Source organism: Mesorhizobium sp. dw_380, from assembly GCF_018588885.1.
GTDB lineage: Bacteria > Pseudomonadota > Alphaproteobacteria > Rhizobiales > Rhizobiaceae > Mesorhizobium.
This window is the reverse complement of the sequence record NZ_JAFFIW010000045.1, coordinates 1-52,205: the sequence shown is the minus strand read 5'-3', so window position 1 is coordinate 52,205 and position 52,205 is coordinate 1. Positions and strand designations below refer to the sequence as shown.

Genomic DNA, 52,205 nt, shown 5'->3' with positions numbered 1-52,205 from the left:
CCCGTCCGTCGAGCGGCCGACGCCGCCCGGCCCACTGGGCGACCGCCCGGTGCGACGAGGTAGCGCTCCACACATTTGCCGGGAACTGGGGGGCCGGATGCGTGGCGAACCTGATACCCGATTCGACCCCATGCGTACGTCCCTACTTCCCTACTGCCCTACTGCCCTACTGCCCTACTGCCCTACTGCCCTACTGCCCTACTGCCCTACTGCCCTACTGCCCTACCGCCTACTGCCCTCCGCAAATCCGCAATCACCGCCCGCCGATCATGACGCCGCCAGGCCAGGTGAATTGAAACCGTGCGTTCGAACCATGGCAGATCTCGAAACACGATCTGCGGCGGTGCGGCGGCGCGCAGACTGGATTGCACCGTAGCCAGGCCAAGGCCGGCGCTGACGAGGCCGAGCGAGGTCAGCGGATCGGCTGTCTCATAGGCGATGTCGGGCAGAAAGCCGGCCTTGGCGCAAGCGGCGAGGAACTGGCCGCGATTGGTGTCGTCGGGCTGGCGCACGACGGTGATCCAGGTGCGGCCGTCGAGGTGCCGCGGAGAGATTTCGGACAGTTCAACAAGCGGGTCATCTTCGGGGATCGCCAGCACCAGCGGTTCGCGCCGCACCAGCGTGCTGTCGATGTCCGCATCGCCGACCGGGGCCGGAGCGTAGACGAAGCCGAGGTCAAGCACGCGCTGCCGTAGGTCGTCGAACTGCGCCGCCGTGCGCCGGCTCCTGAGCTGAAGATGGAAATCGGGCCGCTCGCGGCGGAATTGCCTGAGCATGTCGGCGACCAGCCCGGCATGCACCGCGCCCTCGACATAGCCGATGGCGAGACGGCCGACCGCGCCGCTGGCGAGGTTGCGGCCGAACTCCTCCACGCGTCGCGCATTGGCGAGCAGCGCGCGGGCCTCGGCAAGGAAGGCGCGGCCCTCGGCATTGAGATGAACACGCTGCTTTGCCCGTTCGAACAGAGCGACGCCCAGCTGCTCCTCGAGCTGCATGATCTGCCGGCTGAGCGGCGATTGCGAAATGTGCAGGATTTCGGCGGCGCGGCCGACATTGCCGGTCTCGGCGACGGTGACGAAATACCTGATCTGGCGCAAATCGAACATTGGCTTCAAGTCCTAATAGATCTTAACTTTAGCCTAATCAGTCTTGGACAGTCTGACCAGCCAAAAGCAATACTCGGCCATCCCAACCCCAGAGGAGACCGACATGCAGTTCTTTGCCCTTCTTACCCGCAACACCGCAAAGTTCGCCGACGCTGACTTTGCCCCGCTCCTGCCCGGCGAGGCCGAGCAGCGGCGCACGCTCTACTCGGAGGGCGCGGTGCGCCAGGTCTGGAACCGCGGCGACATTCCCGGCAGCGGCATGATGTTCGAGGCATCAGACGACGCCGAAGTGCGCGGCCATCTCGCCACTCTGCCGCTGATCAAGGCCGGTATGATGGACATCACCGCAATCGTGCCGCTCAATCCTTATCCGGGGTTTGGGCCGAAGCGCTGAGCAGCCGCAATCCGCAATGCGGTGGTGGCGAAAGACGCGGACACCGCATTGCCGCCTGCTCGACACACTGTGATCGGCTGTCAAGAAACCGTCACACGGAACCGGGTTCGTGCATGCTAGAGATTGCGGTCAGGTGCCGCTGCGCGGCGCCGCTTTCGCAACTCGTATCTGGCACTGCGCCCAATGGATCTCGCCCTCGTCCCGGAAGGCACCGACCTGTCGCCCTATCTGCCTGACGAGCACGGGCTGTTCTTCATCTATCATTTCACCGCCGATGGCTCCCGCACCAAGGACCGCGCGCAGGCGCACTGGACATGGCGCAGCTATCAGATCACCGATCTGCGGGCCCGCCAGCAGATTGGCGCCGAGAAGGCTCTGCCGGCCCCGGCGCGCGACGCTTTTCTCGCGCCCAGCCATGGCTGTCACATCGACTATGAGGATGGCTGGCTCTATGGCGATCTGCCGGACCTCAGGCACGACTTTTCGGAGGCACGCGGGCTCGTTCATTTCCGTTTCGCCTTCAACGACGCGATGCTGATCGGTGCCCGCAAGCAGCCGCTGGAGTCGGTCGATGCCGTCCGCAAGGCGGTGGAAAATGGATCGCGGAAATTCCGCTCGCCAACGGAACTGATCGAGGCGGTCATGGGCCAGTCGCTCGACGGCATGGCGATCGAACTCGGCAAGCTAGGCGACACGCTAGACGGCATCGAGGACCGCGTCGTGCGCGACGCATGGCACAATGAGCGGAAGGCGCTGGTCGAGGCGCGCCGGCAGCTGGTGGTGATCCACCGGCAGATGGCGACGCTCACCAACCTATTCCGGCACCTCGACCATGCGCATCGCGACGAATTGCCTGAGCTGATCAACGATATGGCGGCAAGGCTCTCGCACCGGGCTCAGACCCTCTATCATGACGGTGAGCAGCTGCAGGCGCGCACGAGGCTGTTGCAGGACGAGCTGATGGCGAAACTGACGATGCAGTCGAACCAGCTGCTTTACATTCTTTCGGTGATGACGGCAGTGCTCTTGCCGATGACCATCATCTCGGGCCTGTTCGGCATGAATGTCGGCGGGCTGCCTCTGGTCGACACGCCGATGGGCTTCTGGGTGGTGACGGCTGTATCGCTGGCTCTCGCCGCGGCTACTTATCTGTTCGTCAGGCGGCTGGGCCGCGGATTGTAGCCGTCTGCCGGCGACTTTCACTCCATGGCGCGAAGATCCTCGATGACGGTGCCGGCGGCGGCGACTTCCGCTTCGTGGTCGGGATCGCGCCAGGTCTCGGCAAGGCCAGCCGCATACCATTCGCACATCGCCGGCAGGGCAAGCAACCGCGCTGGATAGGCTGCAGCCGCCCCCTCGAAGGAGAGCCCATACGATCGTGCGCGAAACGCCACCGGGGCAAAGAAAGCGTCCACAGCGGTGAAATGAGCGCCGGCCAGAAACGGCCCGCCAAAACGGGCTAGGCCATCGTTCCAGAGGTCGCCGAGGCGAAAGAGGTCCTGTTTCAGCGCGTCGGACATCGGAAACGGCTCTATGCGCAGGCCGCAACCCATCGGACAGGCGCCACGCAGTGCGGTAAAGCTCGAATGCATCTCGGCGGCGGCCGAGCGCGCCCAGGCGCGCGCCTTGGCCTCGACGGGCCACACGCCATGGTGGCGCTCCGCCAGATATTCGGTGATGGCGAGCGAGTCCCAGACCGCCCAGCCGTCGTCGATCAGGCACGGCACCCGGCCGTTGGGCGAGAACTGCCGGTAGAGGTTCCAGCTCGATCCGCTCGGGAACGGCGTCAGCCGCTCCTCGAATGGGATATCCAGAGCGCGCATCAGCACCCAGGGCCGCAGCGACCATGAGGAATAATTCTTGTTGGCGATATGCAGCAGATACATCGAAACTCCTTACCGTGCGGGCTGCGGCTTGGCCCTGCGCGCTGTCGTCAGCATTGACCAGGAATAGATCGCCAGTGCCGTCCAGATCAGCACGAACGCAACCGCCTGGGTGGTGCCGAAAGGCTCGTCGAAGATCAGCACGGCGATCAGGAACACCATGGTCGGCGCGATGTATTGCATGATGCCGATGGTGGAGAGCCGCAACAGCTTGGCACCGAATGCAAACAGCAACAGCGGCACGGATGTGACCGGACCGCAGCCGATCAGCAAAGCCGTGTCGGTGCCGTTGCTGGACACAATGTGGTCCTGTCCGGTCGTGATCAGGTAGACGATATAGGCGAGAGCCGGCACGGACAGCAAAAGCACTTCGAGCAGAAAACCCTGGCTTGGCCCGATCGGCAGCGTCTTGCGGAAGAAACCATAGGCGGCGAAGGAAAACGCCAATGCCAGCGACACCCAGGGCAGCTTGCCGCCTTCGATCGTCAGCACAGCCACGGCGACCGTCGCAAGCACTACCGCGGCGATCTGCAACCGGTCGAGCCGCTCACCAAGCAGCAGCGCGCCGACGACGACGCTGACCAGCGGGTTGATATAGTAGCCGAGCGCGGTCTCTACCGTGCGGTCGACGGCGATGGCCCAGACATAGATGCCCCAGTTGACCGAGATCAGCGCCGCCGTCAGCGCCGCCATGGCGATGGTGCGGGGCGAACGAATTGCCGCCTTGAAGTCCGCCGTGCGGCCGGCCCAGACCAGCACCGCGGCGGCGATTGGCACCGACCAGACGATGCGGTGCGCGATGACCTCGGCAAGAGGCAGATGTGCCACAGCCTTCATGTAGAAGGGCAGCAATCCCCACAAGAGATAGGCACCGAGCGCCAGCAGGAAGCCGCGACGGGCTGTTGAATCTGCATCGAGGGTAATTGCGTCAGCGGCCATGGGCCAACGCTATGGCGCAGTCACCCTGGCAAGACCATCGCAAAGTTCTGATGGATCAATGGACTTTCGCTGATGGTTCAAACTTACTCGGCCGCAACAAGCCCCGCCATCTCGCGGTTCTTCATAAGCTTGTAGATGATCGAATCCATCAGCGCCTGGAACGAAGCGTCGATGATGTTTTCGGAAACGCCGACCGTCCACCAGCGGGCGCCCGAGGAATCATGCGATTCGATCAGGACGCGGGTGATGGCCTCGGTACCGCCATTGAGGATACGCACCTTGAAGTCGGCGAGCTCAAGATCGACGATCTCGCTCTGGTATTTCCCGAGATCCTTGCGCAGCGCGATGTCGAGCGCGTTGACCGGGCCATGCCCCTCGGCCACCGACATCTTTTCCTCGCCGTCGACGAGCACTTTCACGATCGCCTCAGATACCGTCTTCAACTGGCCGTTGGCGTCGAAGCGCCGCTCGACCATGCAGCGGAACGAGGTGACGTTGAAGAATTCCGGCAGGCCGTGCAGCATCTTGCGGGCGAGCAACTCGAAGGACGCGTCGGCGCCCTCATAGGCGTAGCCCTCCGCCTCGCGCTCCTTGACGACTGATATCAGCGCATCGAGCCGGTGATCGTCCCTGGGCACCTCGATGCCGCGTCGTTTCAGCTCGGCGAGGAAATTGGCCTTGCCGCCCTGGTCGGAGACCATGACGCGGCGGCGGTTGCCGACTGTTTCCGGGGGAACGTGTTCATAGGTCGCCGGTTCTTTCGCCAGCGCCGAGGCATGAATGCCGGCCTTGGTGGCGAAAGCCGAGGCGCCGACATAGGGCGCCTGCGCTTCAGGCGCACGGTTGAGCAATTCGTCGAAGGCACGCGACAAACGCGAAATGCCAGTCAGCGCTTCCGCCGAAATACCCGTCTCGAAGCGATCGGCGAAAGCCGACTTCAGCGCCAGCGTCGGCACGATCGAGACCAGATTGGCATTGCCGCAGCGCTCACCGATGCCGTTCAACGCGCCCTGGATCTGGCGCACGCCGGCCTCGACCGCGGCCAGCGAATTGGCAACCGCCTGGCCGGTGTCGTCATGGGCGTGGATGCCGAGATGACCGCCCGGTATGCCCGCGGCGATGACCCTGTCGACGATGACGCTCACCTCCGACGGCTGCGTGCCGCCATTGGTGTCGCACAACACCACCCAGCGCGCACCGGCCTCATAGGCGGTCCTTGCGCAGGCCAGCGCATAGTCCGGATTGGCCTTGAAGCCGTCGAAGAAATGCTCGCAGTCGACCATCGCTTCCTTGCCCGAAGCGACCGCCGCCTCGACGGAGGCTCTGATCGACTCCAGGTTTTCCTCGTTTGTGCAGCCCAGCGCGACACGGACATGGTAGTCCCAGCTCTTGGCGACGAAGCAGATGGCGTCGGATTTCGACTGCACAAGTGCTGCAAGGCCCGGATCGTTGGACGCCGACACCCCTGCACGCTTGGTCATGCCGAAGGCGACGAATTTGGCGCGTGCCGTGCGCTTCTGCTGAAAGAACGCAGTGTCGGTCGGATTGGCGCCGGGATAGCCGCCCTCGACATAGTCCATGCCGAAATCGTCGAGCAGTTTTGCAATGGCGATCTTGTCCTCGACGGAAAAGTCGATACCCGGCGTCTGCTGGCCATCGCGCAATGTGGTGTCGAAGAGATAGAGGCGTTGCTTTGTCATTGTCCTGCGGGCGCGCGAGCACCCCCCTCTGGGGCGAAACTTGGCATCGTCATTTCCCCGCAAACCTATCCGTCGCCCGGATCAACTGATCAAGGATGCCCGGCTCCGAATAGGCGTGGCCAGCGCCCTCGATCAGATGGAAGTCGGCCTTCGGCCAGGCCTTGTGCAGGGCCCAGGCATAGCGCGCCGGGCACGGCATGTCGTAGCGGCCGTGGACGATGGTGCCGGGGATATCCCTGAGTTTCCCGGCGTCGCGCAGAAGCTGTCCTTCCTCCAGCCAGCCGGCATGGACGAAATAGTGGTTCTCGATGCGCGCGAAGGCGATCGCATAATCGTCCTCACCGAACGGCCCGCTTGTCTCCGGCTCCGGCAGCAGCGTGATCGTCTCGCCTTCCCACAGGCTCCAGGCGCGGGCAGCCTCTATCTGCGCCTTGCGGTCGGACCCGACCAGCCGCTTGCGATAGGCCGCCATCATGTCGCCGCGCTCGGCCTCGGGGATCGGTGCCAGGAAGCGTTCCCACTTGTCGGGGAACATCTCGGAGACGCCGAACTGATAGTACCATTCGAGTTCGCCCCGGGTCAGCGTGTAGATGCCGCGCACCACGAGCTCGGTGACGCGATCGGGATGTGTCTCGGCATAAGCGAGCGCCAGGGTCGAGCCCCAGGAGCCGCCGAACACCAGCCATTTGTCGAAGCCGGCCATCTCGCGCAGGCGTTCGATGTCGGCGACGAGATGCCAGGTCGTGTTGGCCTCCAGCGAGGCGTTCGGCGTCGATTTTCCGCAACCCCGCTGGTCGAACAGGATAACGTCGTAGAGCTTTGGATCGAACAGCCGCCGGTGTTTGGGCGAGATGGTGCCGCCTGGTCCGCCATGCAGGAATACGGCCGGCTTGGCGCCCTGGGTTCCGGACCGCTCCCAGTAGACCTGATGGCCGTCGCCGACATCGAGCATGCCTGAGTCGAACGGTTCGATTTCCGGGTAAAGGGTGCGCAAGCTCATAGTTTCAGGCCCTGTTGCGGCCAGTTGGCCGTTTCGTGATCGGGATGCTGGAAGGAGATGATCTGCTCCTGCCGCGCGTAATAGTCGGGATCCTGGTGGACGGGCTGGTCGAAGATCGTCTCCACCCAAGGCAGCCGGGACGCATAGTTTACCTGGATTTGCGGCGCCAGATCGGAACGGTCGTCGAAGGCGCCGATGGCGATCTCGAGCCCGCCGGGCTGGCGATAGGTCAGCGGTGTGCCGCAGCGAGCGCAAAAGCCGCGATCGATGTTGACCGACGACTGGAAGTAGCTCGGTTCCTCATGGGTCCATTCGACGCCATCCCTGGGCACCGTCACCAGCGCGCCGAAGAAATTGCCGAACTGCTTCTGGCACATGCGGCAATGGCAGATGGACGGGCGCCCGAGCGCCCCCTTGATGCGGAAGCGAACGGCGCCGCATTGGCAGCCGCCGGTCCGGACAGTCTCGGTCATGATCTTTCCTCCGGTGGCCATTGGTCGGTGTCGTGATCGGGGTGCTGGTAGGAGACGAGATCGGTCAGGTAAGGAGCCGAACCCATGTCGGCCATCGTCTCCTCGCCCGGCAATTGCGGGATGGTGTCGACATAGGGCAGTTTTGCCTCGGTGCCCCACTGGATCAGCGGCACGATCTCCGCCGGATTGTCGAACGCGCCGATGGCCAAGCCAACGCCATCCGGCGCGGTGAAGGTCAGCGGCGTGCCGCAATTGGCGCAAAAACCCCGATCGACATGGTTGGACGAGCGGAAATATTTCGGCTCGCCACGCGTCCAGTCGAGCTTGGCGCCACGCACCGACACCAGCGGCGCGTAAAACGAGCCGAATGCCTTCTGGCACATGCGGCAGTGGCAGACGGAGGCGTCGCCAAGCGCGCCTTCGACACGGAAGCGCACCGCGCCGCACTGGCAGCCGCCTGTGTAGACCGGCCGGTTGTCCAGGCTCATCATGTCTCACTCCGGATCATGGCAGACTGCCTCGACATTGTTGCCGTCGGGATCGAAGGCGAAGGCGCCGTAATAGTTCGGGTGATAGTGCGGGCGCAGGCCAGGCCCGCCATTGTCCTTGCCGCCGGCGGCAAGGGCCGCCGTATGGAAGGCATCGACCTCGGCGCGGCTGCGCGCGCTAAAGGCGACGTGCTGGCGATCCCTGGGCTTGTCCTTGCCGGCATGCAACCAGAACACCGGCCGGTCACGGCCATAGCCGCCAACCTTGACGCCGCCGGTGTATTCCGTGGGCACCATGTAGAGCAAGGAGGCGCCAAGCGGCGCCATCGCCTTGTCGTAAAACGCCTTCGAAGCGTCGAAATCGGCAACGGTGATGCCGAGATGGTCGATCATGGAGCAGCCTCCCTTGCTGGTTCGTGAGCCGGCATCGCGGCATTGCCCAGGCCGGCCTCGATGACAATGTGGTGACAGACATTGTCGATATCGCGAATGACGTCGTCATTCCAGAAGCGCAGGATGGTCCAGCCAAGCGCTTTGAGCCTGGCTGTTCGCGCGGCATCAGATGCCGAAACCTCATGAGAAGTGTGCTGGGAGCCATCCAGCTCAACGATCAGCTTCTTGTTGGGGCAAGCAAAATCAACGATATGGCCAGCGATCGGCATTTGACGTCGAAACGCCAGCCCCATGAGTCGGTGTGCGCGTATCTCGTTCCAGAGTTTCAGTTCGGCATCGGTCATAGCCTTGCGCATCTTGCGCGCATTGCCGCGATTGACGGGAGATACACGATGATGGGTCATCGCGAGGCGCCCCCCTCTGTCCTGCCGGACATCTCCCCCTCAAGTGGGGAGATCGACAGCTTCGCCGATGGCGCCCAATCTTCGACGTCCGCGATTGGCGAAAGCCGAAGTGAAGTCCAATCTCCCCCCTTGAGGGGGAGATGTCCGGCAGGACAGAGGGGGGTGCTTCGCGCCGCCCTCACCGCTTCACCTCCCACGTCGTCACGCGTTCGCCGGTGACCGGATCCTTGCCGTCCTTCAGCTGTACGCCTTTGGCCAGCAGCTCGTCGCGGATGCGGTCGGCTTCGGTCCAGTTCTTCGCAGCGATCAGTTCCAGACGTTTGGCGATGGCATTGGCGATCGCGTCCTCGTCCACCTTGGCCGCGCCGACGTCAAAACCGAGGAAGGTAAGTGCGGCCTTCAGCGAAGCGGCGGCAGCGTTGTCGCCAGTGCCGTTGCCGTCCGCCGCCTCGCCGGCCAGCTGCGTCAGGACCTGGAAAGCGGCGTAGGTGGCGAGATCGTCCGACAACGCATCGATGACCTCCGCCGGTAACTGCCTTGCCGCCGCCGGCGCCAGATCCGCCGCACGTTTCCATTTGCGCAGCGTGTTCTCCGCTTCCTCCAGCTTGCGCACGGAAAAGTCGATCGGCTCACGGTAATGCGTCATCAGCATCGCCAGCCGCAGAACGTCACCCGGCCAGCTGCGGCCGCCGAAGGTCTCGGTCTGCAGCAGCTCCTGGATCGAGTAGAAATTGCCGAGGCTCTTCGACATCTTCTGCCCCTCGACCTGCAGGAAGCCGTTGTGCATCCAGACATTGGCCATGACTGACGTGCCGTGGGCGCAGCGCGACTGGGCGATCTCGTTCTCATGGTGCGGGAAGATCAGGTCGAGGCCGCCGCCATGGATGTCGAAGACCTCGCCGAGATAGGCCGCCGACATCGCCGAGCATTCGATGTGCCAGCCCGGCCGGCCCCTGCCCCACGGGCTCTCCCAGCCCGGCTCTTCCGGCGACGACAGTTTCCACAGCACGAAATCGCCAGGGTTCTTCTTGTGCGCATCGACGGCGATGCGGGCGCCGGCCTGCTGTTCGTCGAGATTGCGTTTCGACAATTGCCCATACTCGGGCATCGACGCGGTATCGAACAGAACTTCGCCTGCGGCGACATAGGCATGGCCCCGTTCGATCAGGTTTCGAATCAGGGTGATCATGTCGGCCTTGCCGTCGGCGCGGGGCTCGACGAATTCGGTGGCGCGCGGTTCGACCGTCGGCTCCAGGCAGCCGAGCGTTGCGACATCCCTGTGGAACTGGTCGGCGGTCTTTTCGGTCACCCGCCGGATCGCTTCGTTGAGCGAGAGCGCCCCCGAAGCGATCTCGCCGCCAAAATCGCGCAGCGCGCGCGCGTTGATCTTGTCGTCGACGTCGGTGATGTTGCGCACATATGTGACGTGCGCCTCGCCATAGAGATGGCGCAGCAGACGGAACAGCACGTCGAAGACGATGACCGGCCTGGCATTGCCGATATGGGCGAAGTCGTAGACGGTCGGACCGCAGACATACATGCGTACATTGCGCGCATCGATGGGGACGAAATTCTCTTTCGTCCGCGTCAGCGTGTTGTAGAGGCGCAGGCCCTGCGATGCGTCGGACATTCCATGCCTTCCCGGTTCAGAACTTCTTGTCTGGATGGAGCCAAGCAGCGCCGAGGCGCAAATCGGACTCCAGCCTGCTGGCCGGGGCGTTTGTCCAATCTGGGGAAAGATGAGGCGAAAACGTCCGGACCAGCGCGAGGCTAGCCAATAATGCAAATGCCACAAATGGCGAAAGACGTTTTCATGGGCGGCTTTATCGCCTTGGCCAGTGTTGCCGTCAAGTCGCTGATCCCAGGAAAAACGTCGCCACGACTGGCAAACTCGTCGCCCGATCACGCGGAATCAGGCAGTGAAACATTTTATTAAACATGTCGGCACAGTCATGAAACATTCGCCGACTAGATCATCAAGCGTCACGATTTGGTCGGAATCAGCGACCAAACGCAAACACGAAAACGTTACCTGGGAAGAGAAACATGCCTCGAAGCAAGCAAGACGCAAACCGCGCCAAGCAACCGGCACTGGACAGCCACTATCGCGCGATCGGTCCTGCCGCGATCGTCGCCGCCCTTCTTCATACAGCGAAGAAGAAGAAGCCCGCGCAGAAGATCGTATCGCCCCGCGCTGCTTGAGATCCGGCGCAATCGCCGGCGACGAGGGCGCGACCAGGCGCCCCGGAAATAAGGCCCTCGACGGGCTTCGCTAGAACAGCGTCATCTGACCGTCGTCCGCGCCAGGCTTCTGGCGCCTGACTTTGTCGGGCTCTGGCTGCAGGACACCCCGCTCCTGAATCTCCGGTCCGGTGTTGGCGACCTTGTTGACGAGGTCTGAGACGGGAATTGCCTCGAAGAAATCGGGTCGTGCCGGCCGCAGCAGGTCGGTGACATCGCGCGGCTCGAGCGTGCGGCAATCCAGCCAACGGGCGAAATCCCTGGGATCGATGACCACCGGCATCCGGTCGTGGATATGGGCGATGTCGGCATTGGCGTTGACCGTCAGGATGGCGCCGGTGTCCATTTCCGAGCCACCCGGCTCGGCATAGGTCTCAATCAGGCCGGCAAAGGCGACCAGCCCGCCATGCCTGGGTCGTATCCAGTAGGGTTGGCCTTTCTTGCCCCCGGTTTGCCGCCATTCGTAGAAGCCGGATGCCGGCACCAGTGCACGGCGATGGCGCATGCCGGCCTTGAACGAAGCCTTTTCGATTGCCCCTTCCGAGCGCGCGTTGAACAGCAGCGGAAATTCCCTGGTATCTTTCACCCAGGCAGGAATGAGCCCCCAGCGCACCAGCATCGGCTGCCGGTCCGGCAAATTGGAGCCCGGCGCCCGCGGCGCGCCGGCGGTTGCCATCAGGACCGGCTGCGTCGGCGCGATATTGTAGCGGGCCGGGAACGCCTCCAGTTCGGCGAGGCCCAAAAAGGCGGCGGTCTGGTCCGGCGTGCCGGTCAAGGCAAAGCGTCCGCACATGGTCGATTGTGTCTCTCGAATGGTTCGGCGTTGAAAGTGACAATCGAAGCGGCGTTGCGCAACCGCTAAAGCTTGCCCATGCTGGCGGTCCACAAAAGACCTGCCTCAAAGGAGTTGATCGAGTACCGATGGACACAGCCCGCAAGATACTCCCGGCGGTCTCGGTAGCCGTCGTGCGTGGCGATACCGTGCTCCTGGTCAAACGGGCGCGGCAGCCCTCACAGGGGCTGTATGCCTTTCCCGGCGGCAAGGTCGAGGCTGGCGAGACCTTGATGGACGCAGCACGGCGCGAGCTGCTCGAAGAGACCGGTTTGCATGCCACCGGTTTGCGCCCGCTTCGGGAAATCCATATCGACGGCAGGGACGATTCCCACCCGGTCGATTATCGCCTCACGGTCTTCGGCGCCATCTACGCTGGCGGCGAGGCCGCGGCTAGCGACGACGCCGAGACAGCCGCCTTCTACACGCTGCGCGAGATGGCGGCGCTGCCGCTTGCCGGTTCGGTGTTCGCCGTGGCGGAAGATCTGCTCGGTCGACCTTCTGGCTTCCCTGAGAGCCGCTGAAATCCGCATCAGAAAACGCCTTGCGGGCGACAAATTGTTTGGCCACATAGACCTATGAGCCGCTCTCCATTTCTCATCGCCTTATGCCTTGCCGTCAGTATGACCGTTGCGGCGCGGCCGGCGTCGGGCGCCGAGGCGCCGTTCGAACCCGGATTGATGCGCCTGGCCGAAATTCTGGGGTCGCTGCATTTCCTGCGCAATCTGTGTGGAGAAAAGGGCGACCAGTGGAGGGGTGAAATGGAAAAACTGCTCGATTCGGAAAATCCGGACCCGGAACGGCGTGCCCGCTTCATCGCCAGCTTCAACCGCGGCTACCGCTCCTTCGGCGGCACCTACGCGCAGTGCACGACGTCAGCCACCGAAGCCATCAGCCGCTACATGAAGGAAGGCGAGACCCTGTCGCGCGACATCGCCTCGCGTTACGGCAACTAGGGGCAATTCCACGAAGGCGTGAACCGGAGCCACACTGGTCCATCAACAGATATTCGCACCCTCGCCGCCAAGGACAGGCGTACCCGGCTTGTGCCGGCCGACATCCGGTGCAATCCTGCTGTTGCACTTCTGCAACAACGTTAATGAAACGTTAGCGCACGAATGCGGAATTAACTCAAACTGAAGGTTTTCGCCCCGCAAGCCGGTCTTATCGGCTAAGTTTGAGCCGGATTGAATGAAGCTTCGCCAAGCGCAGCCGGCCTTTGTAAAGAACGATCAAGAAAATGTCGTATTTACAAGTACTTACTTTGAGGCTGTGTGTAAACGGAACAGATCAAGCCTGATCCCCGCCATGGATCGCCGCTTGAAAGGGTGGACATCGCTTATGGAACATGCTGCCAACGACATCGACGCCCTGGTCAGGGAAGAAAAACGCCTCACCGCGGTGGAGAGCCACAGCGAGGCCTGGGCGGAGGGTCTGTCGGCCGGCATCGAGCCCGAAATTATCGCCGAGGCGGCGCTTGAGACCGCATTCGGTGAAATGTTGCGCGCCAACGGCGAGACCTCGGCCCTTGCCCTGCTCGACCGCATGCGCGAGAAGGTGATCGCTGGCGCCTTCGAACCTGAGCGGCTGCGGCACTGAACCGATATCTGGTTCTTTGACGATCGAGTGCCGTTCGGGCATCATGCCCGGAAGCAGGGAGATACGGGCGGTGAACTTTCCGATGTCAGGCGGGCCGCCGACGGGCCTGGTCCTCCACATCCGTCTCGCCGCGTGCTGTGCCGCGATTGCCTTGATGACGTGCCTGGTGAGCAGCCCTGCCCATGCATTGAGCGAAATCAAGCGCGAAGAGCTTCCCTCGCCCGTCACGCCGTCGACGGATGGTTCGGCGCCCGGAAGCACAGTCCCCATGCCGGATCCGGTGGGAACGCCGTCTTCGACCACCCAGCCGGCGGTTCCAGACGCCGCGGAGCCGGACAGTCCATCGGACGGCGGCATCAACAGGCCACGTGTCGATCCGGAAGCGCCCCTGCCGGAAGTCGTCTACGACCTCGGCAAGCTGCCCGAGCCCGTGCGGCGAATGCATGGCCTGATCATCGAAGCCTGCCAGAGCGGCGACATCGAAAAGCTCAGGCCTCTAATCGGCAAGGGCGACAGCATGACCCAGATATCGCTGGCCGACATCGACGGCGACGCCATCGCCTTCCTCAAGGGGCTCTCCGGTGATCCTGACGGCCAGGAGATCCTGGCCATTCTGGAAGAGGTGCTCGGTGCCGGCTATGTCCATGTCGACGCGGGAACACCGCAGGAACTCTATGTCTGGCCGTATTTCTTCGCGCTGCCGCTGGATAAACTCGACGCCAGGCAGCGTGTCGAGCTGTTCAAGATCGTCACCGCCGGCGATTTCGATGACATGAAGCAGTTCGGGGCCTACATCTTCTACCGCGTCGGCATCACGCCCGCCGGACAATGGACGTTTTTCGTCGCGGGGGATTGAAACCTCGGCACGCGAATGCTTATCCCTGCCGATCGACAACGCCGCTGAGAATGCCTGCATCAGGCCAAAGGCGGATACCTTCATCTCGAAGCGCCGAGATCGCTTTTGTGGCCACGTCGGGATTCATTTGCAGGACCTCGGCAGCATTGCGTAGCTCGTCCTGGTCCTGGAGCTTGTTTGCGACCCAGGCAACCTTGTTCTGGATGTCAGCGCCGTAGGCGGTCTGTGCCTTGACGCGAGCCTGCGCCGGGATCCTTCCATGGATACCAATCAAGATCCCTAGGTCGATGGCATCGCGATATGCGGTCGCGCGATCCTGACACCGATCGGCATTGGCCAGCAGCTTCTCGGCAAACATGTCCTCTGCAACGAGGACAGGTACCTTTAGATCATTGTCGAAATGACCCTGAAGTTGGATACGACCTTCGCGGATCACTTCGAATTTGATCGGTTGGCCCTGCAATCTTACGACTGTCCTAAAACCATACTGGTCGATCTGGAAATCTCGAACGGCTTCGACGGGTTCGGGGAAAAATGCCCTGATCCCTCGTTGGACCGCATGGGTCCGCAATTCGCGATAGCCATCGGCATCGGCACACAGGAAATCGACATCCAGGGATCGCCGGTACTCGCCGAATTTCATGACAATCGCCGTCCCGCCCCCAAACCAGCATTTGTTTGCGGTCAGGAGATGGTGGTCCATCAATCCGAGGGCTTCAGCAATGATCCGGTGTTCAAGCTTCTCGAATTCCTTCATGATTTCCGCTCGCGGTGTGTCCTGTGGATATTCCAGTTGCGGAGAGATCAGGAAGGAAAACGAAACTTTAGCCAGTGGTCAAAAGAATGCCATGGCCGAATTTGTCCGCCAGGTTCTGGATAAGCAGCCTTTCAGATGGTGTCAGGCGCTTTTGATCGACAAAGCGCCAGTTCCGCTCGTAGATGGCGAAAGCCTCCTCGGCAGGAATCGGGCGCGTTGCATCGCGGTGCCAGACGAGTGCCTGGAGTTCCGGAAACTCAGCGGGAACAATCATTGGCGCGATGTCTGTGTGCATAACCCCCTCAACTTAGTGGATCGTGCCTAAGAAATCCAACGCTGTGAAATAGCTATGCGGGCAGCGCCTCGGAGAACTCCACCGCCCTGCCCTGGCCCGGCGTCACGATCTCGCCCTCCCACATGATGCGCTGGCCGCGAATGACGGTGCCGACCGGCCAGCCGGTCACTTGCTTGCCGTCATAAGGCGTCCAGCCGGCTTTCGAGCCGGCTTGGGCATTGGTGATGGTTTCGCGCCGCTTCATGTCGACGATGGTGAAGTCGGCATCGTAGCCGGCGGCGATGCGGCCTTTTCTGGCCATGCCGAAGATGCGCTGTGGGCCGTGGCTGGACAGGTCGACGAAGCGTTGCAAGGTCAGCCGGCCAGCATTGACGTGGTCGAGCATGATCGGCACCAGCGTCTGTACCCCGGTCATGCCCGAGGGTGAAGCCGGATACGGCTTTGCCTTTTCGGCCAGCGTGTGCGGCGCGTGGTCGGAGCCGAGCACGTCGACGATGCCTTGTGCAATGCCATGCCAGACACCATCGCGATGGCGTCTGGCGCGCACCGGCGGGTTCATCTGGATCAGCGTGCCGAGCTGGGCATAGTCGTCGGCGCTCAGCGTCAGATGGTGTGGCGTCGCCTCACAGGTCGCGACATCCTTATGCTGTTCGAGGAACAAGATCTCCTCGGCGGTCGAGATGTGCAGGACATGGATGCGGGCGCGAACATCCCGCGCGATGCGCACCAGCCGTTCGGTGCAGCGCAGGGCGGCGATCTCGTCACGCCAGACCGGGTGCGATGACGGATCACCATTGATGCGCTCGCCCAGACGCTCGCGCAGCCGGAACTCATCCTCCGAATGAAAAGCGGCACGGCGGCGGGTATTCCTCAGGATCGAGGCGACGCCTTCGTCATCCTCGACCAGCAGGTCGCCGGTGGATGAACCCATGAAGACCTTTATTCCCGCAGCACCCGGCAACCGCTCGAGCTCGCCGACATCCCTGGCGTTGTCGCGGGTGCCGCCGACCCAGAACGCAAAATCGCAATGCATGCGGCCACTGCCGCGGCGAACCTTGTCGGCAAGCGTTGCCTCGCTGGTGGTCAACGGATTGGTGTTGGGCATCTCGAACACCGCTGTGACACCGCCCAGCACCGCTGCCCGCGAGCCCGTTTCCAGGTCTTCCTTGTGCTCCAATCCGGGCTCGCGAAAATGCACCTGGCTGTCGACGACTCCCGGCAGGATATGCAGGCCATGGCATTCGATCGTCTCGCCGGCCGAAGCCTGGCGGAGATCGCCGATCGCGGCGATGCGCCCTGCCTTCACGCCGATGTCGCGTCGGCCCTCGCCGTCATGGTTGACCACCATGCCGCCTGTCAGGATGAGGTCGTAAGTGTTGGCCATGCTGATCGATCTCTTGCGGGGGGAGTGTCAGCGGCTTACGTAATGGCCAACCGTTTTGCAAGATCAGGCTTTTATCCGCCCCATGCCCTTTGCCCTGCTGAAAGACCGCGCTCTCATCTCCGTCTCGGGCCCGGATGCCGAGCACTTTCTGCAAAACATCCTGACCACCGACCTCGATGCACTGCGCGAAAGCGAAGCAAAGCCCGGCGCACTGTTGACGCCGCAGGGCAAGATCCTGTTCGACTTCCTGATCTCGCGAGCCGGTGAAAACGCCTTCCGGCTCGAATGCCGTGCCGACATTTCAGATGATTTCATCCGCCGGCTGATGCTCTACAGGCTTCGCGCCAAGGTCGAGATTAGCAAGTCGGAACAGGCGTTTGTCACCATTGCGTGGGGAACAGAGTCAATCGCCTCAGAAACTGATCCAACGGCGCTTGCCGACAGGCGCTTTCATGAGAGCGTCACGCGCTCCTATGCCGGCACCGCAGAGACCGGCGACGACGATGCATGGCAGGCCTTCCGCATCGCCCACGGCGTCGCCGAAAGCGGCGCAGATTATGCGTTGGGCGACGCCTTCCCGCACGATGTGCTGCTCGACGAGATGGGCGGCGTCGGTTTCAGGAAGGGCTGCTATGTCGGCCAGGAAGTCGTCTCGCGCATGCAGCATCGCGGCACGGCCAGGCGGCGCCTGCTGATTGTCCAAGCCGGGCTTCCCCTGCCTGCCGCTGGTACCGAGGTTACGGTCGAGGGACGGCCGGTCGGCACGCTCGGCTCGAACTCCGGCGCCACTGGGCTTGCCATTGCCCGCGTCGACAGGGTCAAGGCGGCGCTGGACGCCAGCCAGCCGATCCTGGCGGGCGATGTGCCGGTGACGCTGGCCATTCCCGCCTGGGCCAAATTCAGTTTCCCGCAGGAAACCGTCAGCGCGGAGGACGCCTGATGGCGGCGGACCGCACCGGCGCGCCGCCACGCGCCTGGCAGCGCATGCTGTCCGGCCGCCGGCTCGACCTGCTCGACCCCTCGCCGCTCGACATCGAGATTTCGGACATTGCCCATGGCTTGGCCCGTGTCGCCCGCTGGAACGGCCAGACCAGCGGCGAGCATGCCTTTTCGGTCGCCCAGCATTCGCTTCTGGTCGAAGCCCTGTTCAACGACCTGATGCCCCAGGCGTCGGCCACCGACCGCCTCGCCGCGCTGCTGCACGATGCGCCTGAATATGTCATCGGCGACATGATCTCGCCGTTCAAGTCGGTGATGGGCGGCAGCTACAAGGACTGCGAATTGCGCCTGCAGCGCGCCATCCATCTTCGCTTCTCGCTGCCCCCCGACCTGGCTGCGGCATTGCGCAAGGAGATCAAGCGCGCCGACCAGATCGCCGCCTATTTCGAGGCAACGCTGCTGGCCGGCTTTTCCACCGCCGAGGCGACGGAGTTCTTCGGCCGCCCGCGCGGTTTTTCCGCCGAGCGTTTCGATTTCACACCGCGCTCCGTGACCTGGGCGCAGAATGCATTCCTGAAGCGGTTTTCGGCGATCGAGACGTCGCGGCACCAGGTTCCGACGTCGGCGGTAGGATAGAAAACGCTAAATTAACCGAGAAACGTCCACAGTGCGATGTTCGATCAGCACCGCAGGCGCCCCATGCCCGTCGTGGATGTCAAGGATGGTTCGGTCGTCCCGGAGCGGGTGGCCGAAGGCGTGGAGCGCCCACGCCGCATGGAAGACGAACTGCGCGAACAGAACGAACGCTTTTCAGCCGCTGTCGAGAACATGTCGCATGGCCTGTGCATGTTCGACGCCGACGAGCGCATGATCATCTGCAATGGCAATTACCTGAACATTTTCCGCCTCGACCCCAAGGTGATACGGCCCGGCATCCGCTTCATCGACATTCTGCGGCACAGCGTCGACATCGGCATCGCCTCGCAGAGCGCCGACGAACTCTATGCCATCCGCAAACCCTATATCGACCAGGCGAAACCCTCGACCTACGAGGAGGCGCTGGCAGACGGCCGCATCATCCGCATCTCGCATCGCCCGCTGGCCTCGGGCGGTTGGGTCTCTATCTACGAGGACATCACCGAACAGCGGCGCGCCGAACAGGATCTGAAGGAACAGCATCGCCGCTTCGACGCAGCGCTCGCCAACATGTCGCAAGGCCTGCTGATGTACGACGCCGACGGCAAGATGATCGTGCGCAACGAGCGATTTCTGGAACTTTACAACGTCACCGCGGCGGATTTCCCGCTTGGAACGACGCATCGCGACGCGCTCGAACGCTTGCTGGAACTCGGCATCTATACGCAGATCGACGTCGACAGCGAAGTCGCCAAGACCGAAGCCTGCCGACGGGCGGGAAAAATCCATTCGGCCTATCGGCATCTTACCGACGGCAGGACGATCCTGGTCACACGCCGGCCGATGAGCGGCGGCTGGGTGGCGACTTTCGACGACGTCACCGAACGCCGCCTCGCCGAAGAGCGCATGACCCATCTTGCGCATCACGACACGCTGACCGGACTGCCCAACCGCTCGATGTTTCGCGAACGGCTCGACCTCGCGCTGGAAGACGCGGCGGCCGCGCCGTTGGCGATCTTCTCGCTCGATCTCGACCGCTTCAAGGCGGTCAACGACAGCTGGGGGCACCCGGCCGGCGACTGGCTGCTGAAATGTGTGGCCGAGAGGCTGCAGCGTTGCCTGCGCAGTGAAACAGACATCGTCGCCCGCTTTGGGGGCGATGAGTTCGTCGTCATGCAGTTCAATTTCAAGGGCATCGCCGATGCTGAAAAACTGGCGAAGCGCATCATCGAAGCGGTCGCAAAACCGTTTCGCGACAAGAGCCGGGACATGCATGTCGGCATCAGCCTGGGGATCGCCGTCTTTCCAGACGATGGCAGGGACGCCGATACGCTGCTGAAAAACGCCGACACGGCGCTTTATCGGGCGAAGAGCGAAGGACGCAGCCTTTATCGTTTCTTCGAGCCCGCAATGGACGCCATAGTGCAGGCCCGCCGGGCGCTTGAGGTCGACCTCGAGGCCGCGCTGCCGCGCCAGGAATTCGATCTCGATTTCCAGCCCATCATGAACATCGCGTCCGGCGAGATCATTGGTGCGGAAGCCTTGATGCGCTGGCATTCGCCGGCGCGCGGCACGGTCGGGCCGGACGACTTCATTCCGGTCGCCGAAGAAACCGGACTGATCGTGCCGCTTGGCGAGTGGGCGCTGAGGAAGGCCTGCGCGGCGGCGGCAAGCTGGCCTCCCGGCTTGCGCATCGCGGTCAATGTCTCGGCCGTTCAGCTCAAAAGCGGCGGCTTTGCCCGCGACGTCATCTCGGCTTTGGCCTTTTCGGGCGTGCCAGCCGGGCGGCTGGAACTGGAAATCACCGAAACCGTGCTGATGGACGAGAGCAAAGCGGTGCTGAAGACGCTGCGACAGTTGCGCGATCTCGGCATCCGCATCGCGCTGGATGATTTCGGCACCGGCTATTCCTCGCTCGGCTACCTCAGACGGTTCCCAGTCGACAAGATCAAGATCGACCGTTCGTTCATCCGCGACATGGGCAATCGGGACACGGCGGCGATCGTTCGCACCATTATCGGACTGGGTGCCGAACTCGGCATCACTGTCACGGCCGAGGGTGTCGAGACAGAGGCGCAACTCGACATGCTGCGCAAGAATGGCTGTACCGAGGCTCAGGGGTATTTGATTGGCGTGCCGTCAAGCGCGGCGGAGATCCAGCGTCTGTTGAAGTCGCGTGCGGCGCGCAGCCAGACCGGCTGATGGCATCGGTCAGCTCAGCGTTTCGATGTATTTCTCGTGGAAACTGACATAGCCGGGCTCGACCACCTTCAGATGCCGCTCGATCAGCGCGTGAAACCGCGGCAATTGATGGAACGGCACTCCGGGATAGGCATGATGCTCGGCGTGGAACGGCATATTCCAGGCGAGCTTGCGGACAAGCCAGTTGGTCAGCGTCGTCCTGGTGTTTTCCAGCATGTTGGCAACGAAGGGACAGCGGCCGTGCTCGGCCAGCAAATAGAGGCGCAGGAATGGCTGTCCGAGCAAAGCGGGAACGATCCAGACATAGAGAAGCACGGAGAGCCGGAAATAGACGGCGAGCAGAATGACCACGGCATAGAAGGCAATCATGGCACGCGCCTCGACACGAACCTTGGGTCGGCCCTTCGGCGGCACATAGCTGTCCTGGCTGCTGCCGACGGCGTTGGCGTAGAGCGTCTTGAAATGGCCCCACCACACCGGAATGCCGGAAACGTGCACAAGATACTGCCGCAGCGTCTCCGGTTTCGGGGGCGCCAGTTCCGGGTCGTTGTCCGGATCCTGGGTGAAGCGGTGATGGGCGAAATGGAAATAGCGGAACCAGTCGGCCGGCAGCGCGAGTGCCAGGCTGCACACCCGCGCCACGGCGTCATTCAGCCACTGCGTACCGAAGGCCGTGCGATGAACCGTCTCATGCAGCAGCGTGAACAGGAACACGATCAGGATGCCTTGCGGCAGCATCAGCAGCGGCCAGAATGGCACCTTTGCCGCAATCAGCGACCCGATGACCGCGATCGCACCCCAGTGCGCGCCGAGTTGAACGAGACCTGCGAGATCGGACTTGGCCGTCAGGCGATTGCGCTCTTCCGGGGTTAGTGACGCGATTATGTCGCGATGATCCATCGGCTTCGATCCAGGGTGGCGATTTGATGACCCTAGTGTAATCGCTGAGAAAGCTTTCCAAAAGCGACGATTCCTGCAAATTGGATAAGCTTACCTTATCTAACCGGCGATCATGGTCACATCTCCATCCCTGAAAGGACTTCAGGCTTTCGAGGCCGCGGCGCGCACAGGCAGCTTTGCCGCGGCGGCGGAAGAGCTTTCGGTTTCGGCCGCCGCCGTCAGCCAGCTTATCCGCACCGTCGAGGAACAGATGGGCCGCAAGCTGTTCCACCGCGTCAACCGGCGCGTCGTCCTGACCGAGGCCGGCGTCGAGATGCTGCCCAGGCTGACCATGGCTTTCCAGGAGATCGGCAGCGTCTCTCGTGAACTGGGCGGAGATGCATTCCGCCCACGTCTGGTGGTCTCGGTACCGCCATCCATGGCCATGGGTTGGCTTTCGCAGCGTCTGGCGGGCTTCGTCGCAAGCCATGGCGCCGCCGATATATCGCTGCGAGGCGACGACGACCCGGTGCCGTTCGACCGCGAGCTGATCGACATCAGGCTCTCCTATGGTCCGCATTATCGCGAGCACCCGACCGAGGACATCGTCCGGGACGCCGTCTATCCCGTCTGCGCGCCGGGGCTTGCCAGCGCTATCAAGACGGATGGAGGACCGCTCGCCGGACTGCCGCTGATCCACACCGACTGGGGGCCGACGGGCGCGGCGTTTCCGGCCTGGCGCAACTGGTTCGAGGCCGCCGGTGTCCAACCCGGCCGGGCAGTGCAGCGCGGCCTCTCGGCCAACTCATCGCGCGCGGCACTCGACCTCGCCATTTCGGGGCTGGGTCTGGCGCTGGCGCAAGGGGTCTATTGTGCCGAGGCAGTGGAGGATGGCAGGCTGGTCCGGCCCGCCGCCAGGGCGATCGCGCTGCGCCAGCCCTATTGCCTGACGATCCCGGAGAGGAGCGCAAGGCGCGATGTCGTGGCGGAATTCCGCGATTGGCTGATCAACGAATGCCAGCGCGCGGTGGGCTCGCCGGCGCTCCGTTGACCTGACAGATGGCGCGGTCAGAGATGTCCGCTCAACGCCGTCACCATGTCCTTGTTCGCCGCCACGGGAATGATCTCGAACTCCACCAGATCAGCCCATTCGATGACCCAGCACTGCAGCAGCGTGACGTCATCGGTCTCCACCAGCAGGAAGCAGCGGCTCATATCCGCCGCGATCCAGCTGTGATGCACGACAAGCTCCTCCGGCTTCAGGCGGCCCCGATCGCGAAAGCGGCGGTAAATCTCCTTGCGGTCGCAGCCGGTGAAATCCTCGATCACGATGAACTGCATGTTTCGCCTCGGTTGAATTACCGCCCCGGCCGGTCGAGCCGCTCCAGGAACCACTGCGTCAGCCGGACCCAGACCTCGTCCTTCTCGCCGGAATCCTCCCAGCCATGGTCGAGATTGGGGTTGTCGTTGACCTCGATGACGAAGACGCCGTCCTTGGTCTCCTTGAGGTCGACGCCGTAAAGGCCGTCGCCGATGCAGCGCGCCGCCTTGACCGCGGTCTCGACCACATGGGGCGGCGTCTCCTTCAGCGTGAAGGTCTTGATGCCGCCCTGGTCGGGCTTGCCATTGGCCTTGTGGTTGACAATCTGCCAGTGCTTCTTGGCCATCAGGTAATGCACGGCAAAAAGCGGCTGGCCGCCGAGCACGCCGACGCGCCAGTCATACTCGGTCGGAATGAACTTCTGCGCGATGAGGAGGTCGGAATCCTCCAGCCATTCGGTCGCGAGCCGTGTCAGCTCCTCCAGAGTCTCGCATTTCTTGACACCGCGCGAGAAGGAGGAATCCGGGATCTTCAGCACCAGCGGAAAGCCCAGTGTCTGTGCGGCCAGTTCGAAGTCGGAGGTTCCGGCGATCATCACTGTCGGTGGCACCGGCACCTTGTTGTAAGCCATCAGTTCGTTGAGATAGACCTTGTTGGTGCAGCGGATCATCGACAGCGGGTCGTCGATAACCGGCATGCCTTCCTGCTGGGCACGGCGAGCGAAACGGTAGGTGTGGTTGGAGATCGTGGTGGTCTCGCGGATGAACAGCGCATCGTAGTTCGCGAGCTTGGCGAGGTCCTTCCTGGTGATGGGCTCGATTTCGACACCCATCTTTTCGGCGATCTTGGCCCAGTAGCGCAGCGACGAGATTTCCGACGGCGGCAATTCCTCATGCGGATCGACCAGCGTGGCGAAGGTGTAGCGCGCCGGCGTGCGACCCTTGGTGTCGCGCCATTCGCGGTTGGTGTAGGTCTCCAGGCACTGGATAAAGCTCTTTTCCTCCTCCTCGGTCATGCGCGCCAGCGGATGGAAGCCGATCTTGCGGATCGAGGCCCATTCGGCGCTGTCCTTGATGTGGACTTCCAGCGCCGGCGCCCGGAACCAATCGAACAACAACTTGGCGAAACGGTCCCACACCTTGGAAGGCCCGATGCCGAAGAAGACGCACACCTTGGCCGGAAAGGCGCCGCCGAGATCCTTGCGGCATTTGTTGAGCGCCAGTTCCAGTTCCGGCAGCGCATGCTCGTAGAGCTTGCGCTCCGACAGGTCGATCATCGTCTCGACGGTCGGTATGACCTTGTGGCCGCGCGAACTCGCCAGCAGCGAGGCATAGTAGCCGCGGCTCTGGTAGCCGTAGTTGTTCGACAGGTTGATGACCTTCGGCCGTTGGCCGCGAAACAGCGCCGGGTGCGCGAGGTAGTCGCGATTGGTGATGATCTTGTGCGGTGTCGCCACCTGGTCGAGATCGCTCTGCCGGCCTGTAAGGATGACCCAGGTCATTGTGTGTCGCGCTTCCCCAGAGTGATGGCGGCACGCAGTCCATCGCGGCCGAACTGCGCCATGTTCATGAAGATGCCGTAAGGCACCGGAATGTTGGCGGCATCAAGGATGGTTTCCTGCCTTTCGTCCTCGACCCAGGGATCGTGGATCAGAATATGATCGCCGTCATCGCCGATGGCCAGCACCCAGTGCGGCACCTTCTTGCCGAACATCAGAAAGCCGCTGATCAGCACCAGCACAAGTTTTCCCCCGGCGATCGCGGTGCGGATATCATCGATGGTGAACGGACGATAATTCACCGGGATGCCGTAAAGTTCCGCACGGCGGCGAAAGTCGACCTGGGCCAGTTCCATCACCCGGCGCTTGTCCTCGCTGCGCACCGACTGCAGGAACAGCGCGCCATAGAAGGAAACGAAAATCTCCGCCGCGAGCCCGCTTTCATAGCCCGAGACAGCCAGGCCGAATGGCTCGCAGCCGCCCGGTCCCGACATCATGAAAACAGTGGTCGCCTCTCGCCAAAGCCGAATTTCCATCACCGGATCGGGCACGAAACCATGGTCGAAATTCGCCATCGCCATCATCAGGCAGCATGGGCCGCAGGTGAACTCGCAGGTCTGCTGATAAAACGGCACCCTGGTGGCGACCGGAAGGTCGCCGCGCAGGGTCTTTTCATAACGAAGCGCCGTCGCGCCATCCTCGTAATAGCCCGGCTCGCGGCCGATCTTGCGGTAGCCCGCCTGTTCATAGATGCAGATGGCGCGGGCATTGTCCTCGCGCACTTCGAGACGCAGCATCATGCGATTATGTTCGAAGGCTGCCTCCTCCGCCGACGACAGCAGCTGGCGGCCGACACCAAGTCCACCGAAAAATGGACCGACGGCTATGGAGTAGAGCCGTGCGACGCCACTGCCCTTGCGAAACAGCACGATCGTATAGCCGGCGACGCGGCCGTCGACTTCGGCGACCAGTGTCTCGGCGGTTTCGCGCTCGATGAACAGACGAAAGGAGCGGCGGGAAATGCGGTCGCTCGAGAAAACGGCTTTCTCGATGGCGGCGAGATCATCGACGTCAGACGCGCGGGCCGTACGGATCTCGGCAGGCATGCGACTTAAGAAAACCTCCCCGGTCAAAAGCGTCGCAAACACCAGCCGAAGCGCCGGCATTCATCTAGCGCTATCGCTCCTTGATTAGGGCCGAATTGTGACAGTTTCCGCGGCCGCAGGGAAGCGCGCCGGCTTTGAGCAGGATCGCTGTTTTCAAGAGCCGCGGCTGCCAATAATCGCGGCCAACTCAGCTTGCAAGGCCCGCCACGAGCTGGCCGTAGGCATTTTTTGCCACGGCCGCCAACTGCTCACGCGGCAGAGAGCCGACGACGGCGCAGCCATAGCCCTTGTCCAGCCAGTAGACGGCCTGTGGGCCGTCCTGCGCCGAAGCATAGGTGCCCTTGGCGTTCTCCGTGGATTCCGCGGTGACGAACAGAGATATGCGCTCGCCCTTGTCATTCTCGTACAGCAGCATCGCGGCCTTGCTTTCGCCGGCAGGCAGCAGCCGGCCGCCGACCAGTTGGAAGCCGTTTGCGGTCAGGTCCGGCGCCACCAGCTTCAAGCCGACCCGGTTGGACAGCCAGGTCTGCAAATGATCCTTGTCGCTGGCCGGCACTTCCACCGCATGCCGCTTCTCGGCGGCGTAGATGACATGGGCGGCGATTGCCTGTTCGGCGAGCTTATCCTCCGCCGGATCCTCCTGCCCCATGCCGCCGATACCGGCGAAGTAACCGCCAAATCCGCCCGTGGCCAAAAGCACGGCTGCCGCGGCGGCGAGCCACCAGCGCGAGCGCGGCGCCCCAGCCTTGGTGGGCGCTTCGCCGAGCACCACCTTGCGCAGGCGCACGGGAACAGGCTCATCCAGGACGCCGGCCAAGGCTGAGCGCAACACCTCCCGGTCGGCGGTGAAGCGGGCGCTCCTGGCCTTCATCTCGGGATTGGCGTTGAGCCAGGCATCGTAGGCTGCACGCTCATCGGCCGGCAGTTCGCCGTCGAGCGCCATGTGGATGTCACGTTCGGAAAAATCGCGGCGGATCATTTCTCGACGATCCTTATCGCGCGGCGGCGCGCCGTGTCATCCAGCAAGCCGCGCAGCTCTTCACGCCCGCGCGCAATGCGCGACATCAGCGTGCCAGCGGGAACGCCCAGAATGTTGGCGGCCTCGGCGTAGGAAAAGCCTTCGATGGCGACCATGACAAGGGCCGCGCGGCGATCGGGGCTGATCGCCTGCAACGCATCGATGATCTCGCGCGAAGCGATGCCATCCAGCTGCTCGGCCGGCTGGGCAACCGCCTCGCCCGCTTCCAGGGGCAGCATCGCCGCTTCACCGCGGCGGTTCACCTTGCGCATCTGGTCGATGAACAAATGATGCATGATCGTAAACAGCCACCTCCGGGGGCTTTCTCCTGTCTGCCAGTTGTCGAGCCGCAGCAATGCACGCTCGAGGCAGTCCTGAACGAGGTCGTCGGCAGAATCGCGGTCGCGCAAAAGCGAGCGTGCGTAGCGGCGCAGTCGCGGTATTTCGCCAAGGATTGCTGCCTTCTTTTCGTCCATGACCGCTGGTTCTGAGGTCGCCCTTGTTAATCCCGATTGAACGCGCCTTCCTGGCGCGGCGCAAGCGGCCAGCGCGAAGCGGTCCGCCGCCCCGGTCACCCAAGCAATGAGATAACGAGCCCGTTGGCCGATTTATTCCCGGCCGGACTGAAATCTTGTTGTTCCTGCTTGCCTTTATCCATTTTCCTTCGCCGCCCGGGTCAGCAGCCGCTGATAAAAGAGACCGATGCCGATCAGCACGGCGCCAAGGCCGATAAAGGAGAGCGCCCTGAGCACGCCTTCCAGTTCCGACATGTCGAACAGGAAGACCTTCAGCACCGCAACCGCGATCAGCGCGGCGGAGGCAATGCGCAACACCTGTGATTTCAGCCACACGCCGGCGGTGAGCAATGCCACGCCTATCACCAGCCACAACGCCGAATAGGTGTAGGTTTCCAATTGGCCGAGCCCGCTCCACAGGCCGATGAACTCGCCCTTGAACAGACGCCTCACCGAGAGCGTGGCGTAGGCGAAGGCAAGCAGGGCCGCAACCAGCGCCAGCATTTGCGCATACCATTTCGGCCGCTTGTCCCTGCTATAGAGTGCCAGCCCGCCGGCAGCGACGGCCGGCAAGAGATAGGCGAGGAACAATAGGTTGAACACCGGGATCCGGCCGGTCGATTCGTCTGACAACAGCGGATTCAGCACCACGAAATGCCGGATGACGATGAAGGCGACCGAAACCACACCGGCGGCCATCGAACCATAGCGCAGCACCGAACTTGGCGAGCGCATGTCGATGGCGACCAGGATGGCTCCGGCGCCGATGGCGATCAGCGTATAGATCGCTTGCTCGGCGAGCGTCATCGCACCCGTGTCGATGACACCGCCATGCATGGCATGACGGACCAGCATGGCGAGCGTCAGCAGTGCAAACAGTGCCGCCGCCGCTTCCATGGCAAGGCGCGGCCGGCCGTTGGTGGTGCGGGCGAGCTGCCAGGCGGCGAAGCCGAAGGCGAGCGCCGGGACGCCATAGCCCGGCAGCAGCCAGTTGAACACCGGCGTCGTCGACAGGAACTCGGCGCCGACGATGGTCGGGTCGAAGGCGACGCGGCCAAGCACGGCAATCACGGCACCAACCGAAATCCAGCCAAGCACTGGGTAGGAGCGCCAACGGGTGGCCAGCGCAGGCACGACGGCCGCCGCACCAAGCAGAATGGTGGTCCAGCCGGAACCGAAAGCCATGTGCAGCATCAAGAGGCCGGCGACCGCTGCGCCGCCGAGGACAAACGACACCGCCATGCCGCCTCTGAGCGGCGGCTCCTCGGCGCGCGCGATCCACTCGCCGCCGGCGGCGAAGACCACGACCAGCAGCGCTGCGACGGCGGCGTAGACAAAGTCGCGGTCGAGATTGCCGAAGGTGAACCAGAGCGCCAGCAGGATGACCAGCGGCACAATGACACCCCATGCCGCCCAAGAGGCTGACCGTGGCCCGGACGATGCCGCGAACCTGCGGGCGGCCCACAAGCCTACGCCTATGAAGACAAGGCCCAGTGCGATGCCGATGCGCAAGGTCAAAGCATTGGACGTGGCCACGGGCAAGCCATCGATACCAAGAGCGCCGGCCGAAAAATCGGAAGCAATCGATGTTGGCGGGATAATGCCGAGATAGATCAGCACCGTCGCCAGTCCGGCGGCATAAAGCAGCGGCAGCGCCAGCGGGCGATAGAGCGCGACGGCCACCATCGCCGCGAGGATCGCGGCGCCCGGCAGAGCATAGCCGGCCGCAGTGAAGGCCGGATCGACCGACAGGCCCAGCGCCGAGAAGGCAACGAACAGGCCAGGCACAATGGACGGCCAATCGAAAGCCCCAGCGGTTTCGTCGCGATGGCCGCCGAGCCAGACAAGAGCGAGCACGGCCAATGTGACGGCGTCGATGAACAGGATGGCGGAGAGGTTCGCACCGGGTGCGTCGGTCATGTAGAGGATGGTCCAGACGCCGGTGCCGAAAAAGGCCGCCGCCATCAGCAGCTTCCAGTCGCGCACGCGGGCAATGACGCCGGTGGCGGCGAGCACGATGGCGAGATAACCGAACAACGCCCACGGATTCGGTGCCTGCGAGGCGATCAGCACCGGCGTCACCATGGCGCCGACGAGACCGATGCCGGCCAGCGCCTGGCCATGGACGAGAGCAGCGGTGATTGTGGCAATGCCGATGGCGCCGAGCAGGGTGAAGGCGAGCGCCGGGCCGATGAAGCCGTAAATGCCGTGCGCGGCATAGACGGTACCGAACAGGATGAAGGCACCGGCCGCCGTCAGGATCGCCGGAATATAGGCGCCGGCAGCACCTTGCACAGGCACCCTGAAGCCGGTGCGGCGGATGAACTCGCCGCCGGCGACCAGCACCAGCCCGAGCACCGCTGCCATGGTAAGCCGCACGCCGGGACCGAAAATGCCGGCTTCGATGGTGTAGCGGATCAGGAAGAGGCCGCCCAGCGCCAGCGCGATGCCGCCGACCCAGACCGCCCAGCGCGTGCCGAGCGCTGTTTCGATGTCCGGTTTGCCGGGTGCCTTGGCTGCTGCTGTCGGCTCCGTGGGTTGCGCTGCCTTCGGCTCGCCCGCGCCCCACGGCCCGGACACAGCCTCACTGGTCACGGCTACCGGCTCAAGAGCCGGCGGCGCTTGCGCCGGGGCGGGCTCGCTCACCGCGGGCGCAGCCATGTCGGCCGCGGCTCGTGCTGAATCCACATCGGCGGGTTTGCTGTCGATCGCGGCCTGCTCGGACGCCTCGGCGGCGCGCGGCACGGCGCCTGAAAGGACGAGGCTGCGCAGCGCGCCAAGCTCGCGCTCGATCAGACCAATGCGGGTCTGCTGGCGCGAAATGATGACGAACAAGGCGATGATGGCGACAAGGCCGATCAGGCTTTCAAACATGGCGGTTCCCCCAAACCAGGCCAGTTTTCACTGACGTTTCATCTCACTGACATTCAAATGCGGCGGCTAAACGGCTGGAAAACTCAACGTGCCGCAAGATTGGCGGCTGGGAATATCGAACATGTCTCGGTGCCGAAAGCCAGCAGCTTGCCGCCGGCATCCTTCAGCGTCGCTTCCGAAACGGCGAGCGTGCGACCCTTGTGGACCACCTTGCCTTCGCAGACCACCTCGCCAGTCCTGGGTGTGATCGGCCGCGTCAGGTTCACCTTGAATTCCGCCGTCGTGTAGGCCTCGCCCCGTTCGAGCAGCGTCTGCACGGCGCAGGCCAGTGCCGAATCGAGCAGCGTCGCCGCCCAGCCGCCATGGACGCCACCCAGCGGGTTGAGGTGGCGCTCATTCGGCACGCCGCGGAACACGGCGCGACCTTCCGACACTTCGGTCAGCGCGAAACTCAGCTGGAACGAGATCGGCGGCGCCGGATATTTGCCGTCGATGATGCGCTGCAGCAGTTCGAGGCCGGTATACTCCGAAATGTCGGCGTGCGGTATGGTGCCAAGGCCGAGCGGCGAGATCCGGCCCGGATAGAGTTCGATTTCGCTCATGTGATGATTTCTCTGGCGGCATCGTCTCCAGCAATGGTCTTGCGCGCTGCGTGATGTTTGCGCAGTGCGGCAAGAAAGCCGGCGCGGGCATCGGGCTGCTCGATGCCGCGCGGCTCATAGACGTGTCGGTTAAAGAAAAAGCCGGTGAGCCGGAAGGCATCCTCGACTGCCGCCGGATCCGCGCGCAGGCCGGGGCCGCGCAGGAAGGCCGGCAGCGCCAGCATCTTGTCGCGCCATGGCGCGCCGGCTTCGCGCGATACCGCACGGCCCGATTTCGGCGAGACATAGGCAAGATCCTGCCTCGTGCCGGTAGCGGCGCATTGGCTGAGATCGAGGCCGAAGCCGAGTTCATCGAGGATCAGAAGCTCGAAGCGCGCCACCAGTTCGCCGGCCGCATCGGCGTCGTCGAGATGGACGATCATCACGGCGAGCGCCTCGTAAAGGCCGCCATGGGCATCACGCTCCGGCAACAGGCGCAGATGCGCGGCCATGGTCTGCAGCCCGTAGACCGCCACCGCGCTGTCCATCAACCGGGCGGCGTTCATCTCGATCGGCTCGGCCTGGAACGTGCCGAGATGCTCGTCAAGGCGCGCCCGCCACAAGAGATCGACGCGATTGCCGGGCTGGAGAACGGGTTGCTGCTTGCGCGAACGACCACCGCGAACAAGACCGAGATGGCGGCCATGCGCGCGCGTCATCACCTCGAGGATGGCGCTGGTTTCGCCATGCTTGCGGGTGCCGAGAATGATTCCCTCGTCGCGCCATTCCATGCCGCGAGCTTTTCACCGATCGGGTGGCGAAATCAAGGTATCGGCCTGGCGCCGGGGCCGGCTCTCGCAACGGCGCATAAAAAAGCCGCCCGCAGCGATATGTGCTGCGGGCGGTTTGGTGAGGTCAGTCGGTTCGTTAGAAGTTGCGCTGGAAACGGACGATGCCGCCGACGCTATCCTTCTTGTTGGCCTTCGTCGGGTTGCCGAAGGGGGTGCCATCGTCGAAGTGGCCGAAATGGTCCCAGTCTACTTCGGTCGTGATCGTGAAGCCCGGGACGATGGTGTAGGCGACGTTCGCGGCAAGAGCATAGTTCTTGTCGTCGTCAGCCGAAGCCTGGACGTTGAACGAGGTCTTGTCGTTGAACTTGTAGGTGCCGCCACCCCAGACAGCCCAGTTGCCGCCCCAAGGCTTGTATTGGCTGCGGCCATTGGTGAAGTCGACGAGGTTGTCGTCGGTGCCATAGCCGCCCATGATGAACAGCGACAGTTCCTTGGTGACGTTGACGTCCAAACGAACCTTGCCGGCCACTTCCTCGTAATTGCTGTCATAGGCGACGACGCCTGTGATCGCACCCCAGTCGGCCTTGTACTTCAAGCCGCCGACGACATGCGGGACATAGCTGTCGATCGTGTTGACGCCGGTGCCTTCCTCGAGCGAGACCACGCCCGTGAAACCGCTTCCAGCGTCGAAATAGTACTGGACGACGTTGGTGTCCTTGATGCCATACGGGATGATCGTGTCCTGTATGACGTTGCCGGCATAACCGATGAACTGGTCGTATGCCGTCTCATCCTTACCGATGCGCAGACCACCAAGCTGGATCCAGGCGAAGTTCAGCGAAGTCTTGCTGGTTCCATCTGCCTTGGTATTGCCGGCCTGCCAGCCAGTGCCGCCACCTGTGTAGTCGCCAGAGGAGTTGCCGAACTGGAAGCGGGTTTCGGTAAAGGTCTTCAACGTGCCGAGCTCGGTTTCCTGGCCGGTATAGGTCCTCAGCGTGAAGCGCATGTTCTTATAGTAGGTGTCGTGCCTATCGCCGTCCATGTGATCGGGAACGTTGTTGACGCCATCCAGCGTGCCGGCATCGCCAACGCCGATGTCATAGCGGAGATAGCCGCCGATGCGCAGGCAGGTCTCGGTGCCCGGGATGTAGAAGTAGCCGGCGCCGTAGACGTCGCAGATCTTGACGTATTCGGCCGGTTCCGGCTCGGCGACGACGACAGCGTCCGCGGCGCGAGCGCCGGACACCGCGATCAATGCCGCGGCTGAGCCGAGAAGGAGGCTCTTGATGTTCATTTTCTGACCTCTCCAGTCAAAGTTAAAAATGGCTTCGGATTTGTGGCTGGCGGATATGTTTTCCCGCCTCACCCCCACAACGAAAAAGGCTCGCACCGCGTCCCCTTTTCGCGGCGAACATACCCAGCGATCTTCCGCCTTCAATGACGATTTTGGAAATAACAGCGATTACGCGAACAGATTAATCATGTGTTGCACAAATAACACTTATCGAAGTGGCGAATGGCACAATCGGCACAACGTCATGTGATCAATATATATCCAGATAATTTCTCGGATAAGTATGGTCATCAACACATAATAACCCAATAGATGGACCAAAAATTGGGATTTATGGCTATTTCTAGTGGGAATTTCCGTCATTTTTTCGTTCCACGAACGCCAGAAGCATCAGCTTGTCCTCCGATGTCGTGACGAAACACCCCATGCCGTCCGTTGGGGCTGCCATGTCTTGCGGGCCGGTCGAAACGCAGCGGAGCGCTGTCGCTTCGTGATTGTGACAGCAGCCTCTCGCGCGACCGCGTGCCGGCGCGTGTCGCTGGAGGAACTCCCATGCTCTATGACGCCCAAAGTGACAGGCGTGAGCGAACGAGAAGAAAGAACGCTCGAAGAATCACATCAGGCGCCGCGCCCGTGGTCGGCCAGCACCGCGTCGATGACGCGCCAGGATTTTTCGACTTCAACCGGGTTGTCTATATGGCCGGCGGCGGTGATCAGCGCCTTCCACAGCGCCCAGCCACGTCCGCGTGCCCAGGTCGCATCATCTAAGGCAAGACCGGCGCGGAAGGCCTGCCTGCTTTCGCCTTCGAACAAGGTCCAGGCGATCGCCAGGTCGCATGAGGGGTCGCCGACGCCTGAGGTGCCGAAGTCGATCACCGCGCTCAGGCGGCCTCCTTCGACAAGGAGGTTGCCCCAGCTGACATCGCCATGGAACCATACGGGCCGCCCTCGCCAGGTCGCAGCAAGAGCTTCCTCCCAAACGGCACTCGCTACGCTCGCATCGATGCGGCTGCCGAGTGCGGTGATCGCTTGCCTTGTCTCGCCGTCATAGACGGTCAGCGGCCCGCCTCGAAAGAAATTGTGCTGCCCTGGCGGTGGTCCGCCGGACGCGTCGATGCGTTTCAGCGCAATCAGGAAACCGGCCAGATCCGCCGCGAATTGCGACAGGTTGGCGATGCGCTCCCGTTTCGCTGTCTCGCCTTCGATCCAGCCATAGACGGACCAATGCCAGGGATAGCCTTCGGCCGGAATTCCCATCGCCAGCGGTACCGGGATGGGCAGCGGCAAAAGCGGCGCCAGCTTCGGCAGCCAGCGATGCTCCTTCTCCACCTGCAGGGAATAGGCGGCAGCGCTTGGCAACCGTACGCTCATCTCATCGCCAAGATGAAAGGTCCTGTTGTCCCATCCGTCAGATTCAACCGGCTTGACGGCAAGGTCCTTCCACTGGGGAAATTGAGCGGCGACCAACCGGCGGACGAGAACTTCGTGGATGTTCGGCTTGCCGTCCATCGACCCTAGTGCGGGAATTCGAGACCCATCTCGCGATAACGTTCGGGATCGTCGCCCCAGTTCTCGCGCACCTTGACGAACAGGAAGAGGTGCACCTTCTGCTCAAGAATGCCTGCAATCTCCATGCGCGCCGCCTGGCCGATGGCGCGGATGGTTTCGCCCTTGTGGCCAAGCACGATCTTCTTCTGGCTGTCGCGCTCGACATAGATGGTCTGGTCGATGCGCACCGAGCCGTCCTTCTTCTCCTCCCATTTCTCGGTCTCGATATGGGAGGAATAGGGCAGTTCCTGATGCAGCCTGAGATAGAGTTTTTCGCGGGTGATCTCGGCCGCGAGCTGGCGCATCGGCAGGTCGGAAATCTGGTCTTCCGGATAGTACCAGGGGCCGGCTGGCAGCGCCTGCGCCAGATAGTCGAGCAAATCCTCGCAGCCGGAGCCGGTCAGCGCCGAGACCATGAAGGTGCGCTGGAACGGCACTTTCTCGTTCGCCGCAGCGGACAGGGCCAGAAGCGTTTCGTGCTTGACCCGGTCGACCTTGTTGAGGATCAGCGCCATCGGCTGGCGCACGTCCTTCAGTCGTTCGAGGATGGCATCGGCATCGCCCCGAATGCCGCGCTCGGCATCGATCAAAAGCAGCACGATGTCGGCATCCTTGGCGCCGCCCCATGCGGTGGTCACCATCGCCGTATCGAGGCGCCGCTTGGGCTTGAAGATGCCCGGAGTGTCGACGAAGACGATCTGCGCATTGTCATGCGTGGCGATGCCGCGCACGATGGCGCGTGTCGTCTGCACCTTGTGGGTGACGATCGACACCTTGGCGCCGACCAACTGGTTGACCAGCGTCGACTTGCCCGCATTCGGCGCGCCGATCAGCGCGACAAAGCCGGAGTGCGTGGCAGGGGCTTCAGCAGTTTCGATATCGGTCATGCCGCGTTCCATACACCTTCGCGCAGCAAAAGGGCAGCCGCCGCGGCCTGCTCGGCCTCACGCTTGGAACGGCCGCTGCCGGTTGCCGGCTGAAATGCGCCAACCCTGACAGTGACTGTAAACAGCGGATCGTGGTCCGGCCCCTCGCGGCTGTCGATCTGGTAGGTGGGAACTGCACTCGCCGCCTGATGCGCCCATTCCTGCAATTCGGTCTTGGCGTCACGACGCGCCGCGCCCGAAGCCTGCGAACGCGGATGCCAGTATCTGTGGATGAAAGCGCGTGCCGCCTGCAGGCCACCATCGAGGTAGAGCACGGCGATCAGCGATTCCAGTGCGTCGGCGCGCAGATTGACGCGCTTGCGACCTTCGAGCCCGCGCACATCCGATCCGGCGCGGATCAGGTCCGGCAGCCCGATATCCTCGGCGATCTCGGAAAGCGCCTCGGCGTTGACCAGCGCATTGAGCCGCAGCGACAATTCGCCTTCCGCCGCATCAGGAAACGCGGCCAGCAGCATGTCGGCGACAACCAGTCCAAGAACCCGGTCACCGAGAAATTCGAAACGCTCATAGTCGGTGCCGGCATTGACGCCACGGGCACTGGCATGGGTCAGCGCACGCTGCAAACGCTGGCGGTCGACAAAGGCATGGCCCGTGCGTTCCACTAGCGCTTCGGCGAGCGCATCGGCGGTCAACCGTTTTGTTGCCGCCATGGTCCTAGTTGACGAAATGGAACAGGCGCGAAACGCGCATCAGCGACGGCCACTTCCAGATTTCGAGCGGGCTTGCCTTGCCGCCGATCGAGAAGAAGACAAGATTGGCGCGGCCAACCAGGTTCTCGGCCGGAACGTAGCCAACGGTGAACCGGCTGTCAGCGGAATTGTCCCTGTTGTCGCCCATCATGAAATAGTGGCCGGGCGGCACGTCGAATTCACGCGTGTTGTCGCCGATCGAATTCGGATTGAGGTCAAGCGTATCGTAGCTGATGCCATTGGGCAGGGTTTCCCGGTAGACATCGATCGGCTGAGGCATTTCGGTGATATCGGGATTGTCGATCTGGCCGGTTTTCACGCGCGGCACGCCGACGCCGTTGATGAACAGCTGGCCATTCTTCATCTGGATCTTGTCGCCGGGCAGGCCGATCACGCGCTTGATGTAGTCAACGGAAGGATCGGGCGGGAACTTGAACACCACCACGTCGCCACGCTTGGGCTCGGAGCCCCAGATGCGGCCCGAGAAAATGTCAGGCCCGAAAGGCAGTGAATAGCGTGAGTAACCGTAGGACCATTTGGTGACGAACAGATAGTCGCCTTCCAGAAGCGTCGGCCGCATCGATCCCGACGGGATCGAAAAGGGCTGGAACAAGAGCGTGCGAATGACCAGCGCAAGCAAAAGCGCCTGGACGATGACGCTGACGGTTTCGCCAAGGCCGCCGGATTTCTTCTGGGATTTTTCAGCCACGCTCATGTCGTCCTCGATTGTGCGTTCGATGGTATAGAGTCTCGGCGCGCGCTGGGCAACGTCAATGCCGGTCGTCAGATGCAATCAATGTGGCGCTTCTTCGACGGGCAACGCCTCGATGATCACAAAGGCTTGAGCATGCGGGAAATCATCCGTGATGGTGAGGTGGATCGCTGCCCGATGGCCGCGGGGCAGGATCTTTTGCAGTCGCGCCAGCGCTCCGCCGGTCAGCGCCATGGTCGGCGCTCCGCTGGGCAGGTTGACGACGCCCATGTCGCGCCAGAAGACACCTTGCGCCAGACCCGTCCCCAATGCCTTGGCGCAAGCCTCCTTGGCGGCGAAGCGCTTGGCGTAAGAGGCAGCGCGGGCACGTCGGTTCTCCGAACGCGCCTGTTCGACCTCGGTATAAATCCTCTGGACGAAGCGCTGACCGTGACGCTCCAACGAATTCTCGATACGCCTGATGTCGATCAGATCGCTGCCGATGCCTATGATCATCGTGCGGCGGAACCGATGCCTGGGCCAGGATGGGACGACTGCTCACGGCGGCTTGCACGCTCAGCCAGCCGCTTGCGTCTTTGCTCGCGAAAGACATTCATGCCCCAGCGCGTGACAAAGTAGAACAGGAGGCCGAACACCAGCCCTAGCGGCACCGCGCCGATCAGCATAGGCTCCAGCACGGGATGCCACAGTTTCGCGAAGGAGAGCTTGTGCATCATCTCGCCCATATGCGCGGGCGGGCCATGCGCCGGCAGGCGATCGTGCAGGATGAGCTTGCCGGTTTCCCAGGATGCGCCCCAGAGCAGCGGAAAAGTCAGCGGATTGCCAAAGAAAACAGCGCCGAGTGCCGCCGCCACCAGATTGCCGGCGATCACCCAACACAGGACGGCGGCAATGATGAAATGAAAGCCCACGGGAAAGAACGAAGCGAAGACACCAGCCGCGACACCGGCCGCCACCGCATGCGGCGTGGCTTTCAGCCGCAGGATGCGCTTGGAGAAATACTGGAGCGAGCGCGAAAACGAACGGCGCGGCCACAGATAGGTACGCACCCGCTCGAGAAAACCATCAGGCTTGCGGCGACGAAAAAGCACTCTTTTCCTATTCCCGGTAACTCAAAACTTGCGTGCCGGCTGTTTTCAGCCGGGCTTCGACCGCCACATCTTGCGCTTGACGGTCACCCAAAGGCAATCGCCACTTTGATATAGCTATCCGCAACCCCGACAACAACCGAAGGCCAGCCGCACAGCGGCCGCAACGCCATAATTTTTGGTAAGGTCACCCCTCCAACACGCGACAATCGCGGCGAATTTAAGAAGCGGCCTCGGCTTTCTTTGTCGCAGCCGATTGCTTGGGACACTACCGCAGGTATCGGCTGACTTCGACTAGGTCACCATCGGGATCGCGGAAATAGACCGACATCATCGGACCCCGCGCCCCGACGCGTTCGACGGGTCCCAGCTCGAGCACAACGCCATTGGCGTCGAGACGGTCACGGATTTCCTCGAGCGGCCTTTCGGTGATGAGGCAGAAATCGCCCGAACCTGGCGTCGGCGACTTCGCCTTCGGCTCGAAAGTGCGGCTGATTTCGTGGACGTTGATCTTCTGGCCGCCAAAGGCCAGCGCCGTCGGCAGGCCCGGCGTGTCGATGCGCTCGAAACCCAGCACGCGCTGGTAAAAGGCACAGGTCGCTTCGAGCGATGCCACCGTCAACACGAAGTGATCGATGCCGGCGATCATTTCGACCTCCTCGTCAAATGTTGCGGCTGCCGGGCTTGATCGCAGGTATCGCGGCAAGCTCCGGCGGCAGCCGATCCGGCGGATAGGCCGGCACTTCATATTCGGCAAGTGCGATCAGCGGCACGCCGACATTCGTCTTGCCGGCCGAACGATCGATGATGCAGGCGGCCGCCACCACATCAGCGCCAAGCTCGCGCAGGCAGTCGATGGTTTCCCGGATCGACAGGCCCGTGGTGACGATATCCTCGACGATGACGACGCGCGCACCCCGAGCGATCTCGAAGCGGCGCAGGCGGAACTCGCCCCCTTCCCGCTCGACCCAGATCGCCGGCACGCCGAGATGGCGTGAGGTCTCGTAAGCCGGGATCAGGCCGCCGATCGCCGGGCCGACGACATAATCTATCTTGCCTGGCACCGCGGCGCGGATCTTCTCGGCCAGCGCCTTGCACAGCCGCTCGGTCTTGTCGGCATGCATGAACACGCGCGCCTTCTGCAGGAAGACCGGGCTGCGCAGGCCCGACGTCAAGATGAAATGCCCCTCCAGAACAGCACCCGCCTCGCGGAAAATGCCCAGCACTTCATCGGTGTTCATTGTTCGCTCCATGTCCGGTGGTCAGTAGTGAATAGTGAATGGTGGTGAGCAGTGAGCAGTGAGCAGTGTGAGCACCTTCACTATTCACTATTCACTATTCACTATTCACTATTCACCCATTCACACGCCGTGCGTCGCTGACGCTCGAATTGTCCTTGAGCTGCGACAGCAGCCGGTTGAGATGCTTCAGGTCCCAGACCTCAAGATCGATCAGCATTTCGGTGAAGTCGGGCGCGGTGCGCACCATCGACAGCGTATGGATGTTGGCGTCGTTCGAGGCAACCACCTGGGCGATATCGGCGAGCGACCCCGGCGCATTGATGGCGGTGACCGAGACACGTGCGGGAAAGCGTTCCTTGGTGCGTTCGTCAATGTCCCAGCGCACGTCGATCCAGCGCTCGGGCTGGTCGTCGAAGGCTTGCAGCGCCGGCGACTGGATCGGATAGATGGTGATGCCGGTGCCCGGCTGGACGATGCCGACGATGCGGTCGCCCGGCACCGCGCCTTCCGGCGCGAAGCGCACCGGCAGGTCGCCGCGCACGCCACGGATCGGCACGGCGCCGTCGCGCGGCTGGTCCTTGTCCTTGCGCGCGGCGCGGCCTGGAATCTGGAACAGCATGCCGGCGGCGTTGCGGATCTTCGACCAGCCCTCCTCGCGCTGCTTGGGCGCTGCCGGCGTGACGCGCTCGTCCTTATAGTCGGGGAATACCGCCTTCATGACGTCGGTTGAGGCCAGCTCGCCGCGGCCCACGGACGCCAGCACGTCTTCGATGTCCTTGCGCGCCAGGCGGTGCAGTACGGGCTTCAGGCTTTCCTTGGTGAAAGTCTTGCTGGCCCGTTCGAAGGCACGCTCAAGAATGCGCGCGCCGAGGCCCGAATACTGCTTGCGGATGGCGTTCTTGGTGGCACGGCGGATGGCGGCGCGTGCCTTGCCGGTGACGACGACCGATTCCCACGCCGCCGGCGGCACTTGCGCCTTGGAGCGGATGATCTCGACCTCGTCGCCATTCTTCAGTTCCGTCATCAGGGGCATGATGCGGCCATTGACCTTGGCACCGACGCAGGTGTCGCCGACATCGGTGTGCACCGCATAGGCGAAATCGATGGGCGTGGCGCCGCGCGGCAAGGCAATCAGCATGCCTTTCGGGGTGAAGCAGAACACCTGATCCTGGAACAGCTCCAGCTTGGTGTTTTCGAGAAAGTCCTCGGGATTGTCGCCCTCGGCGAGCTGCTCGATGGTGCGCCGCAGCCAGGCATAGGCGTTGGTCTCCTTCGAGATCGCATGCCCGGCCCCGTTGGCCTTGCCGCCGGTGTCCTTGTAGATCGAATGGGCGGCGACGCCGTATTCGGCGATCTTGTTCATCTCGCGGGTGCGGATCTGCAATTCGACGCGCTGGCGCGAGGGGCCGACGATGGTGGTGTGGATCGAGCGGTAGTCGTTCTGCTTCGGCGTCGAGATGTAGTCCTTGAAGCGGCCGGGCACCATCGACCATGTGGTGTGGATGGCGCCGAGCGCCCGATAGCAATCCTCGACCGTATCGACGACGACGCGGAAGCCGAAAATGTCGGACAGCTGCTCGAAGGACAGCGCCTTGGCCTCCATCTTGCGGAACACCGACCACGGCTTCTTCTGGCGGCTTTTGACGACGGCATTGATGGCATGCTTCTCGAACAGCGTGGACAGCGCCTTTTCAATGTCGGTCAGCACGCCCTTGTTGCGCTCGAAGATCTCGGCAAGCCGCGCGGTGACGGCGCGGTAGGCTTCCGGATTGATGAAGCGGAAGGCGATCTCTTCCAGCTCCTCGCGCATGCCTTGCATGCCCATGCGCCCGGCGAGCGGCGCATAGATATCCATCGTCTCCTCGGCGATGCGCAGGCGCTTGGCCTCCGGCATGTGGTCGAGGGTGCGCATGTTGTGCAGGCGGTCGGCGAGCTTGACCAGCAGCACGCGGACATCCTCCGAGATCGCCAGCAGCAGCTTGCGCAGATTTTCCGCCTGCTCTGCCTTCTTCGACACGAGGTCCAGCTTCTTCAGCTTGGTCAGGCCCTCGACCAGCTTGCCCATTTCCGGGCCGAACAGATCGTCGATCTCGGCCCGCGTCGCCGTGGTGTCCTCGATGGTGTCGTGCAGCAGGGCGACGGCGATGGTCGCCTCGTCCATGTGCATTTCGGTGAGGATCGCCGCGACTTCGAGCGGATGCGAAAAATAGGGATCGCCAGAAGCGCGCTTCTGGTGACCATGCTTCTGCATGGCGTAGACATAGGCCTTGTTGAGCAACGCCTCGTTGACGTCAGGCTTGTAGCGCTGGACGCGCTCGACAAGCTCATACTGACGCATCATGGGCGGAATCTCTCGGCGATGAAATGAATCATGCGCCGCACTGCTGTACGGCGCATGTCCGGTACCAACTGTCGCAAATACCAGATTCATGCATTATGCCAAGCGCGGCCGAAACTGCATCTGGTATTTGCGACAGTTGGTACTAGATAATCACGAAACTGCCGGGACGGAAGTGCGGAAGACTATTCCAGCAACCTCCGGAACAGAGGCTCGCTCTTAGTAGTCGTCGCTCTTTTCCGGCGGCACCAGGCCCTCGATGCCGGCCAGGAGATCCTCCTCGGTCATCCGGTCGAAAGTGACATTCTCCTCGGCATCATCGGTATCGGCGGCCGCGACAGCGCCGCCGGTCTGATCGGCGATCACTTCGCCATCGGCTTCGGGCTCATCGACCTCGACATGCTTCTGCAGCGAATGGATCAGATCTTCCTTGAGGTCGTCGGGCGACAGCGTCTCGTCGGCGATCTCGCGCAATGCGATGACCGGGTTCTTGTCGTTGTCGCGAGGAACGGTGATCTGCGCGCCCTGGCTGATCTGGCGAGCACGGTGGCCGGCCAAAAGCACCAGCTCGAAGCGGTTGTCGACCTTGTCGATGCAATCTTCAACGGTTACGCGGGCCATGGACTGCCCCTTTCATGCCTGGATTTAATGGAAAACAGGCGCGGTCCATAACCCGAACGCCGCCGAAATACAAGCTTTTTGGCATTGGCGGAACGAATGGGCGCTCAATCCCCTGTCAAGACACCGGATTGGCAAAACCAGGCCGCATCCGGCCTCGGTGCCGCGATCACAATTGCTTGCAGTGCGCCACACGCCCTTGGATTGCCACCAATCTGGCGCTATCTCGGATGGTCAAGGTCAGCCGGTTTATTATGAGCTGACCGATAGTCGCTATCGCATTTCGTTTAGACGGCCGCATTTTCGAAAAGGAATATTTTCCATGTTCGACCCCCGTGAAAAAATCGCCCTGTTCATCGACGGCGCCAATCTCTACGCCACATCGCGGGCGCTCGGCTTCGACATCGACTATCGCAAGCTGCTGTCGAGTTTTCAGAAGCGCGGCTATCTCTTGCGCGCCTATTATTACACGGCGCTGGTCGAGGATCAGGAATATTCCTCGATCCGTCCGTTGATCGACTGGCTCGACTACAACGGCTTCAAGGTGGTCACCAAGCCCGCCAAGGAGTTCACCGACTCGACCGGCCGCCGCAAGATCAAGGGCAATATGGATATCGAGCTCACGGTCGATGCGCTGGAACTCGCTGACGTCGTCGACCATTATGTCATCTTTTCCGGCGACGGTGACTTCCGCACGCTGGTCGAGGCGTTGCAGCGACGCGGCCGCAAAGTGTCGATCGTCTCCACCATGGCCTCGCAGCCGCCGATGATATCAGACGATCTGCGCCGCCAGGCCGACCATTTCATCGACCTGACGACGCTGAAGAACGAAGTCGGCCGCGATCCCTCCGAACGGCCGGTACGGCGGCCCGAACCGGCTGAAGTCGACGAGGACGATTACTGAGGCCGGTCGCCTTGACCGCCCTTTCCGCTTCCGAACCCGATCGCGACTGCCCGCTCTGCCCGCGGCTGCATGACTTCATCGCCGAATGGCGGCGGCGCGAGCCATCCTGGTTCAACGCGCCGGTGCCGACTTTTTTGCCACTGGGCGGCGAGGATACCGTTGAGCTGTTGATCGTCGGGCTGGCGCCCGGCCTGCGCGGCGCCAACCGCACGGGGCGTCCGTTCACCGGCGACTATGCCGGCGACCTGCTCTACTCGACGCTGATCGCGCACGGGTTCGCGCGCGGCGAATTCAAGGCGCGGCCCGATGACGGGCTGGAGCTTGTCGGCACGGCGATCACCAATGCGGTGCGCTGCGTGCCGCCGGATAACAAGCCGGTCGGTGCCGAGATCGCCACCTGCCGGACATTTCTGGTGCCGACGATCGCCCGCTTCCCAAACCTGCGCGCCGTGCTGGCGCTGGGGTCGATCGCGCACCAGTCGACCGTGCGAGCGCTGGGTGGCCGCGTCGCCGCCTACCCGTTCAAACATGGCGGGCAACTGGAGGCCGGCGGCGTCGCGCTGTTTTCCAGCTATCACTGTTCTCGCTACAACACCAACACCGGTGTGCTGACGGAAGCCATGTTCGTCAACGTGTTCAGCGAGATCGCGTCGTTCCTGCAGAAGTAGCGCCGCGCTGTTTCTTTGTTTTGCGCAATCCCGGACGGAAAACCGCTCCACACTTTTCCTGGAATTGCTCTAGAACCCCTCCAGCACGATCTTGCCCTTGGCCTTGCCGCTCTCGAGCAGCGCATGGGCGCGTTTCAGATTGGCGGCATTGATAAGGCCGAACGTCTCGCCCAGCGTTGTGCGGATGGTGCCTGCATCGACAAGGCGCGACAGTTCGTTCAGATGCCCGCCCTGTGCGGCCATGTCCTGCGTCTCGAACAGGGAACGGGTGAACATCAGTTCCCAGTGGACCGAAATGCTCTTGCGCTTGAACGGATTGATATCGAGCGTTTGGGGATCGTCGATCAACCCGAACCGGCCTTGCGGAGCAATCAATTCGGCGATCTCGGCCAGGTGCCGGTCGGTGTTGGTTGTCGAGAACACAAAGGCGGGTGCGCCGATGCCGAGTGCGGCGACTTCACTGCCAAGCGGCTTGGAATGGTCGATGACATGATGGGCGCCAAGCCCAAGCACCCAGTCGTGTGTTTCGGGCCTTGATGCGGTGGCGATCACCGTCAGATCGGTCAGTTGGCGCGCAAATTGGACCGCAATCGAGCCGACGCCGCCCGCACCGCCGATGATGACAATGGCATTGGCGGCGCCCGTGACGGGCTTGTTCACGTCAAGGCGGTCGAACAGCGCCTCAAAGGCGGTGATCGCCGTCAGCGGCAGTGCGGCTGCCTGTGCATAGTCGAGCGAGCCGGGCTTGCGGCCGACGAGGCGCTCATCGACAAGGTGGAACTCGGCATTGGTGCCTTGCGGCGCGAGCGCGCCGGCGTAGAAGACGTCGTCCCCCGGCTTGAACAGACTGGCGTCCGGACCCGTGGCGACGACCCGGCCAGCAGCGTCCCAACCGAGCACGCGCCAGGTTCCGGCTTCGGGTTTGGCACTTCGCCGCACCTTGGTGTCGACCGGGTTGACCGAGATCGCCTTCACCTCGACCAGCAGCTGACGGCCTTTCGGCTCCGGCTTGGGCAGGTCGATATCGACAAGGGAGGCCTCATCGGTGATGGGGGCTGGGATTTGATAGCCGACGGCGCGCATTCTGGTCTCCGCGATTGCTGTTGAGCGTTATCCAGGGCAGAGATGCGGATTATGTGCGTCAAGCGCAAGAATGCAAATATAAAGCACATAGTGTCGAAAAGGATACCGTCATGCCGCGCATTCGCCATGAACGATTCGATTGCAGCCCCGGCTGCACCGTGGAGGGAACGCTCCGCTATATCGATGGAAAGTGGAAAGGCGTCGTGCTCTACCATCTATTCGAGGGCACGCTGCGCTTTAACGAGATCCGCCGACGCATTCCGAACTGCACGCAGCGCATGCTGACCAACCAGCTCCGCGAACTGGAAGCCGATGGGCTGATTGCCCGCAAGATCTATCCGGAAGTGCCGCCGAAGGTGGAATACAGCCTGACGGCGCGCGGCAGAAGCCTGGAACCGGTCATCACCGCCCTGAAAGTGTGGGGCGATGCGAATGTGACGCTGGCGCCTGAGGCATCGCAGGCCGCGGCTTGAAGCGGCGGCGGTAGGGATCGGCAGAGCTCACACCGGCAGCAGGGCGTCCGGTTTCACGTCGCCGATCGAGGCGTAGGTATGTGTCTCCTTCACCCCTGGCAGCGGCAGGATCACTCGTTTGAGAAAGTCCTGATAGTCGGCCATCTCGGCAATGCGCGCCTTCACCAGATAGTCGAAACCGCCGACGACCATGTGGCATTCCAGAACCTCGGGCGCCTTTGCCACCGCTTCAGCGAAGCGGTCAAAGATATGCGGAGCCGTGTGATCGAGCCGAACCTCGATGAAGACAAGCGTGCCGCGGCCAATCTTTGCCGGATTGAGCACGGCCCTGACGGCGGTGATGAACCCGTCGCGGAACAACCGTTTCACGCGCTGGCTGGTACCAGTCGGCGACAGGCCGACGCGGACTGCCAGATCGAGCGTGGTGCGGCGTCCATCTTCCTGCAGCAGCCGTAGAAGACTGCGATCGATGGCATCAAGATCTCCCGATTCAGGATTCACGTTGTTGCAGCCCTGTTCGCGTGAGTTTCACTTAATTTTCTCGAAAAGAGCATATTCTGTCGCAGCCTGCCCCACAATATCCTGCGCTTTCCGCAACGCTCGGGGCTGTCCGGCGGCGGCATCGCTACCGGTGGCAGGGACGTGACAGAGAACACAGCAAACACAAAGTTGGCGATCGTCGCCGGGCTGACCATGATCGGCATCTATGCCGTGCAATTCGTCGCCGCCCGCTTCAGCCTCAGGGACCATCTGACGGTGACCGACATGGCCGCCCTGCGCTTTGCGGGTGCGGGTGCTGTCTTCCTGCCGATCGTCTGGCGAAGCGGCTTCGCGCGGATGAAGGCATTGGGCTGGCGGCGGGCACTGGCGTTGGCGGTGCTGGCCGGATTGCCTTATCCGCTGATCATCAATTGGGGCCTGACCTACGCTCCCGCCGTCCATGGGGCGGCGCTTTGCCCTGCCTCGATCGTGTTCTTCTCGTTCGCGCTATCGCTTCTCCAGGAGCGCGCTTCGCACCAACGTGCCGTCGGCGTCGCCACCATCATCGTCGGGCTGCTGCTGTTCATTGGGCCGGCGCGCGGCGGCTCCCATGAAATCCTCCTCGGCGATCTGCTGTTCCTCGGATCGGGCCTCATGTTTTCCGCTTATGCAACGCTTGTGCGGCAATGGCGTATCAATGCGGTGACGGCGACAGCGACCGTGGTGCTTCTGTCTTGCGCGCCGCTGCCGTTTCTCACCCTCTTCGCACCAAGCGGCTTGCATGCCGCGTCAGGCGCCGAGATCGTCAGCCAGGTCGTCATCCAGGGACTTCTTGCCGGTGCGGCCGCCATGTTCCTTTACACCTACATCGTTGGCCAACTCGGGTCGCAGGCGGCGTCGTTGTTCATGCCGTGCGTACCGATCGCCACGGTGGTGGTGGGCATGACCGTGCTCGGCGAAACACCGAGCACGATCCAATTCGTGGCTATCGCGATCATGGCCGCCGGGATGGGCTTCTCAGCAATGGCAAGACCTGCAGCCCGGGCAGTTTGACAATGCCGGCACCAGCCGGATCGTCGATAGGCTCAACGGCATAGCTCGATTTATGGAGAAACAGATTCCAGGGTGCTGCCCATCCGTCCGGCCAGAAAAACCTCAACGCGCCTGCGCGAGCAGCGCCGCCAGTTTGTCCCGCCCGCCCTGCAAAACGTTCAGGTCGACGTCGCCCTCGATGCCGTCCACGCGTCCCCTGTTGTGGTATTGCCAATAGATCCAGTCGTGGCGGTCCGGCTCCACGAGCAGCGAGCGAAGCCAGAGCGGGCGAGCGGCGACCTGGCCGGCGTAGGTGGCCTCGGCCTCATCGGTCAGATAGACGATCGCCGTCTTGCCGAACGCCGCCTCGACAGGTCCGAGGAAAGCCCGGAGTTCGGCATCCAACTGTTCTGGCGATGGACGCTGCGGACAATTGCCGCCGAACTCGATGTCGACGACCGGCGGCAGCAGGGTTTGGTCGTGCGGCACGACCGAGATGAAATTCTTGGCCTGGTCGGCACCGGACCGGCAGAAGGTGAAGAAATGATAGGCGCCGACGGCAAGGCCGGCCGTGCGGGCCTCGCGCAGATTCCTGGCGAACGCATCGTCGACATGGTCGCCACCCTCGGTCGCCTTGATGACGGCGAAGGCGACATCGTCGGCGGCAACGCGCCGCCAGTCGATCTCGCCTTGATGGTGGGAGACGTCGATGCCTCTGACCGGATACTTGCCACGGTCCGGTGAGAACGCCCTGAAATAGAGATAACCGCCCACAGCGACCAGGCATACCAGGACCAGGCTAGCCAAACTCAGAAGGACAATCCGGCGCTTCAAGCGAACAGCCCCAGCCTAGCCTCGTTCCTTCAACAGTCGGCCCTTCTCGCGCGACCAGTCGCGCTGCTTCTCGGTTTCGCGCTTGTCGTGCAATTTCTTGCCGCGGCCGACGGCGAGCAGCAGCTTGGCGCGGCCCTGATCGTTGAAATAGATCTTCAGCGGCACCAGCGTCATACCTTCGCGGTCGACGCTTTGCGACAGCTTGGCCATCTCGCGCTTGTTGAGCAGGAGTTTGCGGCGCCGGCGCGGCTCGTGGTTGAAGCGGTTGGCCTGCAGATATTCCGGCAGATAGGAGTTGATCAGCCAGATCTCGCCGCCCTCGACCGAGGCATAGCTGTCCTGGATATTGGCCTGGCCCTGGCGCAACGACTTGACCTCGGTGCCGGTCAGCACCAACCCGGCCTCGATCGTGTCGAGCACCTCATAGGAAAACCGCGCCTTGCGGTTTTCCGCAACGGTCTTGTTGTTGGGATCGGCTTTTCTGACTTGATTCATACGTCTAGAGTCCGTTTCGAAACTCGCTCCTGCGAGTCAGATGATGGTGCTACCGAGAACCGGAGCGGAGCGTACATATAGTACGCGAGCACCGGGAGCGCAGGTGGCGCCTTCAGATGGCCGCAGGAGTAGAGTTTCCAAACGGGCTCGCTAATTAATCAAGCCAGCGTGCTTCATGGCCGCATCGATCTTTTCGGCCGTCGACGGCTCGACCGTGACCAACGGCGAACGCAGCACGTTCTCGACCTTGCCGAGCTTCGACAGCGCGTATTTGGCGCCGGAAACGCCGGGCTCGATGAAGATCGCCTTGTGCAGCGGCAAGAGACGACCCTGCAGCTCCAGCGCCTTGGCGCTGTCACCGGATAGGGTCGCCTCCTGGAATTCGGCGCACAACCTCGGTGCGACATTCGACGTCACCGAGATGCAGCCGACGCCGCCATGCGCGTTGAAGCCGAGCGCCGAAGCATCCTCGCCCGAAAGCTGGATGAAGTCCTTGCCGCAAGTCATCCGCTGCTCGGAAACACGCTCGACCTTGCCGGTGGCATCCTTGACGCCGACGATGTTCTTGAAGTCGTGCGCCAGCCGGCCCATCGTCTCCGGCATCATGTCGATGACCGAGCGCGGCGGGATGTTGTAGATGATGATCGGCAGCTTGGTCGCCCTGGCGACGGCGGCGAAATGCTCGTAGAGCCCGCGCTGCGTGGGCTTGTTGTAGTAAGGCGTGACAACCAAAGCGGCGTCGGCGCCGGCCTTTTCGGCATATTGCACGAGGCCAACGGCTTCCTCGGTGTTGTTGGAACCTGCGCCAGCAACGACTGGAGCGCGGCCCTTGGCCACCTCGATGCAAACCTTGACGACATGGCGGTGCTCGTCATGCGACAGCGTCGGCGACTCGCCGGTGGTGCCGACCGGGACCAGGCCCTTCGTGCCCTCAGCGAGTTGCCAGTCGACAAACGCGCGAAAGGCTTTCTCGTCGAAACGCCCGCTCTTTTCGAACGGTGTCACGAGCGCAGTAAGCGAGCCTCTCAGCATGTCGTCCAACTCCTTGGGACTTCTTTGTTTTGTCGGTCAGTTTGTCGTGCGCGCCTTCTAACCGAAAGCGAAGCCGCGCACCATAGTCTCGACATGGTTGCGCGGCAAGCATTGCCATGGTGCCAGCAAGCGCAATTCGAACGGCCTCAATAACCCAGTGTTTACGAGCCCTTCACGACCTAAGTTTAGCCTTTGAGGCTTCTTCGCCTGCTGTCAAAATGCGGGACTAGGGAAAGACACGAAATCATGCCGACCAGTCGGCCCCACCTCTTCGCGCTGCTCGGCGCCATCGCCGCGCTGATGCCCGGCGTGGCGATCAGCGGCAGCGTCGATGTGCGGGTCACCTCGGCGATCCCGATACCGAGCCCGCAGGACACGGCGCAACAGGCCACCTCGCCCAGCGTCGCGATGTTGAAAAGCGGATTGGACGCACTGGCGGCCGGCGATATTCCCCGGGCTCGCGGTGTGCGCGATGCGCTTCCCGCCCAGTCGCTCGACCAGCACATACTGGCCTGGGCGATAGCACTCTACGGCGGCGACAAGGTGCCGAGCAGTGATATCGCGGCGGCCGCGAAGATGCTGCCCAACTGGCCGGGCACCGTTGCCTTGCGCAAGAACAGCGAGCGGGCGCTCTATCGCGAGAACCCCGCCCCCAACATCGTCGTGCGGGCGTTCGACGGCAGCCAGCCGCAGACATTCGAGGGCGTGATGGTTCTCGCCCGCGCCTATGTGGCGTCGGGTGACATCAAGGCGGCGCGCTCGGTGCTGTCGCCGTTCTGGCGCACAGCGATCCTGGAGGCCAAGGACGAGGCGGCGCTGATCAAGGAGTTCGGCAGCTTGATTCCTGCGGCCGACCATCGTTTTCGCATGGAGCGCATGTTCTATGCCGACCGGATGAATTCCGCCCTGCGCGTCGCCAGCCTTGCCGGCGCCCAGCAACTGGCGGACGCCTGGGCCGCCGCCGACAGGGGCGACAAGAATGCGCTGAAACTGCTGAAGGCGGTGCCGGCAGCGCAGCGTTCGGCCGGCTATTTCTTCGCGCAAGCCGAGTATCTGCGCAAGCAAGAGGATTTTGCCGGCGCGGCAGCCGTTGTGATGAAGGCACCGACCGATCGCGAGGCTCTGGTCGATCCGGACGCCTGGTGGGTCGAGCGCCGCGTGCTGTCGCGCGAACTGGTCGACCAGGGCGACGTAAAGATGGGCTACCGGATCGTCGCCACCCATGCTGCCGAAAGCTCCGCCAATGCGGCCGAGGCCGAGTTCCATGCCGGCTGGTATGCGTTGCGCGGCCTCAACGATCCCAAGCTTGCCGCAACGCATTTCGCGCGCATTGCCGACCTCGCCCAGGGGCCGATGACCCTGTCGCGCGCCTATTACTGGCTCGGCCGTGCCGCGGAAGTCGGCGGTCCCGGCAACGCCAAGGACTATTTTGGGCGCGCGGCTGGCTATGGCACGACTTTTTACGGCCAGCTTGCCGCCGAACGTGTCGGCCGGCAGGCGCTCGACATCGTCTATCCCTCGCCAAGTGCTGCCGACCGGCAGAGTTTTGCCGGCCGCGAGGCCGTCAGTGCCATCAAGCGGCTGCAGGAGGCAGGCTATGATCGCTATGCCGAAACGCTCTATCGCGACCTCGCAGGGCAGTTGACCAGCCCTGGCGAACTGGCGCTGCTCGCTGTCCTTGCCGAGAAGCAGGGCAACCATTTCATGGCGCTGAAGGTTGGCAAGATCGCCGGCGCGCGCGGCATCGATGTCGGTGCGCTGTCGCACCCGCTCGGCGTCATTCCCGATTCGGCCAATATTTCCGGCTCGGGCAAGGCGCTGGCCTATGCGATCGCCCGCCAGGAGAGCGAGTTCAACATCGGCGCGGTATCAAGTGCCGGCGCGCGCGGGCTGCTGCAGCTGATGCCGGGAACCGCCAGACAATTGGCGAAGAAGGCCGGCTTGCAGTTTTCACAGGCAAGGCTGACCACCGACGCCGGCTACAATGCAACGCTTGGCTCGGCCTTCCTCGGCGAGCAGCTCGATCGTTTCAATGGCTCCTACGTGCTGACCTTCGCCGGCTACAATGCCGGGCCCAACCGGGCCAGCCAGTGGGTGGCGAAATACGGCGACCCGCGCGGCAAGGACATCGATGCGGTGGTCGACTGGATCGAACGGATTCCCTACACGGAAACAAGAAGTTACGTGCAGCGCGTGATGGAGAATTACGAGGTCTACAAGATGCGTATTTCCGGCAAATACGATATTGTCGGTGACCTTGTTAACGGGCGGAGTTGAGGCTTTCCTGTCCTTCTCCCCTTGTGGGAGAAGGTGTCGCCGAAGGCGACGGATGAGGGGTGTTCCAGGGAACGCCAGCGTCTCACTCCGCTGGAACACCCCTCATCCGTCTCGACGCTATCGCGCCGATCCACCTTCTCCCGCAAGGGGAGAAGGAAGACCTTCGTTTGACCATCCCTGCACTCATCTGTAGCAGTCGGAAACAAGCCGGCCAGGAGTCTTTTTCAGATGTCAAACCACGAAGGCTTTTCCGACTTCTTCTACGCCGCGCCGGATGGGCTCAGACTTCATGCACGCGTCTATGGCGAAGCGACTTCCGGATATTGGCCGGTCGTCTGCCTGCCCGGCTTGACCCGCAACGCGCGGGATTTTCACGAACTGGCGCTGCGTCTTTCGACAGGACCGAATGCGCGCAAGGTGGTTGCCTTCGACTATCGCGGGCGCGGGCAGTCGGCCTACGATCCCGATGTCAGCCACTATAATGTCGGCGTCGAGGCCGGCGATGTCCTTGCGGGGCTGGCGGCACTCGGCATCGAAGAGGCGGCCTTCATCGGCACCTCGCGCGGCGGGCTGATCATCCATGTGCTCGGCGCCTTGCAGCCGGCGGTGCTGAAAGCCATTGTTCTCAACGATATCGGGCCAGTGATCGAGCCGGCCGGCCTCGCCCACATCCAGTCCTATCTCGAACGCGCGCCGAAGCCGAAAACCTTCGCCGAGATAATGGATGCGCAGCGCAGCGTTCACCGCAAGGGCTTTCCCATGCTCACCGACGCCGACTGGATGCGGATGGTGGGGGCGCTCTACCGCGAGACGGACCAAGGGCTGTTGCCGGATTTTGATCCGAAACTGGTTGAGACGGTTGCCAGTCTCGACCTTTCCCAGCCGTTGCCGACCCTTTGGCCGCAATTCGATGCGTTGGCCGCCATTCCCTTGCTTGCCATACGCGGCGCTAATTCGAGATTGCTGTCGACCGGTACGCTCAACCAAATGCAAAAGCGTCACCCTGGGATGGAGACGATCACGGTCGAAGAACAGGGCCACGCGCCTCTCCTGGAGACCAACAACCTACCCGTCGCCATAGCCGCGTTTCTGGACCGGGCTGAGCCGATTGTTCTCGAAAGGTAAAGCCCCGGAACCGAGTTCCGGGGCTTTGAAATGCCGTGAGAAAGTCCGATGGGCTTATTTGGCCTTCGAACTCTTGCCCCTAGCTGCCTTCGGCTCGGCAGCCTTGCTACTCTGACCTGACGCTACCCCTGAAGGCGCGGTCAGCGGAGATGAGAACACGGAGGTCTCCTTGGCATTGGCCGCCCTGTTGCACCGAGGCGTCTCCAGCACGGTGACGCAGCCG

Annotated in this window: 55 protein-coding genes; 16 read left to right on the top strand and 39 right to left on the bottom strand. The window is 62.7% G+C overall.

Annotated features, from left to right (window positions below):
- Positions 1 to 206 precede the first annotated feature (206 nt).
- Positions 207 to 1,106 (bottom strand): LysR substrate-binding domain-containing protein, encoded by a 900-nt coding sequence (locus JT360_RS28450; RefSeq protein WP_214475959.1) that lies wholly within the window; start codon positions 1,104 to 1,106, stop codon positions 207 to 209.
- 103 nt (positions 1,107 to 1,209) lie between these two features.
- Between JT360_RS28450 and JT360_RS28445 the strand changes: the two genes are divergently transcribed.
- Together JT360_RS28445 and JT360_RS28440 are read left to right on the top strand one after the other, a co-directional pair.
- Positions 1,210 to 1,500 (top strand): muconolactone Delta-isomerase family protein, encoded by a 291-nt coding sequence (locus tag JT360_RS28445; RefSeq protein WP_214475957.1) that lies wholly within the window; start codon positions 1,210 to 1,212, stop codon positions 1,498 to 1,500.
- A 183-nt stretch (positions 1,501 to 1,683) separates the two neighbouring features.
- Positions 1,684 to 2,682, top strand: a complete 999-nt coding sequence (locus tag JT360_RS28440; protein WP_214475955.1) for a transporter — start codon at positions 1,684 to 1,686, stop codon at positions 2,680 to 2,682.
- 17 nt (positions 2,683 to 2,699) lie between these two features.
- On the opposite strand, the gene JT360_RS28435 is transcribed toward JT360_RS28440, so the two are convergent.
- The 10 genes from JT360_RS28435 to JT360_RS28390 all read right to left on the bottom strand — a co-directional run bounded on the left by JT360_RS28435 (position 2,700) and on the right by JT360_RS28390 (position 11,814).
- Positions 2,700 to 3,386: a glutathione S-transferase family protein gene (locus JT360_RS28435; RefSeq protein ID WP_214475953.1), complete on the bottom strand. Its 687-nt coding sequence runs from the start codon at positions 3,384 to 3,386 to the stop codon at positions 2,700 to 2,702.
- Positions 3,387 to 3,395: 9 nt separating this feature from the next.
- Complete coding sequence (gene rarD, locus JT360_RS28430) at positions 3,396 to 4,322, bottom strand: EamA family transporter RarD (protein WP_214475951.1); 927 nt, start codon at positions 4,320 to 4,322, stop codon at positions 3,396 to 3,398.
- Between the two features lie 83 nt (positions 4,323 to 4,405).
- Positions 4,406 to 6,022 carry a citramalate synthase gene (gene cimA / locus JT360_RS28425; RefSeq protein WP_214475949.1) on the bottom strand — a complete coding sequence of 539 codons (1,617 nt, stop codon included), beginning with the start codon at positions 6,020 to 6,022 and terminating at the stop codon, positions 4,406 to 4,408.
- Positions 6,023 to 6,071: 49 nt separating this feature from the next.
- Positions 6,072 to 7,022, bottom strand: coding sequence for a prolyl aminopeptidase (gene pip, locus JT360_RS28420; RefSeq protein ID WP_214475947.1), 951 nt, complete (start codon positions 7,020 to 7,022; stop codon positions 6,072 to 6,074).
- A complete protein-coding gene (locus JT360_RS28415; protein ID WP_214475945.1) occupies positions 7,019 to 7,495 on the bottom strand; it encodes a GFA family protein in 477 nt (158 codons plus the stop codon). The genes pip and JT360_RS28415 overlap by 4 nt, the downstream gene beginning before the upstream one ends.
- The gene (locus JT360_RS28410; protein WP_214475964.1) at positions 7,492 to 7,983 is read right to left on the bottom strand and encodes a GFA family protein; all 492 of its coding nucleotides are present in this window, start codon (positions 7,981 to 7,983) and stop codon (positions 7,492 to 7,494) included. The genes JT360_RS28415 and JT360_RS28410 overlap by 4 nt, the downstream gene beginning before the upstream one ends.
- A gap of 6 nt (positions 7,984 to 7,989) precedes the next feature.
- Entirely contained in the window at positions 7,990 to 8,376 is a 387-nt protein-coding gene (locus JT360_RS28405) for a VOC family protein (RefSeq protein WP_214475943.1), read from the bottom strand.
- Positions 8,373 to 8,780, bottom strand: coding sequence for an endonuclease domain-containing protein (locus JT360_RS28400; protein WP_214475941.1), 408 nt, complete (start codon positions 8,778 to 8,780; stop codon positions 8,373 to 8,375). Before JT360_RS28400 ends, JT360_RS28405 begins: the two co-directional genes overlap by 4 nt.
- A 178-nt stretch (positions 8,781 to 8,958) precedes the next feature.
- Positions 8,959 to 10,410, bottom strand: coding sequence for a cysteine--tRNA ligase (gene cysS / locus JT360_RS28395; protein ID WP_214475939.1), 1,452 nt, complete (start codon positions 10,408 to 10,410; stop codon positions 8,959 to 8,961).
- 642 nt (positions 10,411 to 11,052) lie between these two features.
- Positions 11,053 to 11,814 (bottom strand): SOS response-associated peptidase, encoded by a 762-nt coding sequence (locus JT360_RS28390; RefSeq protein ID WP_214475937.1) that lies wholly within the window; start codon positions 11,812 to 11,814, stop codon positions 11,053 to 11,055.
- Positions 11,815 to 11,942: 128 nt separating this feature from the next.
- Between JT360_RS28390 and JT360_RS28385 the strand changes: the two genes are divergently transcribed.
- The 4 genes from JT360_RS28385 to JT360_RS28370 all read left to right on the top strand — a co-directional run bounded on the left by JT360_RS28385 (position 11,943) and on the right by JT360_RS28370 (position 14,308).
- A complete protein-coding gene (locus tag JT360_RS28385) occupies positions 11,943 to 12,377 on the top strand; it encodes an NUDIX hydrolase (protein ID WP_214475935.1) in 435 nt (144 codons plus the stop codon).
- A gap of 54 nt (positions 12,378 to 12,431) precedes the next feature.
- The gene (locus JT360_RS28380) at positions 12,432 to 12,809 is read left to right on the top strand and encodes a TIGR02301 family protein (RefSeq protein WP_214475934.1); all 378 of its coding nucleotides are present in this window, start codon (positions 12,432 to 12,434) and stop codon (positions 12,807 to 12,809) included.
- 385 nt (positions 12,810 to 13,194) lie between these two features.
- Positions 13,195 to 13,452 (top strand): hypothetical protein, encoded by a 258-nt coding sequence (locus JT360_RS28375; protein WP_015318556.1) that lies wholly within the window; start codon positions 13,195 to 13,197, stop codon positions 13,450 to 13,452.
- A gap of 70 nt (positions 13,453 to 13,522) precedes the next feature.
- Positions 13,523 to 14,308 carry an alanine and proline-rich secreted protein Apa gene (locus JT360_RS28370; RefSeq protein ID WP_214475932.1) on the top strand — a complete coding sequence of 262 codons (786 nt, stop codon included), beginning with the start codon at positions 13,523 to 13,525 and terminating at the stop codon, positions 14,306 to 14,308.
- 19 nt (positions 14,309 to 14,327) lie between these two features.
- On the opposite strand, the gene JT360_RS28365 is transcribed toward JT360_RS28370, so the two are convergent.
- The 3 genes from JT360_RS28365 to JT360_RS28355 all read right to left on the bottom strand — a co-directional run bounded on the left by JT360_RS28365 (position 14,328) and on the right by JT360_RS28355 (position 16,744).
- Positions 14,328 to 15,065 (bottom strand): nucleotidyl transferase AbiEii/AbiGii toxin family protein, encoded by a 738-nt coding sequence (locus tag JT360_RS28365; protein ID WP_214475930.1) that lies wholly within the window; start codon positions 15,063 to 15,065, stop codon positions 14,328 to 14,330.
- Between the two features lie 67 nt (positions 15,066 to 15,132).
- Positions 15,133 to 15,360, bottom strand: a complete 228-nt coding sequence (locus tag JT360_RS28360) for a hypothetical protein (protein WP_214475928.1) — start codon at positions 15,358 to 15,360, stop codon at positions 15,133 to 15,135.
- 52 nt (positions 15,361 to 15,412) lie between these two features.
- The gene (locus JT360_RS28355) at positions 15,413 to 16,744 is read right to left on the bottom strand and encodes a dihydroorotase (RefSeq protein ID WP_214475926.1); all 1,332 of its coding nucleotides are present in this window, start codon (positions 16,742 to 16,744) and stop codon (positions 15,413 to 15,415) included.
- Between the two features lie 82 nt (positions 16,745 to 16,826).
- Here JT360_RS28355 and ygfZ point away from each other — a divergent pair, with 82 nt between their 5' ends.
- The 3 genes from ygfZ to JT360_RS28340 all read left to right on the top strand — a co-directional run bounded on the left by ygfZ (position 16,827) and on the right by JT360_RS28340 (position 20,521).
- Complete coding sequence (gene ygfZ, locus JT360_RS28350) at positions 16,827 to 17,684, top strand: CAF17-like 4Fe-4S cluster assembly/insertion protein YgfZ (RefSeq protein WP_214475924.1); 858 nt, start codon at positions 16,827 to 16,829, stop codon at positions 17,682 to 17,684.
- A complete protein-coding gene (locus JT360_RS28345; RefSeq protein ID WP_214475922.1) occupies positions 17,684 to 18,319 on the top strand; it encodes a YfbR-like 5'-deoxynucleotidase in 636 nt (211 codons plus the stop codon). The genes ygfZ and JT360_RS28345 overlap by 1 nt, the downstream gene beginning before the upstream one ends.
- Before the next feature lie 63 nt (positions 18,320 to 18,382).
- On the top strand, positions 18,383 to 20,521 hold the full coding sequence (locus JT360_RS28340; protein WP_214475920.1) for a putative bifunctional diguanylate cyclase/phosphodiesterase: 2,139 nt from the start codon (positions 18,383 to 18,385) through the stop codon (positions 20,519 to 20,521).
- A gap of 9 nt (positions 20,522 to 20,530) precedes the next feature.
- On the opposite strand, the gene JT360_RS28335 is transcribed toward JT360_RS28340, so the two are convergent.
- On the bottom strand, positions 20,531 to 21,421 hold the full coding sequence (locus tag JT360_RS28335) for a fatty acid desaturase family protein (protein WP_214475918.1): 891 nt from the start codon (positions 21,419 to 21,421) through the stop codon (positions 20,531 to 20,533).
- Positions 21,422 to 21,533: 112 nt separating this feature from the next.
- Between JT360_RS28335 and JT360_RS28330 the strand changes: the two genes are divergently transcribed.
- On the top strand, positions 21,534 to 22,451 hold the full coding sequence (locus JT360_RS28330) for a LysR substrate-binding domain-containing protein (RefSeq protein WP_214475916.1): 918 nt from the start codon (positions 21,534 to 21,536) through the stop codon (positions 22,449 to 22,451).
- Positions 22,452 to 22,468: 17 nt separating this feature from the next.
- Here JT360_RS28330 and JT360_RS28325 read toward each other — a convergent pair whose 3' ends face one another.
- From JT360_RS28325 to rpoZ, 19 genes are all read right to left on the bottom strand, one after another.
- A complete protein-coding gene (locus JT360_RS28325) occupies positions 22,469 to 22,741 on the bottom strand; it encodes a DUF3303 domain-containing protein (RefSeq protein ID WP_214475914.1) in 273 nt (90 codons plus the stop codon).
- 17 nt (positions 22,742 to 22,758) lie between these two features.
- The gene (locus tag JT360_RS28320) at positions 22,759 to 24,222 is read right to left on the bottom strand and encodes a RimK family ATP-grasp domain-containing protein (RefSeq protein ID WP_214475913.1); all 1,464 of its coding nucleotides are present in this window, start codon (positions 24,220 to 24,222) and stop codon (positions 22,759 to 22,761) included.
- Positions 24,219 to 25,325 (bottom strand): peptidase C39 family protein, encoded by a 1,107-nt coding sequence (locus tag JT360_RS28315; RefSeq protein WP_214475911.1) that lies wholly within the window; start codon positions 25,323 to 25,325, stop codon positions 24,219 to 24,221. Before JT360_RS28315 ends, JT360_RS28320 begins: the two co-directional genes overlap by 4 nt.
- 187 nt (positions 25,326 to 25,512) lie before the next feature.
- The gene (locus JT360_RS28310; protein ID WP_214475909.1) at positions 25,513 to 26,304 is read right to left on the bottom strand and encodes an anti-sigma factor family protein; all 792 of its coding nucleotides are present in this window, start codon (positions 26,302 to 26,304) and stop codon (positions 25,513 to 25,515) included.
- Entirely contained in the window at positions 26,301 to 26,819 is a 519-nt protein-coding gene (locus JT360_RS28305; RefSeq protein ID WP_214475907.1) for an RNA polymerase sigma factor, read from the bottom strand. The genes JT360_RS28310 and JT360_RS28305 overlap by 4 nt, the downstream gene beginning before the upstream one ends.
- Before the next feature lie 174 nt (positions 26,820 to 26,993).
- Positions 26,994 to 29,732 carry a DUF2339 domain-containing protein gene (locus tag JT360_RS28300; RefSeq protein ID WP_214475906.1) on the bottom strand — a complete coding sequence of 913 codons (2,739 nt, stop codon included), beginning with the start codon at positions 29,730 to 29,732 and terminating at the stop codon, positions 26,994 to 26,996.
- A gap of 83 nt (positions 29,733 to 29,815) precedes the next feature.
- Positions 29,816 to 30,334, bottom strand: coding sequence for a PaaI family thioesterase (locus JT360_RS28295; RefSeq protein WP_214475904.1), 519 nt, complete (start codon positions 30,332 to 30,334; stop codon positions 29,816 to 29,818).
- Positions 30,331 to 31,104, bottom strand: a complete 774-nt coding sequence (gene recO, locus JT360_RS28290; RefSeq protein WP_214475902.1) for a DNA repair protein RecO — start codon at positions 31,102 to 31,104, stop codon at positions 30,331 to 30,333. The genes JT360_RS28295 and recO overlap by 4 nt, the downstream gene beginning before the upstream one ends.
- 136 nt (positions 31,105 to 31,240) lie before the next feature.
- The gene (locus tag JT360_RS28285; protein ID WP_214475900.1) at positions 31,241 to 32,398 is read right to left on the bottom strand and encodes a porin; all 1,158 of its coding nucleotides are present in this window, start codon (positions 32,396 to 32,398) and stop codon (positions 31,241 to 31,243) included.
- Between the two features lie 618 nt (positions 32,399 to 33,016).
- The gene (locus JT360_RS28280) at positions 33,017 to 33,907 is read right to left on the bottom strand and encodes an aminoglycoside phosphotransferase family protein (RefSeq protein WP_214475898.1); all 891 of its coding nucleotides are present in this window, start codon (positions 33,905 to 33,907) and stop codon (positions 33,017 to 33,019) included.
- A 5-nt stretch (positions 33,908 to 33,912) separates the two neighbouring features.
- Entirely contained in the window at positions 33,913 to 34,845 is a 933-nt protein-coding gene (gene era / locus JT360_RS28275) for a GTPase Era (RefSeq protein WP_214475897.1), read from the bottom strand.
- Entirely contained in the window at positions 34,830 to 35,561 is a 732-nt protein-coding gene (gene rnc, locus JT360_RS28270; protein WP_214475962.1) for a ribonuclease III, read from the bottom strand. Before rnc ends, era begins: the two co-directional genes overlap by 16 nt.
- Complete coding sequence (gene lepB, locus JT360_RS28265; RefSeq protein ID WP_214475963.1) at positions 35,548 to 36,297, bottom strand: signal peptidase I; 750 nt, start codon at positions 36,295 to 36,297, stop codon at positions 35,548 to 35,550. The genes rnc and lepB overlap by 14 nt, the downstream gene beginning before the upstream one ends.
- 78 nt (positions 36,298 to 36,375) lie before the next feature.
- Complete coding sequence (acpS, locus tag JT360_RS28260) at positions 36,376 to 36,789, bottom strand: holo-ACP synthase (protein WP_214475895.1); 414 nt, start codon at positions 36,787 to 36,789, stop codon at positions 36,376 to 36,378.
- On the bottom strand, positions 36,786 to 37,385 hold the full coding sequence (locus JT360_RS28255) for a DUF2062 domain-containing protein (protein WP_214475893.1): 600 nt from the start codon (positions 37,383 to 37,385) through the stop codon (positions 36,786 to 36,788). The genes acpS and JT360_RS28255 overlap by 4 nt, the downstream gene beginning before the upstream one ends.
- 265 nt (positions 37,386 to 37,650) lie before the next feature.
- On the bottom strand, positions 37,651 to 38,031 hold the full coding sequence (locus tag JT360_RS28250) for a VOC family protein (RefSeq protein WP_214475891.1): 381 nt from the start codon (positions 38,029 to 38,031) through the stop codon (positions 37,651 to 37,653).
- 13 nt (positions 38,032 to 38,044) lie between these two features.
- Positions 38,045 to 38,623, bottom strand: coding sequence for an orotate phosphoribosyltransferase (pyrE, locus tag JT360_RS28245; protein ID WP_214475889.1), 579 nt, complete (start codon positions 38,621 to 38,623; stop codon positions 38,045 to 38,047).
- A 112-nt stretch (positions 38,624 to 38,735) separates the two neighbouring features.
- Positions 38,736 to 40,964: a RelA/SpoT family protein gene (locus tag JT360_RS28240; RefSeq protein WP_214475887.1), complete on the bottom strand. Its 2,229-nt coding sequence runs from the start codon at positions 40,962 to 40,964 to the stop codon at positions 38,736 to 38,738.
- 216 nt (positions 40,965 to 41,180) lie between these two features.
- On the bottom strand, positions 41,181 to 41,582 hold the full coding sequence (gene rpoZ / locus JT360_RS28235) for a DNA-directed RNA polymerase subunit omega (RefSeq protein ID WP_013896382.1): 402 nt from the start codon (positions 41,580 to 41,582) through the stop codon (positions 41,181 to 41,183).
- A 319-nt stretch (positions 41,583 to 41,901) separates the two neighbouring features.
- Between rpoZ and JT360_RS28230 the strand changes: the two genes are divergently transcribed.
- Both JT360_RS28230 and JT360_RS28225 read left to right on the top strand, forming a co-directional pair.
- On the top strand, positions 41,902 to 42,483 hold the full coding sequence (locus JT360_RS28230; RefSeq protein WP_010915096.1) for a LabA-like NYN domain-containing protein: 582 nt from the start codon (positions 41,902 to 41,904) through the stop codon (positions 42,481 to 42,483).
- An 11-nt stretch (positions 42,484 to 42,494) separates the two neighbouring features.
- Positions 42,495 to 43,151 carry a uracil-DNA glycosylase gene (locus JT360_RS28225; RefSeq protein WP_214475885.1) on the top strand — a complete coding sequence of 219 codons (657 nt, stop codon included), beginning with the start codon at positions 42,495 to 42,497 and terminating at the stop codon, positions 43,149 to 43,151.
- A gap of 69 nt (positions 43,152 to 43,220) precedes the next feature.
- Here the strand turns inward: JT360_RS28225 and JT360_RS28220 are convergent, their stop codons facing one another.
- A complete protein-coding gene (locus JT360_RS28220) occupies positions 43,221 to 44,234 on the bottom strand; it encodes a zinc-binding alcohol dehydrogenase family protein (RefSeq protein ID WP_214475883.1) in 1,014 nt (337 codons plus the stop codon).
- A gap of 110 nt (positions 44,235 to 44,344) precedes the next feature.
- Between JT360_RS28220 and JT360_RS28215 the strand changes: the two genes are divergently transcribed.
- The gene (locus tag JT360_RS28215; protein ID WP_214475881.1) at positions 44,345 to 44,707 is read left to right on the top strand and encodes a winged helix-turn-helix transcriptional regulator; all 363 of its coding nucleotides are present in this window, start codon (positions 44,345 to 44,347) and stop codon (positions 44,705 to 44,707) included.
- A gap of 27 nt (positions 44,708 to 44,734) precedes the next feature.
- Here JT360_RS28215 and JT360_RS28210 read toward each other — a convergent pair whose 3' ends face one another.
- On the bottom strand, positions 44,735 to 45,208 hold the full coding sequence (locus JT360_RS28210; protein ID WP_214475879.1) for an Lrp/AsnC family transcriptional regulator: 474 nt from the start codon (positions 45,206 to 45,208) through the stop codon (positions 44,735 to 44,737).
- A gap of 141 nt (positions 45,209 to 45,349) precedes the next feature.
- Between JT360_RS28210 and JT360_RS28205 the strand changes: the two genes are divergently transcribed.
- On the top strand, positions 45,350 to 46,240 hold the full coding sequence (locus tag JT360_RS28205; protein ID WP_352128606.1) for a DMT family transporter: 891 nt from the start codon (positions 45,350 to 45,352) through the stop codon (positions 46,238 to 46,240).
- Positions 46,241 to 46,342: 102 nt separating this feature from the next.
- Here the strand turns inward: JT360_RS28205 and JT360_RS28200 are convergent, their stop codons facing one another.
- The 3 genes from JT360_RS28200 to dapA form a co-directional block, all read right to left on the bottom strand.
- The gene (locus JT360_RS28200) at positions 46,343 to 47,053 is read right to left on the bottom strand and encodes a glycoside hydrolase family 25 protein (RefSeq protein ID WP_214475877.1); all 711 of its coding nucleotides are present in this window, start codon (positions 47,051 to 47,053) and stop codon (positions 46,343 to 46,345) included.
- A gap of 15 nt (positions 47,054 to 47,068) precedes the next feature.
- The gene (gene smpB, locus JT360_RS28195) at positions 47,069 to 47,548 is read right to left on the bottom strand and encodes an SsrA-binding protein SmpB (protein WP_006202221.1); all 480 of its coding nucleotides are present in this window, start codon (positions 47,546 to 47,548) and stop codon (positions 47,069 to 47,071) included.
- Positions 47,549 to 47,698: 150 nt separating this feature from the next.
- On the bottom strand, positions 47,699 to 48,580 hold the full coding sequence (dapA, locus tag JT360_RS28190; protein ID WP_214475875.1) for a 4-hydroxy-tetrahydrodipicolinate synthase: 882 nt from the start codon (positions 48,578 to 48,580) through the stop codon (positions 47,699 to 47,701).
- 246 nt (positions 48,581 to 48,826) lie between these two features.
- Between dapA and JT360_RS28185 the strand changes: the two genes are divergently transcribed.
- Positions 48,827 to 50,857: a lytic transglycosylase domain-containing protein gene (locus JT360_RS28185; RefSeq protein ID WP_214475874.1), complete on the top strand. Its 2,031-nt coding sequence runs from the start codon at positions 48,827 to 48,829 to the stop codon at positions 50,855 to 50,857.
- A 228-nt stretch (positions 50,858 to 51,085) separates the two neighbouring features.
- The gene (locus tag JT360_RS28180) at positions 51,086 to 51,982 is read left to right on the top strand and encodes an alpha/beta fold hydrolase (protein WP_214475872.1); all 897 of its coding nucleotides are present in this window, start codon (positions 51,086 to 51,088) and stop codon (positions 51,980 to 51,982) included.
- The last annotated feature ends 223 nt before the right edge of the window (positions 51,983 to 52,205 follow it).

Coding starts and splice junctions, on each gene's coding strand:
- JT360_RS28215 (WP_214475881.1), top strand. CDS start 44,345: ATGCCGCGCATTCGCCATGAACGATTCGATTGCAGCCCCGGCTGCACC.
- JT360_RS28355 (WP_214475926.1), bottom strand. CDS start 16,744: ATGGCCAACACTTACGACCTCATCCTGACAGGCGGCATGGTGGTCAAC.
- JT360_RS28335 (WP_214475918.1), bottom strand. CDS start 21,421: ATGGATCATCGCGACATAATCGCGTCACTAACCCCGGAAGAGCGCAAT.
- recO (WP_214475902.1), bottom strand. CDS start 31,104: ATGGAATGGCGCGACGAGGGAATCATTCTCGGCACCCGCAAGCATGGC.
- JT360_RS28320 (WP_214475913.1), bottom strand. CDS start 24,222: ATGACCTGGGTCATCCTTACAGGCCGGCAGAGCGATCTCGACCAGGTG.
- JT360_RS28385 (WP_214475935.1), top strand. CDS start 11,943: ATGGACACAGCCCGCAAGATACTCCCGGCGGTCTCGGTAGCCGTCGTG.
- JT360_RS28280 (WP_214475898.1), bottom strand. CDS start 33,907: ATGGACGGCAAGCCGAACATCCACGAAGTTCTCGTCCGCCGGTTGGTC.
- smpB (WP_006202221.1), bottom strand. CDS start 47,548: ATGAATCAAGTCAGAAAAGCCGATCCCAACAACAAGACCGTTGCGGAA.
- rpoZ (WP_013896382.1), bottom strand. CDS start 41,582: ATGGCCCGCGTAACCGTTGAAGATTGCATCGACAAGGTCGACAACCGC.
- era (WP_214475897.1), bottom strand. CDS start 34,845: ATGGAACGCGGCATGACCGATATCGAAACTGCTGAAGCCCCTGCCACG.
- pyrE (WP_214475889.1), bottom strand. CDS start 38,623: ATGAACACCGATGAAGTGCTGGGCATTTTCCGCGAGGCGGGTGCTGTT.
- JT360_RS28405 (WP_214475943.1), bottom strand. CDS start 8,376: ATGATCGACCATCTCGGCATCACCGTTGCCGATTTCGACGCTTCGAAG.
- JT360_RS28300 (WP_214475906.1), bottom strand. CDS start 29,732: ATGTTTGAAAGCCTGATCGGCCTTGTCGCCATCATCGCCTTGTTCGTC.
- cysS (WP_214475939.1), bottom strand. CDS start 10,410: ATGTCCGACGCATCGCAGGGCCTGCGCCTCTACAACACGCTGACGCGG.
- JT360_RS28315 (WP_214475911.1), bottom strand. CDS start 25,325: ATGCCTGCCGAGATCCGTACGGCCCGCGCGTCTGACGTCGATGATCTC.
- JT360_RS28330 (WP_214475916.1), top strand. CDS start 21,534: ATGGTCACATCTCCATCCCTGAAAGGACTTCAGGCTTTCGAGGCCGCG.
- JT360_RS28365 (WP_214475930.1), bottom strand. CDS start 15,065: ATGAAGGAATTCGAGAAGCTTGAACACCGGATCATTGCTGAAGCCCTC.
- JT360_RS28345 (WP_214475922.1), top strand. CDS start 17,684: ATGGCGGCGGACCGCACCGGCGCGCCGCCACGCGCCTGGCAGCGCATG.
- JT360_RS28295 (WP_214475904.1), bottom strand. CDS start 30,334: ATGAGCGAAATCGAACTCTATCCGGGCCGGATCTCGCCGCTCGGCCTT.
- JT360_RS28410 (WP_214475964.1), bottom strand. CDS start 7,983: ATGAGCCTGGACAACCGGCCGGTCTACACAGGCGGCTGCCAGTGCGGC.
- JT360_RS28380 (WP_214475934.1), top strand. CDS start 12,432: ATGAGCCGCTCTCCATTTCTCATCGCCTTATGCCTTGCCGTCAGTATG.
- JT360_RS28340 (WP_214475920.1), top strand. CDS start 18,383: ATGCCCGTCGTGGATGTCAAGGATGGTTCGGTCGTCCCGGAGCGGGTG.
- JT360_RS28305 (WP_214475907.1), bottom strand. CDS start 26,819: ATGGACGAAAAGAAGGCAGCAATCCTTGGCGAAATACCGCGACTGCGC.
- JT360_RS28415 (WP_214475945.1), bottom strand. CDS start 7,495: ATGACCGAGACTGTCCGGACCGGCGGCTGCCAATGCGGCGCCGTTCGC.
- rarD (WP_214475951.1), bottom strand. CDS start 4,322: ATGGCCGCTGACGCAATTACCCTCGATGCAGATTCAACAGCCCGTCGC.
- JT360_RS28185 (WP_214475874.1), top strand. CDS start 48,827: ATGCCGACCAGTCGGCCCCACCTCTTCGCGCTGCTCGGCGCCATCGCC.
- JT360_RS28440 (WP_214475955.1), top strand. CDS start 1,684: ATGGATCTCGCCCTCGTCCCGGAAGGCACCGACCTGTCGCCCTATCTG.
- cimA (WP_214475949.1), bottom strand. CDS start 6,022: ATGACAAAGCAACGCCTCTATCTCTTCGACACCACATTGCGCGATGGC.
- lepB (WP_214475963.1), bottom strand. CDS start 36,297: ATGAGCGTGGCTGAAAAATCCCAGAAGAAATCCGGCGGCCTTGGCGAA.
- acpS (WP_214475895.1), bottom strand. CDS start 36,789: ATGATCATAGGCATCGGCAGCGATCTGATCGACATCAGGCGTATCGAG.
- JT360_RS28450 (WP_214475959.1), bottom strand. CDS start 1,106: ATGTTCGATTTGCGCCAGATCAGGTATTTCGTCACCGTCGCCGAGACC.
- JT360_RS28445 (WP_214475957.1), top strand. CDS start 1,210: ATGCAGTTCTTTGCCCTTCTTACCCGCAACACCGCAAAGTTCGCCGAC.
- JT360_RS28220 (WP_214475883.1), bottom strand. CDS start 44,234: ATGCGCGCCGTCGGCTATCAAATCCCAGCCCCCATCACCGATGAGGCC.
- JT360_RS28390 (WP_214475937.1), bottom strand. CDS start 11,814: ATGTGCGGACGCTTTGCCTTGACCGGCACGCCGGACCAGACCGCCGCC.
- JT360_RS28310 (WP_214475909.1), bottom strand. CDS start 26,304: ATGATCCGCCGCGATTTTTCCGAACGTGACATCCACATGGCGCTCGAC.
- dapA (WP_214475875.1), bottom strand. CDS start 48,580: ATGCTGAGAGGCTCGCTTACTGCGCTCGTGACACCGTTCGAAAAGAGC.
- JT360_RS28400 (WP_214475941.1), bottom strand. CDS start 8,780: ATGACCCATCATCGTGTATCTCCCGTCAATCGCGGCAATGCGCGCAAG.
- JT360_RS28435 (WP_214475953.1), bottom strand. CDS start 3,386: ATGTATCTGCTGCATATCGCCAACAAGAATTATTCCTCATGGTCGCTG.
- JT360_RS28375 (WP_015318556.1), top strand. CDS start 13,195: ATGGAACATGCTGCCAACGACATCGACGCCCTGGTCAGGGAAGAAAAA.
- JT360_RS28325 (WP_214475914.1), bottom strand. CDS start 22,741: ATGCAGTTCATCGTGATCGAGGATTTCACCGGCTGCGACCGCAAGGAG.
- JT360_RS28230 (WP_010915096.1), top strand. CDS start 41,902: ATGTTCGACCCCCGTGAAAAAATCGCCCTGTTCATCGACGGCGCCAAT.
- JT360_RS28250 (WP_214475891.1), bottom strand. CDS start 38,031: ATGATCGCCGGCATCGATCACTTCGTGTTGACGGTGGCATCGCTCGAA.
- ygfZ (WP_214475924.1), top strand. CDS start 16,827: ATGCCCTTTGCCCTGCTGAAAGACCGCGCTCTCATCTCCGTCTCGGGC.
- JT360_RS28360 (WP_214475928.1), bottom strand. CDS start 15,360: ATGCACACAGACATCGCGCCAATGATTGTTCCCGCTGAGTTTCCGGAA.
- JT360_RS28180 (WP_214475872.1), top strand. CDS start 51,086: ATGTCAAACCACGAAGGCTTTTCCGACTTCTTCTACGCCGCGCCGGAT.
- pip (WP_214475947.1), bottom strand. CDS start 7,022: ATGAGCTTGCGCACCCTTTACCCGGAAATCGAACCGTTCGACTCAGGC.
- JT360_RS28285 (WP_214475900.1), bottom strand. CDS start 32,398: ATGAACATCAAGAGCCTCCTTCTCGGCTCAGCCGCGGCATTGATCGCG.
- JT360_RS28240 (WP_214475887.1), bottom strand. CDS start 40,964: ATGATGCGTCAGTATGAGCTTGTCGAGCGCGTCCAGCGCTACAAGCCT.